This window comes from Microbacterium sp. MRS-1, from assembly GCF_000585455.1.
Lineage (GTDB): Bacteria > Actinomycetota > Actinomycetes > Actinomycetales > Microbacteriaceae > Microbacterium > Microbacterium laevaniformans.
In genome coordinates, this window is the sequence record NZ_JAUF01000035.1 from 1 (window position 1) to 57,671 (window position 57,671).

Consider the following 57,671-nt stretch of genomic DNA (forward strand, 5'->3'; position numbering starts at 1 on the left):
CCGTTCCTGGTCTGGTCGACAGCCTGGTCGCCAGCGGTATCACCGCCGGCGACCCCGACCTGTGGGGACCCGAGGCGGCATCCGCGGCGGCCGTCCGCCTCGGATGGGTGGACGCGGTCAGCGTGTCACGGCCCCTCGTCGACGAGATCCTCGCGTTGCGCGCAGATCTCGTCGCACGGGGTCTCACCCGCGTCGTGCTCGCGGGGATGGGAGGCTCATCCCTCGCGCCGGAGGTCATCACCCGCACGGCAGGTGTACCGCTGGTGATCCTCGACTCGACCGACCCGGCGCAGGTCCTGGCCGCGATCGACGGGGATGCCGAGTCCGGCAGCCTCGCGCAGACGGTTCTCGTCGTCGCATCGAAGTCGGGCTCGACCATCGAGACCGATTCTGCGCAGCGCGCCTTCGCGGCCGCCTGGTCGGATCTCGGCATCGATCCGTCCGAGCGCATCGTCGTGGTCACCGACCCGGGATCCCCGCTCGAGCAGTCCGCCCGTGAGGCCGGCTACCGCGTGTTCACCGCCGACCCGAACGTGGGGGGACGCTATTCGGCGCTCACGGCCTTCGGGCTGGTGCCCTCGGGGCTCGCGGGCGTGGACATCGCTGAGCTCCTGGACGAGGCGGAGGCGACGCTTCTGGAGGTCGCCATCGACGACCCCCGCAACCCCGCACTCACGCTCGCCGCGGCCATCGCCGGTGGCGACCCGCGGCGCGACAAGCTGGGCCTGATCAGCGACGGCACGCACATCGTGGGCCTGCCCGACTGGATCGAGCAGCTCGTGGCGGAGTCGACCGGCAAGAACGGCACCGGCATCCTTCCCGTGGTGCTGCTGCCGCTGTCCCCGGAGGTCGACCAGACCCCGGCAGACATGCAGCTCGTGCGTCTCGTGGATGATGCCGTGCATTTCCGGCTGATCGAGCAGCACCCCGACGAGGTGCTCGTGAGCGGATCGCTGGGCGCCCAGTTCGTCGTCTGGGAGTACGCGACGGCCATCGCGGGACGCATGCTGGGCATCAATCCGTTCGACCAGCCCGACGTCGAGTCCGCCAAGGCCGCCGCTCGCGCGCTGCTCGATTCTCGCCCCGCCCTCAGCGACCCCGCCTTCACGGCGAACGGCGTCGAGGTGCGCGTGTCCGATCCCGAGCTGGCCGCGTCCGGCACACTCGCCGGGGTGCTGGACGCCCTGTGGGCTCGTCTCGGTCCCGACGGCTACGTCGCCGTGCAGGCCTACGCCGATCGCACCTCGGTGCCTCAGCTTTCCGGCATCCGCGAACTCATCGCCGCCGACACGGGCCGTCCGACGACGTTCGGCTGGGGTCCCCGCTACCTGCACTCGACAGGGCAGTTCCACAAGGGCGGACCGGCCAGCGGCGTATTCTTGCAGATCATCGGAGCCGGAGAGGTCGATCTGGAAATACCCGGTCGCCCGTTCACGTTCCGTCAGTTGATCACCGCTCAGGCGGCCGGCGACGCGGATGTGCTCGTCGCGCACGGACGACCCGTGGTCACCCTCACCCTGACCGACCCTCAGGTCGAGGTGCTTTCCCTGTTCGAGGCCGCGCAGTAGCGCGACCAGGAGGAGTCTTTCTCGATGACTGCCGAGATTTCGCGCGACCACAATCCGTTGCGCGATCCCGATGACCGCCGCCTCAACCGCATCGCCGGTCCCAGCGCACTGGTGATCTTCGGCGTGACAGGCGATCTGTCGCGCAAGAAGCTGATGCCGGCCGTGTACGACCTCGCCAACCGTGGACTTCTGCCTCCCGGTTTCGCCCTCGTGGGCTTCGCGCGTCGCGACTGGGAGGATCAGGACTTCGCCAACGTCGTCCACGATGCCGTCCGTCAGTACGCGCGCACGCCGTTCCGCGAGGAGACGTGGAAGCAGCTGCTGCAGGGCATCCGCTTCGTGTCGGGCGAGTTCGGCGATGACGACGCGTTCCGCCGTCTGCGCGAGACGGTGGAGAAGCTCGACGTCGAACGGGGAACGATGGGAAACCACGCGTTCTACCTGTCGATCCCGCCGCGCGATTTCCCGATCGTGGCCAAGCAGCTGAAGGCGTCCGGACTGGTCGACGACAAGTCGAACAACCCGGATGCGTGGCGTCGGGTGGTCATCGAGAAGCCGTTCGGCAGCGACCTGCAGACGGCTCGCGAACTCAACGCCACACTCGAGGTCGCCTTCCCGGCCGACTCGATCTTCCGCATCGACCACTACCTCGGCAAGGAGACGGTGCAGAACATCCTCGCACTGCGCTTCGCGAACGAGCTGTACGAGCCGCTGTGGAACGCCAATTACGTCGATCACGTGCAGATCACGATGGCCGAGGACATCGGTGTCGGCGGACGCGCGGGCTACTACGACGGAATCGGCGCGGCACGCGACGTGATCCAGAACCACCTTCTCCAGCTGCTCGCACTGACCGCGATGGAGGAGCCCATCTCGATGGACGCGAAGGACCTGCGGGCCGAGAAGGAGAAGGTCCTTGCGGCGGTTCGCCTGCCCGATGACCTGTCCACGGCCACGGCGCGCGGCCAGTACGGCGGCGGCTGGCAGGGCGGCGAGAAGGTCACGGGCTTCCTCGAAGAGGACGGCATGAACCCGGAGTCGACGACCGAGACGTACGCGGCCGTGAAGCTCGAGATCGCGACGCGACGCTGGGCGGGCGTGCCCTTCTACCTGCGCACCGGCAAACGCTTGGGACGACGGGTGACGGAGATCGCCGTCGTGTTCAAGCGCGCACCGCAGCTGCTGTTCCAGCGCAACCAGACGCTCGAGCTCGGACAGAACGCGCTCGTGATCCGCGTGCAGCCCGACGAAGGTGTGACGATCCGATTCGGCTCGAAGGTGCCCGGTGCGGGCAACGAGGTGCGCGACGTCACGATGGACTTCGGCTACGGCCACGCGTTCACCGAGTCGAGCCCCGAAGCTTACGAACGCCTCATCCTCGACGTGCTGCTGGGCGACCCGCCGCTGTTCCCCCGTCACGAGGAGGTGGAGCTCTCGTGGAAGATCCTCGACCCCGTCGAGGAGTACTGGAGCGCCCAGGGCGGACCGCTCGAACAATACTCCCCCGGCTCGTGGGGTCCTCCCTCGGCCGATGAACTTCTGGCCCGCGACGGCCGCGTCTGGAGGCGTCCATGATCGTCGACCTGCCCGACACCACGGTGTCGAAGATCGCGCGTTCGCTCGTGAGCGTACGCGAGGAGGGCGGCGCCGTCGCCCTCGGTCGGGTGCTGACCCTGGTGATCGTCACGACCCACGGCCTGCACGAGGAAGCGATCGAGGCTGCCAACGACGCCTCTCGTGAGCACCCGATGCGCGTCATCGTGCTCATGGCGAATCCCGAAGGCGACGCCAAGCTCGACGCGCAGATCCGCGTCGGAGGCGACGCCGGCGCCAGCGAGGTCGTGGTGCTGCGCGCGCAGGGCGACGTCGCAACCAATCAGGAGGGCCTCGTGACCGGGCTCCTGCTGCCGGATGCGCCCGTCATCGCGTGGTGGCCCGACTTCCCTCCCACCAAGCCCGCGGCATCCGACATCGGCCGCATGGCCCAGCGCCGCATCACCGACGCGTCGACGAAGCCCTACGCCAAGGATCGCCTCTCGCGTCTCGGACCGTCGTACGAGCCCGGCGACACCGACCTCGCGTGGACACGCCTGACGCACTGGCGGGAGCAGTTGGCGGCGGTGCTCGACCAGCCGCCCTACGAGCCGGTGACGGGCGTCGAGGTGGTCGGAGCCGGCAGCTCGCCCTCGACCGGTCTGCTCGCCGCATGGCTGCGACTCAAGCTCGACGTGCCGGTCACCTGGCGCTACTCGCCCCCGGAGGAATGGGAGCACGGCATCCAGAAGGTGCGGCTGACGCGCGCGAGCGGCGACATCGTGCTCGAGCGGACGAACGACATCGACGCCACGCTCACGCAGCCCGGACAGCCGTCGCATGACATCGTCCTCCCCCGCCGTACACTGCGCGAATGCCTCGCGGAGGAACTGCGCAGGCTCGATCCGGACCTCCTGTATGGTCGAGTGATCACGGAGGGCTGGGAGCTTCTCGGCCCGGCGACCACGAGCGAGTCCTAGGAGTTCCGATGGCGCAGATGTGGACCGAGAAGCGCGTCGTGATCAGCCCTGACGCGCCGACGCTGGCGGCGGCGGTCGCCGAACGCCTGCTGTCCCGTCTCGCCCGTCGATCGGCCGCAGGCAAGACGACCCACATCGCTCTGGCGGGCGGCCAGATCGGCACTGCGGTGCTGCGCGCCGCCGGCGACAGCCCTCGGCGTGCCGACATCGACTGGTCGCTCGTGCACATCTGGTGGGGCGACGAGGTGTTCACGACGCCGGACGACGTCGATCGCCACGACAGCGCCGCCCGCGCCGCGCTCTTGGACCGGGTCGCGCTGCCGGCGAGCAACATCCACGCGATCGCGGCCAGTGACGTCGCCGCCGATCCGGATGCCGCCGCGGCCGCGTACGCCGACGAGCTGTCGCGCTTCGGCACGCCGGAGCAGGCGTGGCCGGAGTTCTACGTCTGCTTCCTCGGCGTCGGCTCCGATGGACACGTCGCGTCGCTCTTCCCCGATCGGGTCGAGATCCAGCTGACGGACCGTACGGTGGTCGCCGTTCGCGACGCCCCAAAGCCGCCCCCCGTGCGCGTCACGATGACCCGCCCGGTGATCAACTCGGCGCGCTGCGTCTGGCTCGTCGTCTCTGGTACCGACAAGGCCGCCGCCCTCGGCCTGGCCCTGGCCGGCGCCAGCTATGAGACGGTGCCGGCCGCAGGTGCAAAGGGCCGCAAGAAGACGATGTTTTTCGTCGACGAGGCCGCCGCGGCGAACGTGCCGGCGGAGCTCATCGACCAAGACTTCTGATCGACGCCGATATCACGTCAGAAGCCCTCGTACGCAACGATCGTTCGTCGCACGAGGGCTTCTTCGTCGGCCGTGAGGCCGGAAGGTCAGGCTTGGCCGCGGCGTTCCCGCAGCTGCTGCAGGGCGTCATCGAGAAGGGCATCGGCCTCTTCGTCGGTGCGACGCTCCTTCACATAAGCCAGGTGTGTCTTGTAGGGCTCGGTCTTCGCGAGAGCGGGGGGGTTGTCCTTGTCACGTCCCGCCGGCAGTCCCGAGTGCGGAGAATCGATGACGTCGGGGATCTCCTCCTCCGCGATTCCCGCGGCGAAGTAGCGGACGGTCTCGTTGCCCAGCGCATCCCAGTACGACACGGCGATGCGGTCGGCGTGATGGCCGTGGTCCTGCTCGCCCATGGGTCCGGCACCCACTCGGGTGCCGCGAATCGCGTTTCCGCCGGTTGCCATCAGAGCCCCTGGAATTTGGTGATGAGTCCGAGCGCGACGATCGCGACGAACCAGACGAGTGCGAGGACGACCGTGAAACGGTTGAGGTTGCGCTCCGCGAGACCCGACGATCCGAGCGCTGAACTCATGCCGCCGCCGAACATGTCGGACAGACCGCCACCGCGCCCCTTGTGCAGGAGGATCAGGAGGGTCAGCAGGAGGCTGGTGATGCCCAGCACCACCTGCAGTACGAACTCGAGGATATCCACAGTCGAAAATGCCTTTCGCGGCGCTCGCGTCATCGAGCGCACAAAGGTCGAGTATACCGACGTTTCGGCTCGCACCCGCGGTGCCGCTCAACGACCGGGCCTTGGATCCCGGTCGTTGAGCGAGCGAAGCGAATCGAAACGCAGGCCGACGCGCGCGGAACCGCAGCGTGTCAGACGCCGACGTGCTTCTGGTAGCGGATGATGGCGGCGAACTCGTCGGCCACCAGGCTCGCGCCGCCGACGAGCGCGCCGTCGACATCGGGCTCACGCATGAAGCTGGCGATGTTGCCCGACTTCACCGAACCGCCGTAGAGCACACGGGTACGCGCCGCGGCGTCCGCACCGAGAGTCTCGGAGAGCACCTGGCGCAGCGCCGTGCACACCTCCTGAGCCTGTTCGGGCGACGCCACCTGACCGGTGCCGATGGCCCAGACGGGCTCGTAAGCGACCACGATGTCCGCGTCGGCTGCGACTCCGGCCAGAGCCGCCTGCAGCTGAGCGACCGAGACCGCCGTGGGCCCCGACTGTTCGCGCTGCTCCAGCGTCTCACCCACGCAGATCACGGGGACCAGGCCGTGCCGCAGCGCGGCCTGGACCTTCTCGGCGACGATCGCGTCGGACTCGTGGTGGTACTCGCGACGCTCGGAGTGACCGATGATCACGTACCGGCAGGCGAGCTTGCTCAGGAAGGCTCCCGAGACCTCGCCCGTGTACGCGCCGCTGTCGTGCGTCGACAGGTCCTGCGCCCCGAGTGCGAAGGGGATCTTGTCGGCGTCCAACAGCGTCTGGACGGTGCGCAGATCGGTGAACGGCGGGAAGACGGCCACCTCGACCGAGCCCTCGTCGTGCCCGGCATCCTTGAGCGTCCAGTGCAGCTTCTGCACGAACGCGACCGCCTGCAGGTGGTCGAGGTTCATCTTCCAGTTGCCGGCGATGAGCGGTGTGCGCGACATCAGGCCTCCCATCCCAGGATCTCCAGCCCGGGGAGCTTCTTGCCCTCCAGGAACTCCAGGCTCGCGCCACCGCCGGTCGAGATGTGACCGAACTGGTCGTCCGCGAAACCGAGCTGACGAACGGCCGCCGCCGAGTCACCGCCACCGACGACCGACAGACCGTCGACCTCGGTGAGCGCCTGCGCGACCGTCTTCGTTCCGGCCGCGAAGGCCGGCATCTCGAACACGCCCATCGGACCGTTCCAGAACACCGTCTTCGCGCCGCGGATCGCGTCGGCGAAGATCTCCGCCGTACGCGGACCGATGTCCAGACCCATGCCGTCGGCGCCGAAGGGGGTGTCCTCCAGCGCGTCGGCGGCGGCGACGACGTGATCGGCGTCGGCGGCGAAGCCGGATGCCATGACCGCGTCGACGGGGAGGATCAGCTCGACCCCGCGCGCCGCGGCATCCGCGATGTAGCCCTTGACGGTCTCGATCTGGTCGGTCTCGAGGAGGCTCTTGCCCACCGGGTGGCCCTGAGCGGCCAGGAAGGTGAAGAGCATGCCGCCGCCGACGAGGATCTTGTCCGCGCGAGGCAGCAGATGGGCGATGACACCCAGCTTGTCGCTCACCTTCGACCCGCCGAGGACGACGGCGTAGGGACGCTCGGGATTCTCCGTGAGGCGATCGAGGACGTCGACCTCCTTCTCGATCAGATATCCCGCGGCCGACGGCAGAAGCTCGGCGAGATCGTAGACCGACGCCTGCTTGCGGTGCACGACGCCGAAGCCATCGGAGACGAGCACATCGCCGAGGGCGGCGAGCTGCTCCGCGAAGCCGCGACGCTCGGCGTCGTCCTTCGCGGTCTCACCGGGGTTGAAGCGCAGGTTCTCGATGACGGTCACATCGCCGTCCTCGAGGGCCGCGACGGCCTCCTGCGCGGACTCCCCCACCGTGTCGCGGGCGAAGACGACGGGCTTGCCGAGCAGCTCGGAGAGGCGCTGAGCGACCGGCTCGAGGCTGTACTTGGGGTCGGGCGCGCCGTCCGGGCGTCCGAGGTGGGAGCACGCGATGACGCGCGCGCCCTGGTTGATGAGCTCGTTGAGGGTCGGAAGAGCCGCCCGGATACGGCCATCGTCCGTGATGACGCCGTCCTTCAGAGGGACGTTGAAGTCAACACGGACGATGACACGCTTACCGGCCAGCGACCCGAGGGATGCAAGGGTGCGCAAAGCCATGGTGAAGCCTCAGAGCTTGTCGGCGACGAGCTCGGTGAGGTCGACGAGGCGGTTCGAGTAGCCCCACTCGTTGTCGTACCAGGACGACACCTTCACGAGGTTGCCGGAGACGTTCGTCTGACCCGCGTCGAAGACCGACGAGTGCGGGTCGAGCTGGATGTCGCTGGAGACGATGGCGTCCTCGTTGTACTTGAGGTAGCCGACGAGCTCGCCCTCCTCCGCCGCCTTCTTGTACGCGGCGTTGATGACCTCGGCCGTGAGGCCCTCGGTCGGGGTGATGATCGTGAGGTCGACGATCGAGCCGGTGGGAACCGGCACGCGGTACGACGAACCGCTCAGCTTGCCGTTGAGCTCGGGCAGCACGAGACCGATCGCCTTGGCCGCACCGGTGGAGGCCGGGACGATGTTGATCGCGGCGGCGCGGGCGCGGTGCAGGTCGCTGTGCGGGCCGTCCTGGAGGTTCTGGTCGGCCGTGTAGGCGTGCGCCGTCATCATGAACCCGCGCTCGATGCCGAAGTTGTCGTTGAAGACCTTGGCGAGGGGCGCGAGGCAGTTCGTGGTGCAGGAGGCGTTGGAGATGATGTTCATCGTCGCCGAGTCGTAGTCGCCGTCGTTGACACCCATGACGAAGGTGCCGTCGACGTCGGTGCCGGGAGCGGAGATGATGACCTTCTTCGCACCGCCTTCGATGTGCTTCTTCGCGTCGACGGCCTTGGTGAAGCGACCGGTCGACTCGATGACGATGTCGACGCCGAGCTCGCCCCACGGGAGGTTCGCCGGGTCGCGCTCTTCGAAGACCTTGATGGCCTTGCCGTTGACGGTGATGGAGTCGGCGTCGTACGAGACCTCGGCGTCGAGGCGGCCGCCGACGGAGTCGTACTTGAGCAGGTGGGCGAGGGTCTTGTTGTCGGTGAGGTCGTTCACCGCCACGATGTCGAGGTCAGCTCCCTGCTCCAGCGCGGCACGGAGGAAGTTGCGGCCGATACGGCCGAAGCCGTTGATTCCGATCTTGACAGACACGTTGTCTCCCGGTTCATGTCGCGACGGCGACGACGTTTCGACGCGCCACTCGCGAACTTGGTGTGTGAAGGAAAAAGGATGCCGGGTCACCGCCCGTCGCCGGGAGGGACCCGGCATCCTCACCTGGTCTTGAGACTACTACTTGAGCAGTCCGGCCGTCTTCTCGCGCGCCGTCGAAAAGCGCTCGGCGACGTTGCCCCAGTTCGCGATGTTCCAGACCGCCTTCACGTAGTCCGCCTTGACGTTGAGGTAGTCGAGGTAGAACGCGTGCTCCCACATGTCGAGCTGGAAGATGGGAACGGTGCCCTGAGCGGTGTTCGACTGCTGGTCGAACAGCTGCTGGATGATGAGCTGCTCGCCGATCGGGTCCCAGCTCAGCACGGCCCAGCCCGAGCCCTGGATGCCGGTCGCGGCAGCCGTGAAGTGCGCCTGGAACTTGTCGAAGCCGCCGAAGAACTCGTCGATGGCCGCCTTCAGCTCGCCCTCGGGCTGTCCGCCGCCGCCGTCGGTGGCCGGCGCGAGGTTGGTCCAGAAGATCGAGTGGTTGACGTGCCCGCCGAGGTTGAAGGCGAGGTCCTTCTCGAGCTTGTTGACATTGGCGAGGTTGCCGCTCTCGCGGGCCTCGGCGAGCTGCTCGAGCGCGGTGTTCGCGCCGGTCACGTACGCCTGGTGGTGCTTGTCGTGGTGAAGCTCCATGATTTTGCCGCTGATGTGCGGCTCAAGAGCTGCGAAGTCGTAGGGGAGGTCGGGCAGCGTGTAGATCGCCATGTTCTCTTCTTCCTGTCGTCGGCGCCGCAACTGCGCTGCGGCGATGGGACATTGCCATCCTATTGAGGTGCAACGCGAGGGCGAGGGGGTTGTTCCCTCTGAGAACGAGATGTAAGCGCCTCCGACGACCTCAGTCCTCGAGACCCTCCGGTACCGCCGCGTCGGTGCCGGGGATGCCGTCGGCGACGGCCTTCTTGTCGGCCATCGCGAGCAGCCGTCGGATGCGGCCGGCGACGGCATCCTTGGTCAGCGGCGGATCGGCGTGGTGGCCGAGCTCGTCGAGGCTGGCGTCGCGGTGCGAGAGGCGCAGTTCGCCCGCTTCGCGCAGGTGATCGGGAACCTCCTCGCCGAGGATCTCCAGGGCGCGTTCGACGCGCGCGCATGCCGCGACGGCCGCCTGGGCCGAGCGACGCAGGTTGGCGTCGTCGAAGTTGACGAGGCGGTTGACGCCGGCGCGCACCTCACGACGCTGCCGCATCTCCTCCCACGCCTGAGCCGTGCGCACCGCACCCATCTCGGCGAGGGCGACGCGGATGGCCTCGCCATCGCGAACGACGACCCGGGGCACCCCGCGCACCTCGCGGGCCTTGGCTGCGATGCCGATCCGATGGCCGGCGCCCACGAGCGCCATGGCCGCCTCGCCGGACGGGCAGGAGATCTCCAGCGCCGCCGACCGACCGGGGTCGGACAGCGTACCGCTCGCAAGGAACGCACCGCGCCAGACCGCGGCGAGATCGTGGCGGGCGCCGGTGGTGAGCTTGTTCGGGAGCCCACGCACCGGACGGCGACGCGCATCGAGCAGACCGGTCTGACGCGCGAGCGTCTCGCCGCCTTCGATGACGCGGACGGCGAAGTGGCCGCCGGCGCGTCCGCCGGACGCCTGGACGCGGTGCAGCTCCGGGCGCACCCCGTAGATCTCCATGATGTCGCGGGCGACACGACGCGCAAGCGGGTCGGTCTCCAGTTCGGCCTCGACGGCGACGCGCCCGGCGATCGAGTGCAGTCCACCGGAGAAGCGGAGGATGGCGGTGAGTTCGGCCACCCGCGCCGTGGGACGAGGGTCGCGCACCGCGGCCAGCTCTGACTTCACGTCAACGGTTGGCGACACAGCGATCCTTCGTTCGGGGGGGTGCGGGACAAAGGGATAGCCTACTCGCGACCGAGGTCGCGATGCTTCACACGAACGGCGACACCGGGGATCTCTGCCAGCCGGTCGGCGAGTTCCCGCGCGGTGACCACCGAACGGTGCTTGCCCCCGGTGCAGCCGACCGCCAGCACGGAATGACGCTTGTTCTCACGCTGATAGCCCGCCAGCACGGGGTGCAGAGCCTGGGCGTACGCGTCGATGAACTCGCGCGCGCCCTCTTGAGCCAGGACGAAGTCGCGCACGGGGTCTTCTTCACCCGTGTGTCCCTTCAACTCGGGGATCCAATACGGGTTCGGCAGAAAACGCATGTCGGCGACGAGATCGACGTCGGTCGGCAGACCGTATTTGAAGCCGAAGCTCATCACCGTGAGGGTGTGGCGCGCCTCTCCCGCGTCGCTGAAGAGGTCGACGACGCGCGAGGCGAGCTGATGGATGTTCATCTCACTCGTGTCGATGATGACGTCGGCGCTCTCGCGGATCACCCGGAGGCGATCGCGCTCGCGCAGGATGCCATCGAGGATCGTGCCCTCGCCCTGCAACGGATGCGGCCGCCGCACAGACTCGAACCGTCGCACGAGCACATCGTCTCCGGCGTCGAGGAACAGCACGCGCAGCTGGCGTCCCGCCCGCAGCGCATTGGTGACCGCCGGCAGCGCCTGAAAGAGATCGCGGCCGCGGACATCGACGACTGCGGCGAGCTTGGGAAGCGCTCCCCCGGCGATCTCGGTGAGTTCGAGGAGATGCCCGAGCATCTGCGGCGGCAGATTGTCGACGACGTACCACCCCAGGTCCTCGAGGGCGTTGGCCGCCGTCGTGCGCCCCGCTCCCGACATCCCCGTGACGATGAGCACCTCACCGGCGCGCTGCTCGTCGGTCACGTGCTCTCCCTGGGTGTTCGAAAGCCGGTGCGGATGACCACAGCCTAGCGATTTGCGAGGCGCTGCTCGATCGCGGCCGCCAGTTTGGGGCCGATTCCGGGCAGCGCCGTCATCTCGTCCGCGGACGCATTGCTGAGCGCGGCGACGGAGCCGAAGTGCCGTAGCAGGGCCTTGATCCGTGCATCACCGAGACCCGGGACCTCACCCAGCACGGTGGAGATGTCGCGCTTGCGGCGCTTTCGTTGATGGGTGATCGCGAAGCGGTGCGCTTCGTCGCGCAGGCGCTGGATCAGGTAGAGCGCCTCGGAGGTGCGGGGAAGGATCACCGGGAAGTCCTCCCCCGGCAGCCAGATCTCCTCCAAGCGCTTGGCGATGCCGCACAGTGCGATCTCGGCGTGCCCGGCATCCTCGAGGGCGCGTGCGGCAGCCGCGACCTGTGGCGCACCGCCGTCGACGACCAGCAGCTGCGGACGATACGCGAACCGCGGTCGTTTGCGCTCGGTGACCACCGGCGACTCGCCATCGGCGGGATCGACCGCCGCCACCGCCGTTTCCGCAGCGGCGGCAGCGGCCTCGTCGCGGTCGACGTGGGCCAGGCGACGCGTCAGCACCTGATAGAGCGAGTCGGTGTCGTCGGTCGTCTCCGCGATGCTGAAGGAGCGGTACTGATCCTTGCGCGGCAGCCCGTCTTCGAAGACCACCATGGAGGCCACGACGTTGGTTCCCGACAGATGCGACACGTCGTAGCATTCGATCCGCAACGGCGCCTCGTCCATGCCGAGGGCGAGTTGCAGGTCGGTGAGAGCTTTCGTGCGCGACGTGTAGTCGGACGTGCGGCGCGTCTTGTGCAGCAAGAGCGCCTGCTGCGCGTTGACGGTGGCGGTGCGCATCAGGTCGGCCTTGCGCCCGCGTTGGGCGACCTGCAGGCTCACGCGCTTGCCGCGCCGCTCCTGCAGCCACTGCTCCAGCTCCGCGGCATCATCCGGCAGGCGCGGCACCAGGACCTGGCGAGGGATGTCGGATGACTCAGCGTCACCGTACGTGCGCTGGAGCACCTGATCCACCACGTCGGCGGAGGAGATGTCGAGCTCCTTGTCGATGGTCGTCGCACGGACACCGCGTACGCGACCGCCCCGGACGACGAAATGCTGCACCGCCGCCGAGAGTTCGTCCTCCGCGATGCCGAACAGATCGGCATCCGTGTCCTCGGCGAGCACCAGAGAACTGCGACTGAGCACCGCATCGATCGCCTGCAGCCTGTCGCGGTAGACCGCGGCCGATTCGTAGTCCATCGCCGCCGCCGCCTCGCGCATGCGCGCGGTGAGGTCACGCGCGAAGCGCTGGTCTCCGCCCGCCATGAAAGCGACGAAGTCGTCGACGATGGCGCGGTGCTCCTCGATCGTGACCTTCATCGAACACGGTCCGCCGCATCGACCGATCTGTCCCGGAAAGCACGGCCGTCCGGTCGCCATGGCCTTCTTGTACGACGCGTCGGAGCAGGTGCGGATGGGGAAAACCTTGATCATCAGGTCGATCGTGTCGTGCACCGCCCACACCTTCGGGTACGGGCCGAAATAGCGCGCTCCGGGAATGCGCCGATTGCGGGTCACGATGACGCGCGGCGCCTCGTCGGCCAAGGTGATCGCCATGTAGGGGTACGACTTGTCGTCCTTGTAGCGCACGTTGAACGGCGGCGAGAACTCTTGGATCCACATGTACTCCAGCTGCAGCGACTCGACATCGCTGCCGACCACCGTCCACTCCACGGACGCCGCCGTGAGCACCATCCGGCGGGTGCGCTCGTGCAGGGTGTGCAGCGGCGCGAAGTAGTTCGACAACCGGGCGCGCAGATTCTTGGCCTTGCCGACGTAGAGGACGCGGCCGTCCGCGTCGCGGAAGCGGTAGACCCCGGGCTGCGTGGGGATCTCCCCCGGCTTCGGTTTGTAGGGAAGCGCGTCGGCCATCGTCACCCGGCCTTCCGCACCGGCCCCCGCGCCGTCGCTCCCGCGTCAGACGGCCCTGCCGCGAGGATCTCGGCCAGGAAGGCGCCGGTGTGGCTCTCTTCGACGCGCGCCACCTGCTCGGGCGTCCCCGTCGCGACGATGCGGCCGCCGCCCGAACCACCCTCGGGCCCCAGGTCGATGATCCAGTCGGCCGACTTGATCACGTCGAGATTGTGCTCGATGACGACGACCGTGTTGCCCTTGTCGACAAGGCCGCCCAGCACCTTCAGCAGCAGGGACACGTCCTCGAAGTGCAGACCGGTCGTGGGCTCGTCGAGGACGTAGATGCTGCGCCCGTTCGAGCGACGCTGCAACTCGGTCGCGAGCTTGACGCGCTGAGCCTCACCGCCGGAGAGCGTCGTCGCCGACTGTCCGAGTCGGACATACCCGAGCCCGACGTCGACGAGGGTCTTCAGGAAGCGGTGGATCGCTTGGATCGGCTCGAAGAAGTCGGCCGCCTCGGAGATCGGCATCTCCAGCACCTCGGCGATGTTCTTGCCCTTGTAGTGCACGGCGAGCGTGTCACGGTTGTAGCGCTTTCCGTGGCAGACCTCGCAGTCGACGTAGACGTCGGGGAGGAAGTTCATCTCGATCTTGATCGTGCCGTCGCCCGAGCAGGCCTCGCAACGGCCGCCCTTGACGTTGAAGCTGAACCGACCCGGCTGGTAGCCGCGCACCTTCGCCTCGGGCGTCTCGCTGAACAGCGTGCGGATGCGATCGAAGACGCCCGTGTAGGTCGCGGGGTTGGATCGCGGTGTCCGCCCGATCGGGGCCTGATCGACGTGCACGACCTTGTCGAGGTTGTCGAGTCCGGTGATCCGGGTGTGCTTGCCCGCCACGCGGCGCGCTCCGTTGAGCTTGGTCGCGAGGACTTCGTAGAGGATGCCGTTGACCAGAGTCGACTTGCCCGAGCCGCTGACGCCCGTCACGGCGGTGAGCACCCCGAGGGGGAATTCGGCGGTGACGTTCTGCAGGTTGTTCTCGCGGGCGCCGACGACGGTCAGCATGCGCTTCTTGTCGATCTTGCGCCGCTTCTTGGGTGCCTCGATCGACCGCCGCCCGCTGAGGTAGGCGCCCGTCAACGAGCGCTCTTCTTCGAGCAGCGACGACAGCGGACCCGAATGCACGACTTCTCCTCCGTCGACACCCGCGCGGGGCCCGATGTCGACGATCCAGTCCGACGCCTGCACGGTCTCCTCGTCGTGCTCGACGACGATGAGGGTGTTGCCCAGATCCTTCAGCCGGACGAGGGTCTCGATCAGCCGGCGGTTGTCTCGTTGGTGCAGCCCGATGGAGGGTTCGTCGAGCACGTACAGCACGCCCGTCAGCCCGGAGCCGATCTGCGTCGCGAGCCGGATGCGCTGGGCCTCCCCACCGGAGAGCGAGCCCGCGGAGCGTCCGAGGCTCAGATAGTTGAGTCCGACCTGCACGAGAAAGTCCAAGCGCGCGCGGATCTCCCTGAGGACGGCGGCGGCGATCTTGGCTTCGCGGTCGGTCAGCTCGAGCTGCGCGAAATACTGCTGGGCGTCGGCCAGACTCATGCGCGACGCATCGGCGATCGAATGGTCGTGCACCAGGACGGCCAGCACCTCGGGCTTCAGACGGTCGCCGTGGCACACGGGACACGGGACCTCACGAAGGTACTCCGCCCATCGCTGGCGCTGCGCGTCGGTCTCGGCCTGGGTGTACTGACGCTCGATGTAGGGCACCACCCCCTCGAACCCGGACGAGTAGCGCATCTCCCGGCCGTAGCGGTTGCGCCACTTCACCGTGACCTTGTAGTTCTCGCCGCGAAGGATCGCATCCTGGACGTCGGTGGACAGGTCTCGCCACGGTGTGTCGAGCGAGAAGTCGAGGTCATCGGCCAGGCCCACCAGGAGGCGCTCGTAATACTGGTACAGCCCCTTGCCTTGTGTCGTCCATGGGATGATGACGCCGTCGTTGATCGACAGTTCTTCATCGCCCAGCATCAGCTCGACGTCGACCGACATCCGCGTGCCCAGACCCGAGCACGTGGGGCAGGCACCGAACGGGGCGTTGAACGAGAAGGTGCGTGGCTCGATCTCGGTGAGCTGCAGCGGATGCCCGTTCGGACAGGCGAGCTTCTCGCTGAAACTCACCCACGCGTCGTCGCCTTCTTCGTCGACGAAGTTGATCTGCACGATGCCGTCGGCAAGGCCCAGCGCGGTCTCGACCGAGTCGGTGACGCGGCCGAGGATGTCGCCACTTGCCACGAGGCGGTCGACCACGACCGCGATGTCATGCTTGTAGCTCTTCTTGAGCGTCGGGGGCTCCGCGAGCTGGATCAGCTCGCCGTCCACCACGGCGCGGGCGTATCCCTTGGCCGACAGCTCCTTGAACAGGTCGACGAACTCGCCCTTCTTCTGCGTCACGACCGGGGCCACGATCTGATAGCGCGTGCGCTCGGGCAGCTCCATGAGCTGGTCGGCGATCTGCTGCACGGTCTGTCGCTGGATCTGGGCGCCGCACTCGGGACAGTGCGGAACACCGATGCGGGCCCACAGCAGACGCATGTAGTCGTGGATCTCGGTGATCGTCCCGACCGTCGAACGCGGGTTGCGGTTCGTGGACTTCTGATCGATCGAGACGGCGGGACTCAATCCCTCGATGAAGTCGACGTCCGGGCGGTCGACCTGACCGAGGAACTGCCGCGCGTACGCGCTCAGCGACTCCACGTAACGACGCTGACCTTCGGCGAAGATCGTGTCGAAAGCGAGGCTGGACTTGCCCGAACCGGAGAGGCCGGTGAAGACGACGAGGGAGTCGCGCGGGATGTCGAGATCCACGTTCTTGAGGTTGTGGACGCGGGCTCCGCGCACGCTGAGTTTCGACGAGGCAACAGGGACGATGGGCACCGGACAAGTCTAGGTGTGGCCTCCGACACCGGATCCGAGGTGCGCTCTCGGCGTACCCTCCTCAGTCCGGCCGACGGCCGGCGAAGGGGGCGAGACCGTCGCGCAGTGCCGCAAGTTGGTCGGCATCCATCCCGACTCTCGCCATGATCTGCGCCGGCACGTCGAGAGCCCGTGCCCGCAGAGACGTGCCGTCGGCGGTGAGCGCGATATCCAGCACCCGCTCGTCGTCAGTGCGGCGCGTGCGACTGACCCGCCCCTGCGCCTCGAGGCGCTTGACGAGCGGCGACAGCGTGGCCGGTTCCATCGCAAGCTCCTCCGCGAGCTCGCCCAGCGAGCGCGGCGAGTGCTCCCAGAGGGCGAGCATCACGAGGTACTGCGGGTGCGTCAGGCCGAGGGGATCGAGGACAGGACGATAGATGGAGACGACGTTGCGTGCGGCCGTCACGAGAGCGAAGCACAGCTGGTTCTCGAGCTTCAGCAGATCGTCGCGCGCATCCATGCCTCTACTGTACTCATTTCGTTAGTACACTAATGTTCATGACACGAAACGATGCCGAGCGGCCACCGCTGCGTCAACGGGTGCGCGACGCCGGCGGGTGGTACACGTACCTCAACACGCGGCTCATCCGCCTGGCCGGTCCCGCGTCGGTCGGTCCGTACGAAAGCGAGCCCGAGCCGGCGCGCGCCGAACGGGCCTGCCCGCTCTGCGGCCACGCGATGTCCCAGCACACGTTCGACCGCAGCGGCCCGAAGCCGCTCATGCACTGCCCCTGATCAGGATCGCCCGTCAGGCGCGCACGAACGTCATGATCGCGCGCGCTGCCGCAGCGCCCACTCCACCTCGTCGGGGTCGCTGTGCGGAACGATCACGCCGTCTCGCATGATCTGGTGACGCTCGTCGCCCTTCCCGACGATGGCGATGAGGTCGCCCTCCCGGGCGAGTTCGACGGCCTTGTGGATCGCCTCGGCTCGGCCGCCCACGTCGAACACCTCTGCGCGCGAGCCGCGCGTACCGGCGACGACGGCTCGCCTGATGGTCGCGGGGTCCTCGTCGGCGGGATTGTCGTCGGTGACGATCACGATGTCCGAGGCCATCGCGGAGAAGCGGCCCATGAGCGGGCGCTTGTGCGCATCGCGATTGCCGTTGGATCCGATCACCGTGATGATGCGCCCCGGCGTCAGAGGCCGCATCGCGCGCAGCAGCGCGTTGATCGCCTCGGGCTTGTGGCCGGCGTCGATGACGACCTGGAACTCGGCATCCACGGGGACGAACTGGACCCGCCCCTCGACGCCCGCGAAGTTCGCAATCCCCTCCACGGATGCCGAGAGAGGATGACCCACGATGTCGAGGGCCGCGACCGCGGCCAAGATGTTGCTGACGTTGAACTCTCCCACCAGCGGTGTGGTGAAACGCTCCGTCTGCCCATCGGGTCCGATCACCGTGAACGAAGAGCCGTCCAGCCGCAGGTCGATGTCGACAGCGCGCCAGTGCGCGTCGCGACCCGTCACCGAGAACGACTGCGTGTTCAGGTCGGCATCGGCATGCAGGCGCCGCCCGGCCCGGTCGTCGACGTTCACGAGCGCGACACAGGACATCGCCGGCGTCAGCAGCTCGCGCTTGGCCAGCAGATAGGCCTCCTGCGTGCCGTGGAAGTCGCGATGGTCGTGGCCGAGGTTGAGGAAGATGCCGACGTCGAAGCGGAGGCCTTCCACGCGACCCATCGTGATGGCATGGCTCGACACCTCGGAAGAGACCACCTCGACACCGCGCTCGCGCATGAGCGCCAGCAGCGCGTGCATCTGCGGGGCTTCCGGAGTGGTGAGAGTGGACGGAACGGCGACGCCGTCGATGCGCGTTCCCATCGAACCGATCACCCCGGTGTGCCGGGACTGACGCGCTGCATCGACGAGATAGGTCGTCGAGGTCTTGCCCTGCGTGCCCGTGATGCCGATCGTCTTCAGCGCACGCGCAGGCTGGTCGTAGAACCAGGCGGCGAGCCCACCCAACACCCGACGGGGGTGCCCATCGACGACGATCCGTGGGAGCGCGGAGAGTCCTGTCGTGGCGTCGATGATGTCGGCGCCGGCGGCGTCGGTGAGCACCGCGACCGCCCCGGCTTCCACGGCGTCGGCGAGATAGCGCGCGCCGTGAGTCCGGGCCCCCGGCTGGGCGAAGAACAGATCACCCGGCTGCGTCGAGGCCGCGCTGAGAGCGATACCCGTGACGAACGCGTCACCGGCGACGAGAGACGCACCGACCTGATCGGCGATGTCGGCGAGTGAGCGAGCAACGACGTTCTGCGGACGGTTCGCGGCGGGCTGCGCAACCCCCATTCCGGCCTCCGAAGGATCCGACGGGGAGGATTGCTCGATGCTCACTCGGCGACGATAGCAAAACAGTGTGAACCCGGCTGTCAGCATCGCCGTGCGAAGCCCGAGTCCACCACGCCGGCGACACCGCCTGCACGTCGTTCAGGTGGTGCGGCGCGCTGGACCTGCTTACGCGTGGCCGGCATTCACCATGGCCCGCAGCTCCTTCTTGAGATCCTGCACCTCGTCGCGGAGCCGCGCGGCCAGCTCGAACTTCAGCTCACCGGCCGCGGCGAGCATCTGCTGCGAGAGATCCTCGATGGTCGCCTCGAGCTGCATGGCACCCTCTGCCGCGATGCCCTCCCGCCGCAGGCGCGGCGTCGGCGAGCCTGCGCGACCCGAGCCGCCGCCACGAGCCAGAAGCGCCTTGGTATCGGACGCCTCGCGTGCCAGCACGTCGGTGATGTCGGCGATCTTCTTGCGCAGGGGCTGCGGATCGATGCCGTGCGCCGTGTTGTATGCGATCTGCTTCTCCCGGCGACGCTCGGTCTCCTCGATCGCCGATCGCATCGAGTCGGTCATGTTGTCGGCGTACATGTGGACTTCACCGGAGACGTTTCGCGCCGCTCGACCGATCGTCTGAATGAGTGACGTCCCGCTGCGCAGGAACCCTTCCTTGTCGGCGTCGAGAATGGCGACGAGCGAGACCTCGGGCAGGTCGAGCCCCTCACGCAGCAGGTTGATTCCGACCAGCACGTCGTAGACACCCTGTCGAAGCTCGGTGAGCAGCTCGACGCGACGCAGCGTGTCGACGTCGGAGTGCAGGTATCGCACGCGCACACCGTGCTCGCCGAGGAAGTCCGTCAGCTCTTCGGCCATCTTCTTGGTCAGGGTGGTGACGAGCACGCGCTCGTCTCGCTCGACCCGCACCCGGATCTCCTCCAGCAGGTCGTCGATCTGCCCCTTGGACGGCTTGATCACGATCTGCGGATCGACCAGACCCGTCGGTCGGATGATCTGCTCGACGACGCCGTCGGCGATACCCATCTCGTAGCGGCCCGGCGTCGCGGACAGATACACCGTCTGACCGATGCGGTTCTTGAACTCGTCGAAACGCAGCGGGCGGTTGTCGAGCGCACTCGGAAGCCGGAAGCCGTGGTCGACCAGCGTGCGCTTGCGGGACGCGTCGCCTTCGTACATGGCGCCGATCTGCGGCACCGTGACGTGCGACTCGTCGATGACGAGCAGGAAGTCGTCGGGGAAGAAGTCGAGCAGCGTGTGCGGCGGCTCGCCGGGCTCGCGACCGTCCATGTGTCGGGAGTAGTTCTCGATGCCGGAGCAGAAACCGAGCTGCTGCAGCATCTCGAGATCGAACGTCGTGCGCATCCGCAGGCGCTGTGCCTCCAGCAGCTTGCCCTGGCCCTCCAGCTCCGCCAGCCTCTCGGCCAGCTCGGTCTCGATCGTGCCAATGGCGCGATGAACGGTGTCGGTGCCCGCGACGTAGTGCGACGCCGGGAAGATGGGCACACTGTCGAGCTTCTGGACGACGTCTCCGGTGAGGGGATGGAGCATGTAGAGCGCTTCGATCTCGTCGCCGAACAGCTCGATGCGGACGGCGTACTCCTCGTAGACGGGAATGATCTCGATCGTGTCGCCGCGCACACGGAAGTTGCCGCGCGAGAAGTCGACGTCGTTGCGGTTGTACTGCATCGCGATGAACTTGCGGATGAGCGCATCGCGGTCGTACCGCTCGCCGACCTGCAGGGCGACCATCGCGCGGAGGTACTCTTCGGGCGCACCGAGACCGTAGATGCACGACACCGTGCTGACCACGACCACATCGCGACGGCTCAGCAGCGAGTTCGTCGTCGAGTGACGCAAGCGTTCGACCTCGGCGTTGACGGACGAGTCCTTCTCGATGAAGGTGTCCGTCTGCGGCACGTAAGCCTCGGGCTGGTAGTAGTCGTAGTAGCTGACGAAGTACTCGACGGCGTTGTGCGGCATCAGCTCACGGAACTCGTTGGCCAGCTGCGCCGCGAGGGTCTTGTTGTGGGCCAGCACCAGCGTGGGACGCTGTACCTGTTCGATCAGCCACGCCGTCGTCGCCGACTTGCCGGTACCGGTCGCGCCGAGCAGGACGACGTCGGTCTCCCCCGCGTTGATTCGAGCCGCGAGCTCGGAGATCGCCTGCGGCTGATCACCGCTGGGCGCATACTCGCTGACGACCTCGAACGGCCGGACGGATCGCGTGGTCTGCATGCCTCCAGCGTAGGCTCGGCCCCCGACATCGGCCGCGTCGTTCGCCCTCGGCGTCCTCGTTCGCCCAGGCCCTCCCGAGGCGCTCGGCCCGCTCGGCCCCGTACTGTGGAACCATGCTGGAGTTCCTCGTCGGGTCCGGCCTCGCCGCGGCCGCGGGGCTGAACGCGTGGATGCCGCTGTTCGCACTGGGGCTGTTGGACCGTTTCGTGCCGGTGATCGATCTGCCGGCCTCCTGGTCGTGGCTTTCCAGCGACGTCGCTCTCTGGATCACCGGTGTGCTGCTGGTCGTGGAGATCGTGGCCGACAAGATCCCCGCGGTCGATTCCGTGAACGACGTCCTGCAGACCGTGGTGCGCCCGGCATCCGGGGGCATCGCCTTCGGCGCCGGCGCGAGCGCGCAGACGGTGCGCGTCGACGACCCGAGCCTCTTCGCGGGCGCCGCGTGGGTGCCGATCGTCGTCGGCGTCGTGATCGCCCTCGCGCTGCATGCCCTCAAAGCGTCGGTGCGCCCTCTCGCCAATGTCGCCACCGCGGGCGTCGCCGCCCCCGTCCTGTCGGCGGCGGAGGATGTATCGGCGGGAGCACTCATCGTGGCCGCGATCTTCGCGCCCGTTCTGGCCGGAGCGCTCGTGGTCGCCCTCATCGTGTCGGCCGTGCTTCTGCTGCGTCGTCGACGCCGCCACCGCTCAGGGACGTCCGTCGCCTCCGTACCGCGACCGTGAGCGCGCACCTCAGCGCGAGGGGTGCAAGCGCCTCCACAGCGCCTCGACCTGCGCACTGGTCTCGGCCAGCGACCCGGCTGTGTCGATGATGACGTCGGCGACGGCCAACCGCGTGTCATCGTCGACCTGCGAGGCCAGCCGCGCGCGGGCATCGGCGAGGGTGAGCCCGCGCAGCGCGACGAGGCGCTCCTCGCGCAGGGATGCCGGGGCGTGCGCCACGACGATCAGATCCCACGGGTCGTCGGCCCGCGCCTCTACCAGCAGCGGCACGTCGTAGACGACGACCGCATCGGGATCGGCGGCGAACGCCGCGGCGAAGCGCCGGCCCGACTCTGCCGCCACGGCCGGATGGATGAGGGCGTTGAGGCGGCGACGGGCGTCGTCGTCGGAGAAGACGACCGCTCCCAGCGCTGCGCGGTCGAGGTTGCCGTCACCGGCGATCACTCCCGGACCGAACGCGGCGGCGATCTGGTCGAGCACCGGAGACCCGGGCGTCTGCAGCTCGCGGACGATGGCGTCGGCGTCGACGATGACCGCACCGTGCTGGGCGAGGAGGCGTGCGACGGTCGACTTGCCGGAGGCGATGCCGCCGGTCAACGCGAGAAGGGGCATGCCTACGAGGATGCCACGTCGGCGTCGGCCGGAACCGTCGACGGCGGCGCCACGAAGACGGAGGCCTCTGCGATGCGCGCCGCGCGCAGTGCCGCCGAGCGCGCAGCGCTCATGAGGATTCCCGGGTCGTACCCGAGGGACGAGGTGAGTCCCACGCCGACGCCCACCGACGCGAGACGGCCGTGATCGACCCCGGTCAGCTCGTCGATGGCGCCCCGGAAGAGCGCACTGCCCACGCGCCGGGCGTCAGCGGTCGATTCGGCCAGTGTGCAGATGACGAGCTGCCCGTCGCCGTCCTCACCGACCAGCGCCGCCGCGGGTGCATAGGACCGGGCCGCGTGACGGCATGCAGCCGAGATCGTGTCGACGACATCGCCGCCGAAAGCGTCACCGATCTCGTCGAGCCCGTCGGCGCGCAGCACGATGACGGCGATACCCTCCTGCCGCCACGACGCCCTCTCCACGATGTCGGCAAGGGCTCCGGAGAAGGTCCGCGGGAGCATGACGCCGTCAGCGGCGACGCCGTTGGACGTCAGCCACTCATAGCGCTGCCGCGTCGTGCGCTGCGAGCGCAGGACCGACATCACGATCGCCGCGACCATCGTCAGGATCACCGTGGCGATGTTCGCGCTGAGGGAGCCGAGCCAGCGCGAGAAAAGCTCGCTCTGCGGCCCGAGCACCGCGAAGACGACGAGGCGCACCGCGTAGAACAGTCCCGCTGCCGCGAGTACGGTCGACAGGGCCCACGCACTGCGCAGTCCGCGCATGGGGCTGCGCAGCGACTCGGCTGCTCCGCTGCCGAAGAGCAGCACGAGCGATGCCGCCATCGCCCACCAGCCACCCCAGCTGCCCCGCGTCGGGTACTCGATGAGCGCGGCGACGAAGGTGATGACCGCAAGCGTCCCGACCGCCACCGACGAGACGAGGACGGAGCGGTCGTTGAACCGTCGGCATCCCAGAAGCATGAATCCCGGCACCGAGACGAACAGGGCGTTGCCGACCGCGACCGAGACCGCACCGCCGACACCCGCGGACCACGCCATGTAGGCGAGCGTCGTCGCCAGTCCGCAGAAGAACGCCACCGCCCACAGCCGTCCGGGGCCGGTGTCGCGGCGCAGCAGGGTGTCGATGATGAAGGTCAGACTGGCGACTGACGCCACGATGGCCGTCATGACCGTGACGCTGAACAGATCGAGATTCATGCCCCGTCCTTGTCGGTGAGCTCGGCCGATCCGGGCGGGAGTCCGGTGGACGCCTCCCGGTCGAAGACCTCGCGGGTCGCCGGCAGCACGACGGTGAAGATGCTGCCCTCCCCCGCGGTCGATTCGACGGCGATGGATCCGCCGTGAGCGGCGACCAGATCACGTGTGATCGTCAACCCCAAACCGTTGCCCGGCACGGACGGCACGGCTCGGAAGAACCGCTCGAACACTCTCGCGGCCGCATCGGGGGCCATGCCGATACCGGTGTCGGCGACCCGAACCGTCGTGTGAACGCCGTCGGTCGAGGTGGATGCCGTCACCCGGCCACCGTCGCGATTGAACTTCACCGCGTTCGCCACCAGATTGTCGACCACCTGTCGGATGCGGGCCGGATCGGCGTACGCCTCGGCCGCGCCCGACTCCTCCACGCGAAGGTCGACGAAGCGCCCCTCTGCGACCGGCTCGAGCCCTGCCGCTGCAGCGCGCACGATCTCGGTCATGTCGACGACGCGAGGGTGCAGGCGCGTATCGATCGACGACCCCGACCGCGACGACGCCGACAGGATGTCGGTGACGATCCCCAGCAGCCGCTCGCTGTTGCGGTACGCGGTGTCGACCTGTCTGCGAGCGTCATCCGAGAGCCCACCGCCGTCGAGCGCCAGCTCGAGATACCCGAGGATCGACGTCAGCGGGGTGCGAAGCTCGTGGGAGATCGAGGCGACGAGGTCGTCGCGCACCCGCTGCGCGTCCCGCTCCGCCGTGATGTCGCGGACGATCAGCAGCGCTCCGGCCGGGGCTCCGTTGTGATCGGTGAGATGGCGCCCGGCGAAGGCGAACGCGCGCCGACGGCCGTCGGCGAGCGCGAACCACAGGACGACGTCGTCGAACGACTCGTGGCGCTGCAGACGCACCAACGGATGCTGCTGAGGATCGAGCGGCACCAGCTTCTCGTCGGTGACGGCATCCTCACCGCCGCTGCCGGGAAGGAATCCGGGGATGCGGCCGAAGCGGAGGAGCGCATCGTTCTCGAGGACGACCTCACCCGCGGCGGAGAGGCGGATGACTCCGAAGTCGACCGTGTCGAGCACCTCGCTGACCAGCTGCTCCTGACGCAGCGCCTCGCGGTGCGCCGCCGACACGCGCACCGCCTGACGGTCCAGCAGCATCCGTTGCGCGCGGAAGCGACGGGAGGACGTGTAGCTGGCAGCGCCGACGGCGATGATGACCACCGGAAGGAGGACCACCGCGTACGTCCCCGCCGGCGACGCGCCGGTCGCGAGGATGAACCAGTATGTGAGCGGGATGCCGACCACCGAGATCGCGAACCCCGCCCGCCCGATGGCCGACAGCCACATCGCCGGAAACACCCACAGCAACCCGAACGCGGCGTTCGGCTCGGCAATGCGCATCAGGGCGATCGCCACGATGTCGACAATCGGGATGACGGTCACCGCGTACAGCGGCAAGCGGGACCAGGGCACTGCGAGGCCCGCCACTCCCCCGAGGACGACGAGCAGCACCGCGATGCCGAAGAGGCCGCCGTCGGTGAGGGATGCCGTGGCGATGCCGATGAAGAACAGCACGCCGACCACGGCGCACAGCACGAGCTGATTGCTGGCCGCGGCGCGGTCGCGCAGCTGGCCGCGGATGCGGCCGTCTGCGGGCACGGTGGGGCTCGGGGGGCTCGCCATGGGACGACGTTACAGCCGGGGAGCCCGCGACGGCAGGAGGTGACGGCACAGGGCCGCCGCCCGGACGGATCCGGGGCGACGGCCCTGTGCGAACGCGGTGCGGCTCAGCGGCCCGACAGCTTCTCGCGGAGAGCCGCGAGAGCCTCGTCGTCGGCGAGGGTTCCGCCGCCGTTCGAGGAGTCGGACGAGAACGACGACGCGCCGGTCTCGATCGGAGCGGCAGCCTCGGCCTCGAGCGTCTTGGCGACGGCGAGCTTGTGCGCCTCCCAGCGCGCCTGGGCAGCGGCGTACTCCTGCTCCCACTTCTCGCGCTGAGCGTCGAAGCCCTCGAGCCAGGCACCCGACTCGGGGTCGAAGCCCTCGGGGTACTTGTACTCGCCGTTCTCGTCGTACTCGGTCGCCATGCCGTACAGCGCCGGGTCGAACTCGGTGCCGTTGGGGTCGACCGACTCGTTCGCCTGCTTGAGCGAGAGCGAGATGCGACGACGTTCGAGGTCGATGTCGATGATCTTGACGAAGACCTCTTCGCCGACCGACACGACCTGCTCGGCGAGCTCGACGTGCTTGCCGGAGAGCTCCGAGATGTGCACGAGACCCTCGATGCCGTCCGCGACGCGGACGAAGGCACCGAACGGAACGAGCTTGGTGACCTTGCCCGGCGCGACCTGACCGATCGCGTGCGTGCGGGCGAAGACCTGCCACGGGTCCTCCTGCGTCGCCTTCAGCGACAGGGAGACGCGCTCGCGGTCGAGGTCGACCTCGAGGATCTCGACGGTGACCTCCTGGCCCACCTCGACGACCTCGGAGGCGTGCTCGATGTGCTTCCAGGACAGCTCCGACACGTGGACGAGACCGTCGACGCCGCCGAGGTCGACGAACGCACCGAAGTTGACGATCGACGAGACGACGCCCTTGCGGACCTGGCCCTTGTGCAGGTTGTTGAGGAACGTGGTGCGCGACTCGGACTGCGTCTGCTCGAGCAGGGCGCGGCGCGAGAGAACGACGTTGTTGCGGTTCTTGTCGAGCTCGAGGATCTTGGCCTCGATCTCCTGGCCGAGGTACGGCGTGAGGTCGCGGACGCGGCGCAGCTCGATGAGCGATGCGGGCAGGAAGCCACGCAGGCCGATGTCGACGATGAGACCACCCTTGACGACCTCGATCACGGAACCGGTGACGACACCGTCGTTCTCCTTGATCTTCTCGACGTCACCCCAGGCACGCTCGTACTGCGCGCGCTTCTTGGAGAGGATGAGGCGGCCTTCCTTGTCCTCCTTCTGGAGAACGAGGGCTTCGACCTCGTCGCCGACCTTGACGACCTCGTTGGGGTCGACGTCGTGCTTGATGGAAAGCTCGCGCGAGGGGATGACACCCTCGGTCTTGTACCCGACGTCGAGGAGGACCTCGTCGCGGTCGATCTTCACCACGGTGCCTTCGATGAGGTCGCCGTCGTTGAAGAACTTGAGGGTCTTCTCGACCGCGGCCAGGAAGTCCTCAGCAGATCCGATGTCGTTGATGGCGACCTGCTTGGTGGCCGGGGCGGTCGTTGCGGTAGTCATGTAGTGGGTTGTCCTTGTTGGGTTGGATATCGGGCTCCGGCGCGAGATGATCGCGCAGCGGCAGACGGACGAAGACGAACGAATGCCCCGCCGGAGCGGTCGGTCAGGGATTGCGTGTCATGAGCGCGCGGCGTGGCGCCACACGAATGACACTCCAGGGTATCAGAATCACCGGCTCGCCGTCGGGGGCATCCCGCGCGGCGGCGGGTCCGTCGCTTAGCCCCGCAGCGGATCGGCGGGGTCGGCCGGATCCAACGCCGGAGCCCCAGGCCGCGAGAGCGTGAGCACCGCCCACGCGACGCGGGGGCTCGCGGCGAGTCGGTCTTCGACGGCGTTCAGCTGAGCGGCGACCGCATGCTCGGGGATGTCGCCGACGAGATCGACGGCGGCGACCACGAACACCCGTCCCGGTCCGACGTACTCGATGTGCAGATACGTGATCTGTGCGATCTCGGTCTGCTCGAGGAGGCGCTGCAGCGCGGCGGCCCGCACGCGCGGCTCGACCGCGACGCCCACCAGGAAGCGGCGGTTCTGGCGGATCAGCACGATCGCGACGACGGCCAAGAGCACGCCGACCAGAATCGATCCGACCGCGTCCGGGGCCGCAGATCCGGTGAGCTGATGCAGCAGGATGCCGAGGAAGGCGATCACCAGACCGATCAACGCCGCGGCATCCTCGAAGAAGACCGCACGCAGCGTGGGATCAGACGTGTCCATGACGTACTCGAGCACGTCCTTCGCGCTCTCCCGTGCGCGACGACGCGACTGGCGCAGCGCCTGGAGGAACGAGACGCCCTCCAGGACGAACGCGATACCCAGGACGGCGTAGGAGACGCCGAACAGACCGGCCGGCTCAGGCGCGAACAGCTCCTGCACCCCGTGCATGATCGAGACGCCGGCGCCGACGGCGAACAGACCGAACGCCGCGAAAAGCGACCACACGTACGCTTCCCGACCGTAGCCGGTGGGATGCCGCGCATCGCGCGGACGCGCCGACCGGCGGGTCGCGACGAAGAGGAAGATCTCGTTGCCGGTGTCCGCCCACGAGTGCGCGGCCTCGGCGAGCATGCTCGCCGCACCGGTGAGCACCGCCGCGACGGTCTTCGCGATCGCCACGAGGAGGTTCGCGCCGAGGGCGATGAGCACCGTCAGCAACGACTCCGCATCCCCGGTCGGGGCTTCGGGTGTGGGGAGCGCCGCACGGCGGGACGATCGCGGGGGCGCCATGCTCACACGCTACGCGGGGTCGATGACGCCGTCGACGTAGAGCCAGCGACCATCGAGACGGCGGAAGCGGCTCCGCTCGGCGAGAACGCCGCGCGCGCCGGTGCCGCGCTCGCGCCACGATGCCCGGAACGCGACCGTGGCACGGACGTCGTCCTCACGACCCTCAGCGGCATCGATGTCGAGGCGCTCCCATCGCAGGTCCTCGTCGAGCTCCAGTCGGTCGGGACGGGTGGCGGGGTGCCACGAAGCCAACAGATGGGCGGCGTCACCGAGCGCGAACGCCGTGAACCGCGAGCGCATGAGCCTCTCCGCCGTCGGTGCCGCGACACCGTCGAGAAGGGAACCGCAGCACGTGGAGAACGCGCCGCCGCTTCCGCACGGGCACGGTGAGTCCGCGTCGGGACGACGGCCTCGTGGCAGTGACGCGGCGCCGAAGGACATCCCTCGACTCTACGACGCGGCCTCACGCCGCAGAGTCGAGCGTGACGCTGTGGAAAACAGCGGTGAGCGCGCGACGCGGTCGTTACGGTGGAGGGCATGTCGAGGCGAGGACACGTACTGTCGGCGATGATGGCGATCGCGGTGGCCGGGAGCATCGTCGGGTGCACGCCGCAAAGTGCGCCGTCACCCTCGCCGAGCACGAGCGCCACGGCCTTCTCCTCGGATGCCGAGGCCTTCGCCGCCGCCGAAGCGACGATCCGGCGCTACATAGACGCATCCAATGCGCTGCAACTCGATGACAACGCAAGTGTCGAAGCGTTTCTTTCCATATCAACTGGGACGCAGCACACCTTCGACAAGGAGCGCGTGGAGAGCTACCGCAGCCGAGGATATACAGTCTCCGGAACGACTAGCCTTCTGCGTGTGGAAAGAGATGCCGTCAGCATCACGGGCGGAACGGTTTCACTGGGCATTTGCCTCGACGTCTCGGATGTCGAGGTCCGCGACAGCTCGGGCAGGTCTGTGATCTCCCCTGACAGACCCGACCTTCAGAACCTCATCGCTGTTACGGCTGGATACCCATTGCAGGTGTTGTCGATTGAGGGAACGACGGAGATCGACTCATGCTTGGGCTAGGGCTCAGCATTCTGCTCCTGCAGGCAGCTGTCGCGACCGGCACGCCATGCGACTACCTCATGTCATCCTGCTCCATCTCGAACACGGGATCATCGGTCGAGATCGGGGCGACGCGTCCGGGCGGTTCCGAAGGTTCCGGCGGTTCGCGCGGCGACGACGGAGGCCCGGAGTCCGTTCCGGCGCCGCCCCCGCCGGCGTGCACCGACAGCCTGTGCCGCGGCAACTACTCGGTCTCAGTGCTGCGGCCGACCCTCACCGACGTGGCGTCGTTCGCCCCCGCATCCGCGCCGTTCGTCGACGAACCCGACGGGGTGGGCATCGTCGGCATGCCGATGAACTTCGTCGCGACGGCGGGGGTTCATGAACAGGCGGGAACGCTCTTCGATCTTCCGGTCACGGTCCGTTTCACACCGGCCTCGTACCTTTTCAGCTACGGCGACGGCACGTCGCGGGACAGCGCCACGGGCGGCCGAACCTGGGCGGAGCTCGGGCGCGCGCAGTTCAGCGCCACCGACACGAGTCACGCCTACGCCGCGCGCGGCACCTACACGGCAACGGCGACGGTCCGCTACGCGGCGCAGGCGAACTTCGGCAACGGCTGGATCGACGTACCCGGCCTCCTCGATATCGCCGCCGGCGCGACGACGCTTCAGATCGTCGACGTCAAGACCGCGCTCGTCGACAAGACCTGTCTCGAGAATCCACGCGGCCCCGGCTGCTGAGCCCGCACCAGCCCGCAACGCCGTGACAGGATGAGCGCGTGGCCGATCGCCTGATGCTCCTCGACACCGCTTCTCTCTACTTCCGCGCCTTCTACGGCGTGCCGGACACCGTGAAAGCACCCGACGGCACATCGGTCAACGCCGCGCGCGGGCTGCTCGACATGATCGCCAAGCTGGTGTCCGCGTACGAGCCGACCCACGTGATCGCCTGTTGGGATGACGACTGGCGTCCGCAGTGGCGGGTCGACCTCATCCCCACCTACAAAACGCACCGTGTCGCCGAGGTCGTCGCCGACGGCACCGACATCGAAGAGGTCCCCGATCCGCTCACGGCCCAGATCCCCGTCATCCGCGACGAGCTGGCAGTTCTCGGCATCCCCGTCGTCGGACATGCCGATCATGAGGCCGACGACGTCATCGCCAGCTACGCGACGCAGCACGCGGGCGCCGTGGACGTCGTGACGGGCGACCGCGACCTCTTCCAACTCGTCGACGACACACGGTCGGTGCGCGTCATCTACACCGGACGCGGCATGAGCAAGCTCGACGTGCTCGACGACGCTGCCGTCGTCGAGAAGTACGGAGTGCTCGCGAGCCAGTACGCCGACTTCGCCGTCTTGCGCGGCGACGCCTCCGATGGTCTGCCGGGCGTCGCCGGCATCGGGGAGAAGACGGCTGCGGCGCTCCTTGCCGCTCACGGTGACCTCGCCGGCATCCTCAGCGAAGCCGCCCGCGGCGGCCTGTCCGCGGGCGTTCGCGCGAAGATCCTCGCTGCGACCGACTACCTCGCGGTCGCACCTCAGGTCGTCGAGGTCGTCCGCACCCTCGAGCTCCCCGCCGTCGGAGCGCCGCGGCGCTCCCCCGACCCCGCTGCGACCGCCCGACTGGATGCCGAGTGGAACCTCGGGACGCCGCTCTCCCGTGCGGTCGCCGCGATCACCGCGCGCGCCTGACGATCAGCGCGCGAGCCACGCGCGCAAGCGGTCCAGCGGCCACGTGGTGATGATCCGCTCCGGCGGCACGCCGGCTCGCTCTGCACGAGCGGCCCCCTCATCGAGCAGACCGAGTTGGCCCGGAGCGTGCGCGTCGGAGTCGAGGGAGAACAGGCACCCCTCGGCCAGGGCGAGAGCGATGAGCCCCGCAGGCGGATCCTCACGCTCCGGTCGCGCATTGATCTCCACCGCGACGTCGTGAGCCGCGCAGGCCGCGAACACCGCGCGCGCATCGAAGGTGGAAGCCGGCCGGGTGCCCCGCTCGCCCCGCACGAGCCGGCCCGTCACGTGGCCGAGCACATGCGCCTGCCCCGACGAAACAGCGGCCACCAGACGGCGGGTCATCGCCGGAGACTCCATGCGTAGCTTCGAGTGCACCGAGGCGACGACCACGTCCAGCCGTGCGAGCAGGGCACGCTCCTGATCGAGACGTCCGTCATCGAGGATGTCCACCTCGATACCGCTGAGCAGTGTGAAGCGATCGTCGCTGAACGACGGTACTTCGTCGAGCTGCGCACGCAGTCGTTGCGCGCTCAGACCGTTGGCCACGCGCAGACGCGGCGAGTGATCCGTCAGCGCGAGGTATTCGTGACCGAGGGCGCGCCCCGCGTCGACCATCTCGCCGATCGAGGTCGTGCCGTCCGACCAGTTCGAGTGACAGTGCAGGTCGCCGCGCAGCTTCGCTCGCAGCGTCGAACGTGCAGGGGCGAATCGGTCACGCAGCTCCGCGAGGTAGGCGGGCACCTCGCCGGCCAGCGCCTCGTGGATCACTCGGAACGACGAGTCCCCGATGCCCGCGCGCCTGCGCAGGCTCGCGTCATCACGCAGCTCGTCGTCCGAGAGATCCTCGATCGCTGCCGCCGCCCTGCGGAAGGCGGCAGAGCGGTATCGCGACGCCCGCTCGCGCTCGAGCAGCGTCGCGATCTCCCGCAGCGCGTCGATCGGCTTCATCTGCACGTCATCATGACAGCGAAACGGGCCCGCGCGGTGCGCGAGCCCGTTCCAAGGGGACGATCTGTGAGGCGTCAGGACCGAATCACGGCAGACCGCCGCACGACGACGGGCACCGAGGCCAGCCGAGTGAGGGCCGCACCGAAGAGGATGGACAGGATCCCCACCCCCATCGCGAAGGCGGCGACACCGAACGAGACGACGGAGGTGAACAGCGAGGCGCGCGGGAACGACGCGTTCATCATGGTCGCGCGCACCGGATCCTCCCTGTCGAGTTCGGCATAGGTCTTACCGTCCGACGCCTTCAGCGCGTGGTGCTGGATGATGTCGGCCTGCACGTAGGCGGTGAACGGGCCCTGGACGGTCTGCCCCTGGAAGGCCATCGCATCGTCGGGCACCGTGATGTTCTCCGCGCGCAGCTGGCTGGACACCGTGAGCCAGACGACAAGACCCACCACGATGAGCGCGATGCCGCCGAGGATGCCGAGCATGCCGGCGATCTTGACGAAGCCGACCTTCTTCTGCGGGGGTTCAAGGGTGTCGGCGGTGGCGATGTTCGCTGACATGGCGGGTCCTCTCTTCGGTGCCGTGCTGTTGCCTCACGGTGTCGCTCTCACGAGAGCCGGGACCAGGCGAACGGGCCGGAGAAAACCCTGTGGTCAGTCCACAGCGCGAGTCGTTGCCTCGACCCAGCGGTCGAGGACACCGCGAGCCGAGCCGTCGTCGATGGCGTCCGCCGCCCGGTCGCGGGCGTCGGCGAGACGCTCGACGATCGGCAGCTGCACCTGCGTGGCGTCGCGGAACAGGTCGTACGAGACGATTCCCGCGGCCGCGTTCAGCAGCACGATGTCGCGCACGGCGCCCTTCTCGCCGTCGAGCACCCGTCGCACGACCTCGGCGTTGTGCTGCGCATCGCCGCCGAGCAGGTCGTCGATCTCCGCCAGAGGGATGCCGAGGTCTCGCGGATCGAGGTCGTGCTCATGGATGTCGCCTCGGCTGATCTCCCACACGCGGCTGTGGCCCGTGGTCGTGAGCTCGTCCAGGCCGTCATCGCCGCGGAAGACCAACGCCGTCGCTCCGCGTGTCTGGAAGACGCCGGTGATCAGAGGAACGCGGTCGAGAGCGGCGACCCCCACGGCGTTGGCCTCGGCGCGGGCCGGGTTGCAGAGCGGCCCGAGGAAGTTGAAGACCGTGGGCACGCCCAGCTCCGCTCGCGTCGGTCCCGCGTGACGGAAGCCGGGATGGAACGCGGACGCGAAGGCGAAGGTGATGCCGGCCTCGGCCAGCACCTCGGCGACTCGCTCCGGCGGCAGTGCCAGATCGATGCCGAGCGCACCGAGCACGTCGGAGGATCCTGAGGCGGAGCTGGCGGCGCGGTTGCCGTGCTTGACGACCGGGATTCCGGTCGCCGCGGCCACGATCGCCGACATCGTCGAGATGTTGACGGTGCCGAAGCGGTCTCCCCCGGTGCCGACGATGTCGAGCACGTCGGCGGACACAGGCAGCGGCAGCGCGGCCTCGAGGATCGCGTCGCGGAAGCCCACGATCTCGTCGACCGTCTCGCCTTTCGCGCGCAGCGCGAGGAGGAATCCACCGAGCTGCGACGGGGTCGCCGTGCCCCGCATCACCTGCCGCATGGCCCAGGTCGACTCGGACACGCTGAGGTCGCGCCGCTCGAGCACCGCCGTGAGGATTTCGGGCCAGGAATAGAGCTCCGCCATGAGCCCCGATCCTATCGGCACTCTGCCAGCCAACTCCCGGCGCGCCCGAAGGCCCCTCCAATCCCCCCCGAAAGTCGAACGCACCTTCAGTGATGCGAAAACCGGCTGTGAAATCAGCCATAATGGGGAGCGTGACGACCACTCCAGCGACCTATTCCCAAGCCTTGCGTTCCGTCAAGCGGCCGGATCCGGTCGCCGTCGGCACCATCGTGTGGCTCGGCAGCGAGGTCATGTTCTTCGCGGGTCTCTTCGCGATCTACTTCACGCTGCGCAACGCCTCCCCCGACCTGTGGGCTGCCAGCACCGGCGACCTGAACGTGCCGTTCGCGGCCGTGAACACCGGCATCCTGGTGCTCTCCTCGTTCACCGCCCAGGCCGGGGTTTTCGCCGCCGAGCGCTTCCAGCCGTATCGTCGCGGCTCCATCTGGCAGTTCCGCCAGTGGGGAATGGTGGAGTGGTTCTTCCTCACGTTCGTGATGGGAGCCGTCTTCGTCTCCGGACAGGTGTGGGAGTACGCGACGCTCGTCGCAGAGGGCATGCCGATCAGCGCGAGCTCGTACGCGTCGGCCTTCTACATCACCACCGGTTTCCACGCGCTGCACGTGACGGGCGGCCTCCTCGCCTTCCTCCTCGTGATCGGCCGCGCCTACGCCGTCAAGAACTTCGGACGCAAGGAGATGACGTCTGCGATCGTCGTCTCGTACTACTGGCACTTCGTCGACGTGGTGTGGATCGTCCTGTTCTTCGTCATCTACGTCGTCAAGTAAGAAGCGGAGCTGAGTTCCTCCATGGCAACCAAGACCACCCGGCAGAAGACCGGTCGTCGCAGCAAGTGGGCTGCCGCCGCGCTCATCGGCATCGGCCTTCTCGTCACCGGCGGCGTCTACGCCGGCGCGTCGGCGGCGATGGCCGCGACGGAGCCCGCGTCCGCGTCGTCCACGACGCTGACCGTCGAAGACGGCAAGAAGCTCTTCCAGGCCAACTGCGCCACGTGCCACGGCCTCAACATGGAAGGCACCGCTGACGGACCCTCCCTGTACGGCGTCGGAGAGCTGGCCGTCGAGTTCCAGATGTCGACGGGACGCATGCCGCTGCAGATGCAGGGGCCGCAGGCGCCTCAGAAGCCGGTGCAGTTCACCGAGGACCAGATCCGTGCGATCGCGGCCTGGGCCCAGTCCGTGGCGCCCGGCCCGACTTATCCGGATGCGCGCATCCTCGACGGCAAGGGCGATGTCGCCAACGGCGCCGAGCTCTTCCGCGTCAACTGCGCCATGTGCCACAACGTCGCCGCCGCCGGTGGTGCACTCACGGAGGGCAAGTACGCCCCGGCACTGACCAAGACCAGCCCGCTGCACATCTACGCGGCGATGGTCACCGGCCCGCAGAACATGCCGGTCTTCAACAACATGACCATCACTCCGGACGAGAAGCGCGACATCATCTCGTCGCTGATGTACCTGCAGGAGAACGAGTCCGCCGGCGGTTTCAACCTCGGCTCGCTCGGCCCGGTCTCGGAGGGTCTGTTCATCTGGATCTTCGGCATCGGCGCGCTCATCGGCATCACCGTGTGGATCACGGCGAAGTCGAACTGATCGGGCACACGTGGACAACGGCACTGACGTAGGGAACGGACGAGACATGGCACACGAGGAAGACGCACTCGAGCACGAGAGGGCTTCATGGAAGCCCTCCCCCGGGCTCGCCGTCGCCGTCCCCGACCCCGTGCAGAACCCGGGCCTCCCGCCCCACCGGGAGCGCATCACCGACAAGGACCCGGCGGCCATGCAGCGCGCCGTTCGCACGGTCTACACGCTGTTCTACCTCTCTCTCGCAGGGAGCATCTGGGCGGTCGCCGCCTACATGCTCTTCCCGATCGAGAGCGGCCAGATCGTCGACATCCGCCACAACAACCTGTTCATCGGGTTGGGTATCGCCCTCGCGCTCCTCGCAATCGGCATCGGGGCGATCCACTGGTCCAAGGCCGTGATGAGCGACAAGGAGCACATCGAGCCGCGTCACGCCACGCGCGGACGCGACGTGACGCGAGAGGGCGCTGTCGCGGTCTTCCGCGAGGCGAATGAGGAGTCCGGGTTCGGACGCCGCACCGCCATTCGCGGATCGCTGATCGCCGCGCTGGTCGCGTCGGTTCTCCCCGGCATCACACTCTTCCGCGGCCTGGCTCCCGAGTCCAGCCCCGAGAACCCGATCGCCGGCGACCCGGTCGCCCTGCTCAGCCACACGATGTGGAAGAAGGGTGAGCGTCTCGCGCACGACCCCACCGGCGAGCCGATCCGTGCCGCCGATCTCACTCTGGGCTCCGCGGTGCACGTGATCCCCCAGTCCCTCGCCGAGCTCAGCCACAGCGACGGCTACCTCGAGGAGAAGGCGAAGGCCATCGTCCTGCTGATGAGGATGCTGCCCGAGCAGATCGTCGAAGCCGAAGACCGCAAGAGCTGGTCATACAACGGCATCGTGGCGTACTCGAAGGTCTGCACGCACGTCGGCTGCCCTGTCGCCCTGTACGAGCAGCAGACCCACCACCTGCTCTGCCCCTGCCACCAGTCGCAGTTCGACGTGACCCACGGCGCCGCGGTGATCTTCGGACCGGCCGCCCGTCCGCTGCCGCAGCTGCCGATCACCGTCGACTCCGAGGGGTACCTCATCGCGCAGAGCGACTTCACCGAACCCGTCGGCCCGAGCTTCTGGGAGCGCCATTGAGCACCGCGACTGTCACCGAGACAGGCCCTGACACCACGCCTCAGACCTCGCGCGACGAGAAGCCGCTGGGCGGCCGCTTCGTCGCCGGCGCGGCGAACTACCTCGACGAGCGCACCAGCATCTCCGGTCTGGTCAAGGAGCTCGGCCGCAAGATCTTCCCGGACCACTGGTCCTTCATGCTCGGCGAGATCGCGCTGTGGAGTTTCGTCGTCGTCCTGCTGTCGGGAACGTTCCTGACGTTCTTCTTCCAGGCATCCATGGTCGAAACGCACTACGACGGGGCGTTCGTCCCGCTGCGTGGCGTCGAGATGTCCGCCGCGCTCGACTCGGCGCTGCGGCTGTCGTTCGACATCCGCGGCGGCCTGCTGGTGCGTCAGATTCACCACTGGGCTGCGCTGGTCTTCGTCGCTGGCATCGGCGTGCACATGCTCCGCGTGTTCTTCACGGGTGCGTTCCGCAAGCCGCGCGAGCTGAACTGGGTGATCGGCTTCATCCTCTTCATCCTCGCCATGGCCGAAGGCTTCACCGGTTACTCGCTGCCGGATGACCTGCTGTCGGGCAACGGCCTGCGCATCATCGACGGCATGGTCAAGGGCATTCCGGTCATCGGAACGTGGACCTCCTTCCTGCTGTTCGGCGGCGAGTTCCCCGGGACTCAGATCGTCGGGCGCCTGTACACGCTGCACATCTTGCTGCTGCCCGCCATCCTGGTGGCGCTGCTCGCCGTGCACCTCATGCTCATGATCGTGAACAAGCACACCCAGTTCGCCGGTCCTGGCCGCACGAACAGCAATGTCGTGGGCTTCCCCATGGTCCCGGTCTACATGTCGAAGATGGGCGGCTTCTTCTTCATCACGTTCGGCGTGATCGTGCTGATCGCCTCCCTGTTCACGATCAACCCGATCTGGAACTACGGTCCGTACGACCCGTCGCCGGTCTCGGCCGGTACGCAGCCCGACTGGTACATCGGGTTCGCCGACGGCGCGCTGCGTCTCGTGCCGCCGCACCTCGAATTCGTCCTGTGGGACCGCACCTGGTCGTTCAACATCCTCATCCCGCTGACGGCTTTGGGCCTGTTCATCGTGATCGTGATGCTGTACCCGTTCATCGAGGCCTGGATCACGGGTGACAAGCGCGAGCACCACATCGCCCAGCGTCCGCGCAACGCCGCGACGCGCACCGCGATCGGTGCCGCCGGCGTCACGTTCTATGCGGTGCTGTGGGCCGCGGCATCCTCGGACATCATCGCCACCCACTTCTGGCTCACGATGGAAGGCGTCATCCACACGCTGCAGGCGCTGTTGTTCGTCGGACCGGTTCTCGCGTACTTCATCACGAAGCGTCTGTGCATCGCGCTCCAGAAGAAGGACCGCGAGATCGCGCTGCACGGCTACGAGTCCGGCCGCATCGTCCGCCTTCCGGGCGGGGAGTACATCGAGGTCCACCAGCCGGTCGACCAGTACGAGATCGTCAAGCTCGTCGACTTCGAGACGAACCAGCCGCTCGTGGTGCGTCCGAACGATCAGGGTCGCATCCCCTGGCACGAGAACTTCCGCGCTTCGCTGTCGCGCTGGTTCTTCGAGGACCGCCTCGCTCCGGTCACTCAGGCGGAGCTCGAGGAAGCGCGTGCCCACCAGCACCACACGCTGGACCACATCGCCGCTGAGGAGGATGCCGAGATCCAGGGCATGCACGAGCGCGCCGGTGTCGGCGAGGCTCCGCACCACCCGATCGACGACGGCCACCAGAGTGAGACCGCCGTGCGCCCCTCGAACGTCATCGTCCCCGACGACGACAAGAAGGACGCGAAAGACGAGGATTAATCGGCCGCTCAGGCTGGCAGTCAAGCGGCGAGGAGTGACCGTCCCGGTCCTCCTCGCCGCTTCGTCGTTCGCGTAGCGTCGAACCATGACTGACGCTCTCTCCTACTTCGCCGGCAAGCTCGCACACGAGACCGACGCCTCGGACGTCTACGCGGCTCAGCACGCCGGAGAAGCCTTTGTATTCGTCGATGTGCGCAGCGCCGACGCCTGGGCCCAGGGCCACCCGGTGGGTGCTGTCCACATTCCGTACCGCGACATCGCCGAACGGGCTCCGAAGGAGATCCCCCTGACGACGCCGGTGGTCGTGTACTGCTGGAGCCCCGGCTGCAATGCCGGCGCCAAGGGCGCCGTCGAGTTCGCTCGCCTGGGCTACGCCGTGAAGGAGATGATCGGAGGATACGAGTACTGGGTGCGCGAAGGGCTGCCCACTGAGAACGCTCACGGTGTGCTCCCCCGCGTGTTCGACCCTCAGGTCATGTACGTGCGCCCGTGAGAACGCCGCCTGGGCGACAATGATGCCGGGGCTTCAGCCGGCGATCGGTCGCGCGTCTTCGCTGAAGAGCTCGGTGGCCGCGCCCGCGAAGACAACCCCGCCGGCCGACAGAATCCCCGCGTAGACGTCTGCGACCACGGCCGTCACATTGTCGCGAGAGCCGGCCTGCAGCGCCGCCCCGACCATGATCTCCGCGGCATCCTGCTGCCCGTCGACGTCTCGCAGGATCTCCTCGATCGCGTCGTCCGGCAGATAGTCGCTGACGCCGTCACTGCACAGCAGCCAGCGATCGCCGGCTACCGGCTTCTGCGAGGTCACGCTGACCGCATCGGACGGCTCGCCGCGAAGCGAGGCGGTGATGATGTTGCGGCGCGGATGCGTCATCGCGTCGGACTCCGTCACCAGCCCCTGGTCGACGAGCACCTGGACGAACGAATCGTCACGGGTCTGACGCACCAGTCGTCCCGAACGGAGCAGATAACCCCGAGAGTCTCCGGTATGCGCGAGAAGAAGGGTCCCGCCATCACCGAACCAGATGCCCGTGAACGTGGTCGCCATACCCGCCAGCGAGGGATCCCGCCGTACGTGCGCGCCCAGATCCCAGTTGGCCACCTGCAGCCGAGTGGTCAGCGCTGCCGCATCGCCCGCTCTCCAGCCTCCTGCGACCAGTCGATGCACGAGAGCCGCCGATGCGAGATCGCCGGCGGGGCCGCCGCCGACCCCGTCCGCGACGCCCGCTCCCCACGACGCGATGAAGGCGGCATCTTGGTTGACATCGCGAAACGGGCCGACGTCGCTGGAGACGCCGGCCCGCAACGAATGAGCCGTCACAGCCGAAGCGCGATCGTTCAGCGTGCGAAGTACCCGCGGTAGTACTCGAAGACCCACCCGACGATGGCGACGACGAACACGCCGAGCCCGATCGGCAAGAGGAAGGTGCCGACCGCGAGACCAAGGATGCCGAGCGCCGCGGAGAACGCGAGCACCAGAGGCCACCACGACCACGGGCTGAACTCACCCATCTCCGGGTCGCCGTCATCGATGTCGGCCGTCAGTGAGTCTTCGGGCAGCTCGCCGCCCTGCGCGCGGTGCACGCGGCCAACGTAGAAGCCGATCATCACCGACATGAACATGGTGAACAGCAGGGCCACGGTGCCGACCCACTCGATCGCGTGGAACCACGGACGATCGGAGTGCTCGATGATGTTCCAGCCGGTGTAGACCCCGGTGACCAGCAGGAAGAACGCGGCGAGGATCCACCAGAGGTTGACGTTGGTCTTCACTTACTTGACCTTCCCCTCGGCCGTGTCCATGACGGGAGCATCGGGAGCATCCTTCGCCGGACCGACACCGACCGGAAGCGCTGCTTCGGGGTGGTTGAGGTCGAAGGCAGGGCGCTCACTGCGGATGCGCGGAATCGAGGTGAAGTTGTGACGCGGCGGCGGGCAGCTGGTGGCCCACTCGAGCGATCCGCCGTAGCCCCAGGGATCGTTGACCGTGACCCGCGGCGCCTTGCGCGAGGTGATCCACACGTTCAGGAAGAACGGGATCATGGAGGCACCGAGGATCATCGCTCCGATCGTGGACACCTGGTTCTGCCAGGTCCAGCCGTCCGCGGCCGAATAGTCGGCGTAGCGGCGCACCATGCCGTCCACACCCAGCCAGTGCTGGATGAGGAAGGTCATGTGGAAACCGATGAACAGCATCCAGAAGTGGACCATGCCGAGTCGCTCGTTGAGCATGCGCCCCGTCCACTTCGGCCACCAGAAGTAGAAGCCGGCGAACATCGCGAACACGACCGTGCCGAACACCACGTAGTGGAAGTGGGCGACGACGAAGTATGAGTCGGAGAGGTGGAAGTCCAGCGGCGGTGAGGCGAGGATCACACCGGTCAGACCACCGAAGACGAACGAGACGAGGAAGCCGAGCGAGAACACCATCGGCGTCTCGAAGGTCACCGAGCCGCGCCAGAGGGTTCCGATCCAGTTGAAGATCTTCACGCCCGTCGGCACCGCGATGAGCATCGTCATGAGAGAGAAGAACGGCAGCAGCACCGAACCCGTCACGTACATGTGGTGAGCCCACACCGAGACCGACAGCGCCGCGATGGCGATCGTGGCATACACCAGGGTCTTGTAGCCGAAGATCGGCTTACGGCTGAACACCGGGAAGATCTCGGAGACGATGCCGAAGAACGGCAGAGCGATGATGTAGACCTCGGGGTGGCCGAAGAACCAGAAGAGGTGCTGCCACAGGAGCACGCCGCCGTTGGCGGGGTCGTAGATGTGGGCACCGAGCACGCGGTCGGCGGCGGCGGCCAGGATGGCCGCGGCGAGCACGGGGAACGCCATCAGGATCAGGATGCTGGTGACGAGCGTGTTCCACGTGAAGATCGGCAGACGCCACATCGTCATGCCGGGCGCGCGCATCGTGATGATCGTGGTGATGAAGTTCACCGCGCCCAGGATGGTGCCGAAACCGGACATACCGAGTCCCAGCATCCAGAGGTTGCCGCCGGCGCCGGGAGAGAACGACGCTCCCGCCAGGGGCTGATAGGCGAACCAACCGAACGCCGCCGCACCCTGCGGAGTCAGGAAGCCGGCGACCGCGATCACCGATCCGAAGATGAACAGCCACAGGGCGAACGCGTTCAGACGCGGGAACGCGACGTCCGGCGCGCCGATCTGCAACGGCAGGATCGCGTTGGCGAAGCCGGCGAACAGCGGCGTCGCGAACATCAGCAGCATGATCGTGCCGTGCATCGTGAAGAGCTGGTTGTACTGCTCCTTCGTCGGAAGGATCTGCATTCCCGGCTCGAACAGCTCAGCGCGAATGATCAGCGCCATGACGCCGCCGAGCAGGAAGAAGATCACCGACGCGATGAGGTACATGTACCCGATCGTCTTGTGGTCCGTGGAGGTGATCCACTTGACGATGATGTTGCCCTTCTGTCCCACGCGCGTCGAGCTCATGAGAGCCGCCTGACGCGGGGGCAGCGTGGTCGGGCGCGCGGAAGTCTCGCCCTGGAGAGGAAGCGTGGTCGCCATCAGTGTTGTCCCTCAGATTCGACGGGGGCTCCCGTGCCCGGGAAGTTCTGCAGTCTGTCGTAGGCCTTGTTGATGTCACCGGTCTGACCGGCGGCGCGCAGGCCTGCGAGGTACTGCTGGTACTCGGTCGGCTCGACGACCTTGACCTTGAAGAGCATCATCGAGTGGTACTGGCCGCAGAGCTCGGCGCACTTGCCGTCGTATTCGCCGACGCGTGTCGGGATGAACGACCAGTAGTTGTCCTTCCCGATGTACATGTCCTTCTTGTAGAGGAAGTCGACGATCCAGAAGGAGTGGATGACATCGCGGGAGGTCAGCTTGATCTTGACCCTCTCGTTGACCGGCAGAACCAGGGTCGGCAGGTCGCTGGTGATGTTTCCCTGGGCGTCGGTCTGAGCCTGAACGCCCATGGCCCAGACGGCGTTGTCGCCGGCCTGGCAGTCGGCCTGGTCGTCGTTGTACTGGAAGTCCCAAGCCCACTGCTTGCCGATCGCCGTCACGCAGACGTCGGGGTTGTCGTACTGCGTCTCGAGCACCGCCTGGTCGCGCGCCGTGAAGGCGAAGAAGCCGAGCACGAGGATCAGCGGAACGACCGTGTAGAAGATCTCGACGGGCATGTTGTACCGCAGCTGCACCGGCAGTCCACGCTGTCCGCGACGGCGACGATAGGCGATCGCCGCCCACCCCATGAGCGACCAGGTGATGATGCCGACCACCAGAAGGACGATCCAGGAGTTCACCCACAGACCCGACACCATCTCGGTGTGGTTCGTGGCTTGCGTGCCATCGTCGGTGAAGCCCGGCAGGAAGCCGTTCAGCTCGGTGGGAGTGCATCCCGCGAGGGTGATCGCCGAGGCGATCCCGATCGGGATGACGGCGAGCCGGAGTCGGCGTTTGACGCGCACGGTGCACCTTTCGGGGTCATGAAGGTCGAACACCGTTCAGTCTAAGGCAAGCTCCCACCCGATTCAGGCCATCCGCCCAGGATGTCTGCCACTATCGGAGGGGTTTTTCCGGCCTGACCAGAGACGCCCGTATCAGTGGAAGCTGTCGCCGCAGGCGCAGCTGCCCGCGGCGTTGGGGTTGTCGATCGTGAAGCCCTGCTCGGAGATCGTGTCCTTGAAGTCGATGGTCGCGCCATCCAGGTACGGCACGGACATATCGTCGACGATGACCTCGACGCCGTCGAAGTCGACGGCCTGATCGCCGTCGAGGAAGCGCTCGTCGAAGTAGAGCTGGTAGATCAGACCCGAACATCCGCCCGGCTGCACCGCGACGCGCAGACGCAGGTCGTCGCGACCCTCCTGCTGGAGGAGATTCTTCACCTTCTCGGCCGCGGCGTCCGTCAGGAGAACGCCGTGTGCAGCCGTGGTGGCCTCGACGGGGGTGTTGGTGGCGATGTCGGTCATGGCACTCTCCGGAACCTCGTGATGATCGAAGCCGTTATCAGACGGCGGGTCGTTCTCGATTCTACGCGGCAGCGGGCACCCCGGGCCGATGACGCCCGCGCGCCGGCACGGCGGCGAGCCGTGTCACCCGCGATCGAGCTCCTCGAGCAGCAGAGCCTCGGACACGAGTGCGCGGCGGAACGTGTCCAGGTGGAGCGACTCGTTCGGGCTGTGGGCCCGTGCATGTGGATCCTCCACGCCGGTCACCAGGATCTGGGCGCCCGGGAACTCGCGCACCAGGTCCGCGATGAACGGGATCGATCCGCCGACGCCGATGTCGACCGGCTCCACGCCGTAGCCCTCCCGCAGCGCGTCGCGCGCCGACGTCACCGCGGCCCCGCTGGTGTCGACCAGGAAAGCGTCGCCGCAGTCGACATCGCGGAAGGAGAGCTCTGCGCCGAACGGGGCGTGCGCGCGAAGGTGGGCCTCGAGCGCCCCGTAGGCCTCGCGGGCAGGCTGGCCGGGAGCCACGCGCATGCTGATGACGACCGAGACTTCGGGAGAGAGCGTGTTCGACGCGTTCTTCACACTGGGAGCATCGATGCCGGTGACGGTGATGGACGGCTTGTTCCAGATGCGGCTGAGGATCGAGCCGCGTCCGATCGGGCTCACACCCTCGGGAAGTCCGGCCTCATCGCGCAGGGTCTCCTCGGAGTAGTCGGGAGTCGCTGCCTCGCGCTCGGTGAGCCCGGCGACGCAGACCGCACCGTCGTCGTCCCACATCGTGGCGAGCAGCTTCACCGTCGCCAGCATCGCATCGGGCACCGCACCGCCGAACATGCCGGAGTGGGACGCGTGCTCAAGTGTGCGCACGGTCATGGTGAAGCGTGCGTTGCCGCGCAGCGATACCGTGAGGGCCGGAGTCGTCGCATCCCAGTTGCCGGAATCGGCGACGACGATGACGTCCGCGCGCAGCGCGTCGGCGTTGTCGCGGAGGAACTGCGCGAAGGATGCCGAACCGGCTTCCTCTTCGCCCTCGATGAAGAGGTTCACACCGAGATCGACGTCGCCGCCGCACGCGTCGACGAGAGCGCGGAGGGCGCCGACGTGCGCCATGATCCCGGCCTTGTCGTCGGCGGCTCCGCGTCCGTAGAGGCGTCCACCGCGTACCGTCGGCTCGAAGGGCGGCGTCTCCCAGAGCGACTCGTCGCCGACGGGCTGAACGTCGTGGTGCGCGTACAGCAGAATCGTCGGACGCCCGTTGCGCGCTGCACGCGTCGCGAGGACCGCGGGCATCCCCTCCGCTCCCGTCTCGGGAACGATCGCGGTCTTCACCTCGACGCGCTCGAAGATGCCGAGCTGCTCGAGAAGTTCAGCAACCGCATCGGCGCTGCGTGCGACCTCGGCCCGATCGAAACCGGGGAACGCCACCGACGGAATGCGCACGAGTCGCCCCAGATCGGCGAGGGCGGCGGGGACGGCCGCCTCGGCGGCATCGCGGACGGCGGTACGACGGGACAGCTCCGAGCTCATGCGGGTAATCTTAGAGCGCAGCTGCCGCGCGTTCCCGCGCGTGCGCACCACCCGTGATGACAACGAGGATCCACACCGTGGCCAAGAACCCCGCCGCTCCCGACGCCGACGCCACCGTCCCGACCGGACCCGGCAAGCACCGTCCGACGCCGTCGCGAGCCGAGCAGGAGGCCGCCCGCAAGCGTCCTCTCGTCGCCGACACGAAGGAGGCGCGGGCCCGCGCGAAGGCCGAGCTGGCCTCGCAGCGCGAGCGTGCCCGCATCGGCATGGCGAACGGCGAGGAGAAGTACCTGCCCGTTCGCGACCGTGGCCCGCAGCGCCGGTTCGTCCGCGACGTCGTCGACGGCGGGTGGCACCCGGGCGAGCTGCTCATGCCGCTCATGCTGATCGTGATCCTGCTGAGCCTCATTCCGAACACCGCCATCGTCTACTACGGGTTCGCCGCACTCTGGCTCTACATCCTCGTCGTCGTCGTCGACATGATCATCACGAGCGTGCGGGTCAAGAAACTCGCTCGCGAGAAGTTCGCCGACCGCACCGAGAAGGGTCTCGGCTGGTACGCCGGCATGCGCACGATCCAGATGCGCTTCATGCGGCTGCCCAAGCCGCAGGTCAAGCGCGGCGGCCGACCCGTCTGAGACGTCCTCGACGATGCCGGACTCCCCTACCGACGGCGCGACGACGAGTCGGAGGCCGACGGAGCAGTCCACTCCTCGCGCCGCGCACCAGTGGCGAGTCTGGTTCGTCGTCGTGCCCGCACTCATGGGCGTCGTGCTCTGCGCCGCGGGCGCACTGCTCGTCACTCCGACGAGCGACGGCGGATTCTCGGCGTACCTCTGCGTCATCATCGGCGGCTGGGCAGTCGGTTTCGCCCTCGTCAATGCGCTGAACGCCTGGCCAGAGCGGTGGCAGTGGGGAGGGCACGTCGCACTCGCCCCCGGGGGCATCGCACTGCTGGCATCGACCACTCCCCTCATCCGGACCCTCGGATCGCTGCCGGAACCGTGGCCTCGCTCACTTTCCGTCGTCGCGCTCGGCATCCCACCGGCCGGTGGATGGGTGCTGATCACCCTCCTCGGTCGAATCTCCGGACGGTTCGACCGCGCCGCCGAGCGACGCGCGGCGGCCCTGGCGGAGCCCACGTGGAGCGGGGCGGATCGTCGTCCCGAAGTCACGGTGAACGCCGCGCGCTTCACGACAGCGGCGCTGACGGCTCTCGCCGTCGGAGCGGTGGTCGTCGTCGGCGCACTCAGCGCGGTGGTCGTGATCGTCACCGAACGCTGGCTCCTCCGCCTGCCCCCGCTCATGATCGTCGTCGCTTTGGGCCTCTTCGTCGGGATGCCGGTGTACGCGGCGATCTGGGGAGTCGTCAACAGTCGGCGCCTCCCCGTGACGCTTCGGTGGCACACCGGGGCGCTCGTCGTGGATGCCGAGGACCGCTGGACCGTTCCGTACCCGATGATCCAGAGCGTGATCTGGCGCTCGCAAGGCGATACTGCGTGCTTCGAGGTGCACACCGCGACCCGCCGCGAGACATTCCTCGTCGGCATGGTGCGCCAGCGAAACGGTAGAGCTTCACAGCTGCCGCCGCTCATGCACCGGATGCGCCGGGTACTCGAGGAGTCTGGACTGCGCCCCCACGAGCGGCGCGGCACTCTGCGCTACACGCGGAGCGCGCCGACGAACACGGTCAGCGGGTCCGGCGCGCCGCCACCAGCCCTCGGTTGATCTGACGCGCCCAGAGGGGCCCGCGGTAGATGAAGCCGGTGTATCCCTGTACGAGGGTGGCCCCGGCATCCAGCCGCTCCTGGACGTCGGCCGCACTCTCGACGCCCCCGGCGGCGATGACGCAGAACTCGTCGGGCACGACCGCGCGGACGACCCTCAGCACGTCCAGCGCCCGACCGCGCAGCGGGGCCCCTGAGAGGCCGCCCGCACCCATCGCCGCAACAGCGGAGGCGTCCGCCGTGAGGCCTTCGCGTGAAATCGTCGTATTGGTCGCGACGAGCCCGGCCAGGCCGAGGTCGACCGCCAGACGCGCCACCGCCTCGACCTCCTCGTCGGGAAGGTCGGGAGCGATCTTCACGAGCAGCGGCGTGGTGCCCGCGGCATCCCGAACCGCCTCCAGCAGAGGGCGCAACGTCTCCACGGCCTGCAGCCCACGCAGACCGGGGGTGTTGGGTGAGGAGACGTTGACGACGAGGTAGTCCGCGACGGGGGCGACCAGCTTCGTGCTGGTGACGTAGTCGGCGGTCGCGTGCTCGACATCGACGACGCGACTCTTGCCGATGTTCGCCCCGAGCACGGCGCGACGGGGTCGACGTCGCGAGCGGCCGAGCCTTTGGGCGGCGGCGGCGGCACCGGCGTTGTTGAAGCCCATCCGGTTGATGAGGCCCCGGTCGGCGATGAGGCGGAACAGCCGCGGACGCGGGTTCCCCTCCTGCGGCACTGCCGTCACGGTGCCCACTTCGACATGACCGAAGCCGAGCGCGTACAGCCCCTCGCTCATGACGGCGTTCTTGTCGAAGCCGGCGGCGACGCCGAACGGTGAATCGAAGTCGAGCCCCAGTGCACGCGTGCGCAGCGACGGGTCGGGTGCCGTCAGCGCGCGCATGATCGGACGCAGCGGCCAGATCCCGAACGCACGGATCACGGGGATGACGAGGTGATGGGCCCGCTCGGGGTCCATGTGCGCGAAGACGGTGCGGAAGATGAAGGCGTACATCGGATCTCAGCCTAGGGCGCGCCCAGGGTCGTCGCGCGCGCGACGGCCGTGACTACTCCGTCGCCTCCGCCGCGTGGTCGGCACGCAGCTGTGCGATCGACGCCTCGAAGTCCTCCAGCGAGTCGAAAGCCTGGTACACGCTGGCGAAGCGCAGATAGGCCACCTCGTCGAGGTCGCGCAGCGGGCCGAGGATGGTCAGACCGATCTCGTTCGTGTCGATCTGCGACGCGCCGGTCTGGCGTACCGCCTCCTCCACCGCTTGAGCGAGCATCGCCAGATCGCCTTCGGTCACCGGACGTCCCTGGCAGGCTTTGCGAACGCCGGACATCACCTTCTCGCGACTGAACGGCTCGATGACGCCGGAGCGCTTGATGACGTTGAGACTGGCGGTCTCGACGGTCGTGAACCGGCCGCCGCACTGCGGGCATTGGCGGCGACGGCGGATGCTGAGACCGTCATCGCTGGTACGGGAATCGATCACGCGCGAATCGGCGTGACGGCAGAACGGGCAATGCACGCGTCACTCCCCCGCCGAAAGGTCCGCGAACCGCGCAGTGACCGCTTCGCCGTGCGCCGGCAGCGCCTCGGCGACCGCCAGAGCGACGATGTCGTCGTGGGCCGCCCGCAGCGCTTCGCGGTCGTACACGATGACCTGCTGCGGACGCAGAAACGTCGCCGCCGACAGGCCCGCCGCGTACCGCGGCTGCCCGCCCGTCGGGAGCACGTGGTTGCTACCGGCCAGGTAGTCCCCGAGACTCACGGGCGAATACGCACCGACGAACACCGCACCGGCATTGACGAAGTCCTCCGGACGAGGGTCGCGCAGGTGCAGTTCGAGATGCTCCGGTGCGTACGCGTTGCTGAAGGCCGTGGCTGCCGCGAGATCATCGACCAGGACGACTGCCGACTGCGGACCGTTGAGCGCCTCGGTCGCGCGGGCCGCGTTGCGGGTGCGTGAGACCCGCTCCACGACCTCAGCACGCACACGATCCGCCAACTCCTGCGACCAGGTGACGAGCACCGCCGATGCCTGCTCGTCGTGCTCGGCCTGACTGATGAGATCGACGGCGACCAGTGCAGCATCGGCGTGCTCATCGGCGACGATCAGGATCTCCGTCGCGCCGGCTTCGGAATCCGTTCCGACGAGCCCGCCGACGGCGCGCTTGGCCGCTGCGACGAAGTTGTTGCCAGGGCCGGTGACGACGTCGACGGGCTCCAGGCCGATGCTGTCCACGCCGTACGCGTAGGCGCCGACCGCGCCGGCCCCGCCCATGGCGTAGACCTCCGTCACGCCGAGAAGTCGCGCGGCGGCGAGGATGTCGGGATGCACCCTTCCGTCCGCATCGGCTTGGGGCGGCGACGCGAGCGCGACCTCGCCGACGCCGGCGACCTGAGCGGGAACGACGTTCATGACGACGCTCGACGGATACACCGCCTTGCCGCCGGGCACGTAGACACCCGCGCGGCGAACGGGCTGCCAGCGCTGTTCGACGCGGCCGCCGGGGACGATCTCGGTCATCGCCGCAGCGGGAACCTGGGCGGCAGAGGCCAGCCGCACGCGGCGGATCATCTCCTCGATCGCTCGCCGTACCCCCGGGTCGAGACGCTCGAGCGCGTCGTCGAGGTGCGCGGCGGGAACGCGAATGGCGTGATCCTCGACGCGATCGAAGCGCGCCGCCTGCTCCCGCAGCGCCGCTTCTCCGCGCAGGCGCACGTCGTCGACGATCTCGAAGGCCGCCTGGAGGGCTTCGGCGCGGGCGGCTTGAGCACGGGGCACAGCAGCAATCCACTGCGCGGTCGTCAACTCGCGACCGCGCACATCAATGGTGCGGAGCATCGTTCCAGGCTACCCGCGTGTGACGCCGGAGACGTCCGTGAGGTAGCCGATGCGGCCGTCCTCGTGACGGACGACGAAGCGATCACCGCGATCCTCGATGACCAACGCCCAGGCGGTGGGTCCGATGCGGAACAGCGGTGTGCCGTGTTCATCGACGACGTCGCGCTCGACGGGAACGAGGGCCCAGAAGGCCTGCGACGGGCTCGGGGCGAGCACCGTCTCGTCCAAGACGGTGGTCTCCGACGTCGGCTCCGCGACGGGTGCGGCGCCATCGCTCTGGGCCCCGTCAGCGTGGGCGTCGGTCAGCGGCGTCGCGACGGGGCCCGAGTACGGCGCCCGCTGCGTCGCAGGACGGGCTACGACAGGGCGAGCGGGGCTCGCATACCGGTGGGCGGGCACCTGCGAGCGATGCTGGAAGTCCTCGCCGATGGTCGGCAGAAGCGGCGCGAAGACGGTGAGCACGACGCCGGCCAGCATGAGGATGAACTCCGCCCAGACGACCCAGGTCGCGAGGAAGACGCTTCCTCCGCCCACCGAGACGAACGAGCTCCAGAGGATGCCGAGCCAGATGATCGACGAGACCGAGAAGGCGACCGAGGCGAACTGATCGATGCCGAGCGAGCCGACTCGGCGGATGCCCTGGGGCGACAGCCGGCGCAGGCCGATGAGGAACACCGCGACGGTCGGCACGCCGATCGTGAGCAGCCAGTCGATACCCGTCCACACCGACTTTCCCCACCCGCCGTTGCCGTAGCTGTAGATCGGGAAGAAGGAGACGACGAACGCGACGAGCCAGACCGCACCGAGAGACACCTCACGGATCGAGAACGGCCCCACCCCGTACTGCGCAGGAGCAGCCTCGTCTACGCCGTCCGGCCCGTCGGTCATCGCCTCGAACGCCTCGGCGAAGGTGACGGTCGAAACGTCCGGCGTGGGGGTCGCGGCAGGCTCATCGGACTCGGGGCTGGCGGCGGCGTGCGAGACCGGGGTCTCATCGTCGGCACGCGCCTCAGCGCCTGCGGACTCCGCGATCGCGGGGGCGTCGTACTCGTCCGGTGTGCTTTCACCGGCGGTCTGGGGTGTGGGCTTCTCGTCGGTCACGTCACGCATCCTTCCGGAACAGAACTCGATTGGGATCCTACTCGGCCGATCCCAGGCTCACCCCAGACACTGCGGTCCGAGAAGCCCCTTCAGCTCTCCGTACAGGTCGACGGTGACACGCACCTGGGCCGGCACCTCGAACACCTTCGCGACACCGCTCTTGTGCAGCTTGAGGGTGACCTCGGTGTCGCCGGGGTGCCGTGAGAACACCTGAGCCAGTTGCGTCACCGTCGTCTCCGTCGCGCGGTGCTCGGGCATGAGGAGCACGAGGGAACCCGTGGCGTCGACGGAGCCGAGGTCGGGCGAGAACGCCGACTGGCCGTGCAGGTTCAGCCCATCATCGCGTCGGGAGACACGACCGCGTACCACCAGGATGCTGTCGGCGATGAGCATGGACTGGAACTCGGTATAGGTCTTGCCCATGAACATCACGGTCACTTCGCCGTCGAAGTCCTCGACCGTGATCATGCCGTAGGGGTTGCCGCTCTGCTTCGCGACGCGGTGCTGGACGCTCGTCACGAGGCCCGCCACCGTGACGATATCGCCGTCGTGGACATCGTCCGAGGCCAGAAGATCGTGGATGGACGTGGACGCGTGCTTGGCCAGCGGGATCTCGAGCCCGGCGAGCGGATGGTCGGACACGTACAGCCCGAGCATCTCCCGCTCGAAGGCGAGCTTGTCCTTCTTGGTCCACTCCGGTCGGGGCGGCACCTTCGGAGGCACCGCTTCCTCTGCCGCGTCGTAGAGCGAGTCGAAGTCGAAGCCGATCGCGCCTTGAGCCTCGTTGCGCTTGCGGTCCACCGCCGCCTCGACCGCGTCTTCGTGCACCTCGAGGAGAGCCCGCCGTGTGTCGCCCATCGAGTCGAACGCGCCGGCCTTGATGAGCGACTCGACGGTGCGCTTGTTGGCGACGTGCATCGGCACCGTGTCGAGGAAGTGGTGGAAGCTGGAGAATCCCTCGTCGCCGCGGGCCTCGACGATGCCGTCGACGACGTTCGCTCCGACGTTGCGGACGGCGCCCAGCCCGAAGCGGATATCTTCGCCCACGGCCGCGAAGTAGCGGATCGACTCGCTGACATCGGGCGGGAGCACCCGGATACCCATTCGCCGACACTCGTTGAGGTACACGGCCATCTTGTCCTTGGAGTCTCCGACGCTCGTGAGCAGCGCCGCCATGTACTCGGCGGGATAGTGGGCCTTCAGGTACGCCGTCCAGTAGGAGACCAGACCGTAGGCGGCGGAGTGGGCCTTGTTGAAGGCGTAGTCGGAGAAGGGCAGCAGGATGTCCCAGAGCGCCTGAACGGCACCTTCGCCATAACCGCGTTCCTTCATGCCTCCGGAGAAGCCCTCGTACTGCTTGTCGAGTTCGGACTTCTTCTTCTTCCCCATCGCGCGACGCAGGATGTCGGCCTGTCCGAGGGAGAACCCGGCGACCTTCTGCGCGATCGCCATGACCTGCTCCTGATAGATGATCAGGCCGTAGGTGGTGTCGAGGATGTCGCGCAGCGGCTCTTCGAGCTCGGGATGGATGGGAGTGATCGGCTGCTGACCGTTCTTGCGCAGCGCGTAGTTGGTGTGCGAGTTCGCGCCCATCGGGCCGGGACGGTAGAGGGCGATGACGGCGGAGATGTCCTCGAAGTTGTCCGGTTTCATCAACCGCAGCAGGGCACGCATGGGACCACCGTCGAGCTGGAAGACACCGAGGGTGTCTCCTCGCGTGAGCAGGTCGTACGCCGCGCGATCGTCGAGCGTCAGGTGCTCCAGGTCGAGTTCCTCCCCGCGGTTCATCCGGATGTTGTCGAGCGCGTCCGAGATGATCGTGAGGTTGCGAAGCCCGAGGAAGTCCATCTTGATGAGGCCGAGCGCCTCGCACGACGGATAGTCGAACTGGGTGACGATCTGGCCGTCCTGCTCGCGGCGCATGATCGGGATGATGTCCAGCAGCGGCTCGCTGGACATGATCACGCCGGCAGCATGCACGCCCCACTGCCTCTTCAGGCCTTCCAGGCCCAGCGCGCGGTCGAAGACGGTCTTCGCGTCGGGATCCGTGTCGATGAGCGAGCGGAACTCGCTCGCCTCCTTGAAGCGCGGATGAGCGGTGTCGAACATGCCGGACAGCGGCATGTCCTTGCCCATGACGGCGGGCGGCATCGCCTTGGTCAGCCGCTCCCCCATGCTGAACGGGAAGCCGAGCACGCGACCGGCATCCTTGAGCGCCTGCTTCGATTTGATCGTGCCGTAGGTGACGATCTGGGCGACGCGTTCGGAGCCGTACTTGGCGGTGACATAGTCGATCACCTCGCCGCGGCGACGATCGTCGAAGTCGACGTCGAAGTCGGGCATGGACACACGGTCGGGGTTGAGGAAGCGCTCGAAGATCAGCCCGTGCTCGAGCGGGTCGAGGTCGGTGATGCGCATGGCGTACGCCACCATGGAGCCCGCTCCCGATCCGCGACCGGGCCCGACACGGATGCCGTTGTCCTTCGCCCAGTTGATGAAGTCGGCGACGACGAGGAAGTACCCCGGGAAGCCCATCTGCAAGATGATGCCGGTCTCGTACTCGGCCTGCTTGCGAACCTTGTCGGGGATGCCGTCCGGATATCGGTAGTGCAGGCCCGCCTCGACCTCTTTGATCAGCCAGCTGTCCTCGGTCTCCCCCTGCGGAACCGGGAACCGAGGCATGTAGTTCGCCGAGGTGTTGAACTCCACCTCGCATCGCTCCGCGATGAGCAGCGTGTTGTCGCAGGCCTCGGGGTGATCGCGGAAGAGCTGGCGCATCTCGGCGGCAGTCTTGATGTAGTAGCCGTCGCCGTCGAACTTGAATCGGTTGGGATCGTCGAGCGTGGATCCGGACTGCACGCACAGGAGGGCCTCGTGAGCGTCGGCCTCGTGCTGGTGCGTGTAGTGCGAGTCATTGGTCGCGACGAGCGGGATGTCGAGGTCCTTCGCGAGGCGGATGAGGTCGGTCATCACGCGCCGCTCGATCGACAGGCCGTGGTCCATGATCTCGGCGAAGTAGTTCTCCTTGCCGAAGATGTCCTGGAACTCCGCAGCGGCCGCACGAGCGGCGTCGTACTGCCCCAAGCGCAGACGTGTCTGCACCTCTCCCGACGGGCAGCCGGTCGTCGCGATGAGTCCCTTGCCGTACGTCTGCAGCAGCTCCCGATCCATGCGCGGCTTGAAGTAGTACCCCTCCATGCTCGACAGCGAGCTCAGCCGGAAGAGGTTGTGCATCCCCTCCGTGCTCTGGCTCCACATCGTCATATGGGTGTACGCGCCCGATCCCGAGACGTCATCGCTCTTCTGATCGGGCGAGCCCCACGCCACTCTCGACTTGTCGCTGCGGTGCGTGCCCGGCGTCACGTACGCTTCCAGCCCGATGATGGGCTTCACACCGGCCGCCTTGGCCGCGTTGTAGAACTCGAACGCCGCGAATGTGTTGCCGTGGTCGGTGACGGCGATCGCCGGCATCCCATACTCGGCCGCGGCCTGCGTCATGGCCCCGATCTTGGCCGCTCCGTCGAGCATCGAGTACTCGCTGTGCACGTGCAGATGAACGAAGGAGTCGGTTGCCACACATCGAGTCTACGAAGGCCTCGGACATCCTCGGGCGGACGGCCCGGCGCCTGTGCCGAGCTCACCTCACCCTCAACTTGAAGGTGAGGCGCTTAGGCTGAGGCCATGGCCACTCCCGAGTTCGTCCTGTCACTGCGCGAGAAGATCGGCACGGCGCCGCTGCCGCTGGTCGGCGTGACAGCCGTGGTGTTCAAGGACGAGAAGGTGCTCCTCGGGAAGCGGGCGGACAACGGGGCATGGCAGTGCGTGTCGGGCATCGTCGATCCCGGCGAGGAGCCCGCCGACGCGGCCGTGCGCGAGTGCCGGGAAGAGGCGGGTATCGGCGTGCGCGCCGTGCGTCTCGCTCTCGTCCACCAGCTGCCCCGCACGACCTACGCCAACGGGGACCAGGTCGACTACCTCGACCTCGTCTTCCGCTGCGACTGGGTGTCGGGCGAGCCGTTCCCCGCCGACGGGGAACTGACCGAGGTGGGCTGGTACGGACTCGGCGAGCTGACCGAGGTGGATCCGGCCGACGTCCGCAAGATCGCGTTGGCGATCGCCGAGGACGATCCGGCTTCGTTCTCCGGCGGGCGCTGACGCGTCAACGCCCTCGGGCGGCGAGGATGTCTGCGCGCACCTGACGGCGGATGACCTTGCCGACCAGAGAACGCGGCAGCACCGGCACCTGGACGACTGAGCGTGGAACCTTGTACGCCGCCAGGTGGGCGCGTGCGAACGAGCGCAGCTCTTCGGCGTCGAACACCGTCTCTTCGCGCATCACCACAGCCGCCGTCACCGTCTCCGACCCGTCCGAGCGCGGGATGCCGACGACAGCCGCGTCCGCGACGTCGGGATGCAGCAGCAGCGCGTTCTCGACCTCACTCGGACTGATGTTGAACCCGCCGCTGATGATCAGCTCCTTGAGGCGGTCCACGACGGTCACGAAGCCCTCGGCATCCACCGTCACGATGTCGCCGGTGCGCAGCCATCCGCCCGCCAGCAGCGTGCTGGCCGTATCTTCCGGTCGGTTCCAGTACCCCTGGAAGACCTGGGGTCCGCGCACGAGAAGCTCGCCCTCGGCGCCGTCGGCGACGTCACGCGTCGGATCCGCGGGGTCCACGACGCGGATCTCGGTGCTCGGGAACGGCACGCCGACCGTGCCCGGCCGGCGCAGCGGCCCCATCGGATTGCCGACGCTGATCGGCGACGACTCGGTCATGCCGTAGCCCTCCACGATGATGCCGTGGGTCGCCTCCTCCCACCGCAGCACGGTCGACGGCGGCAGGGCCATGGCACCGGAGATCGCGTTGCGCAGGCTCGAGAGGTCGATGCCGGCGCGCACGGCAGCCCGCGCCAGGGCGTCGTAGATGGGCGGTACCGCGGCGAGGAAGGTCGGTGGCGTGCGACGCATCGCGTCGAGGGTGAGGGTGACGTCGAACGTCGGAAACAGCACGATGCGCGCTCCGAGCGAGAGCGCCGTGGTCAAGCACAACGTCAGACCGTACGCGTGGAAGAGCGGGAGCACGGCGTAGAAGACCTCACGCCCCGGCACCAGATCCGGCACCCAGGCGGCCGACTGGGCCGCGTTCGAGCGCAGGTTGCGGTGGGTGAGCATGGCGGCTTTCGGGACCCCCGTGGTGCCGCTCGTCAGCTGCAGAGCGGCGAGGTCGTCGAGCTGCGGACGCGGCGTGCGCCGGCGCACCGGGCGATGCGACGCCACCCGTGTCCAGGTGAGCACGTCCTTCGCGCGGGGAGTCGTGGTCAGCGCTGCCCTCGAGGCACGCGCCTTCGCGACGGGAAGACGCAGGGCAGCCCGCGTGCGGATCGGCATCGCGTCGGTCATCCGCACCGCGACGACCTGGCTTGGGCGGATGTCGGAGGGGAACTCGGCGATCGTGTCGGCCACGGCATCCCACACGATCGCAACCCGCGCGTGATGCACTTCGAACTGATGGCGCAGCTCCGGCGCGGTGTATCGCGGGTTGTGTTCCACGACGATCGCGCCGAGCCGCAGCACGGCGTAGAACGCGACGACATGCTGCGGGCAGTTCGGGAGGATCAGCGCGACGCGATCGCCGGGCGCGACGCCCAGGCGTCTCAAGCCCTCGGCTGCCCTGGCGACCTGGTCTCCGAGTTCGCGATACGTGGTGACCGCTCCGAAGAACTCCAATGCGGGCCGACGCGGGTAGCGGCGGACGGAGTCATCGAGCATGTCGACGAGGGTCTGCGCGACCGGTTCGATCTCGGCGGGCACCCCCGGCGCGTAGGAGGAGAGCCAAGGACGGTCGGACAGCGACATCCCTCCAGGCTAGGCACCCTTACGTACGTCCGCCGGCATGAGTCGAAGCTCAGCCCCGGAGGACGTCCAGCGCGTGCGCGAGATCGGCCGGATAATCGCTCCTGAACGTGACCCATTCGGTCGTGGCCGGGTGCGCGAAGGAGAGCTCGTGCGCGTGCAGCCACTGCCGGGTGAGCCCGAGGCGCGCCGACAACGTCGGGTCGGCGCCGTAGAGCGGGTCTCCCACGCACGGATGGCGATGGGCCGCCATGTGCACGCGGATCTGGTGGGTGCGTCCCGTCTCCAGATGGATCTCCAGGAGGGATGCCGAGGGGAACGCCTCGAGCGTCTCGTAGTGGGTGATCGAGTCCTTGCCGTCGGGAGTGACGGCGAACTTCCACGAATGCGACGGGTGGCGACCGATGGGCGCATCGATCGTTCCGGAGAGCGGATCGGGGTGCCCCTGCACGACGGCATGGTAGATCTTCTCGACCTCGCGCTCTTTGAACGCGCGCTTGAGCGCGGTGTACGCGCGCTCCGATTTGGCGACGACCATGAGGCCGCTCGTACCGACATCGAGGCGGTGTACGACGCCCTGACGCTCGGCGGCACCCGTGGTGGCGATGCGGAAGCCGGCAGCCGCCAGCGCACCGAGGACGGTCGGGCCTTCCCAACCGAGGGAGGGATGCGCAGCGACGCCGGAGGGTTTGTCGACGACCACGATCTCATCGTCGTCGTAGACGATGCCGAGGTCCGGGACGGCCACCGGGACGATCTCCGGTTCGCGCCGCTCCTCCCACTCCACCTCGAGCCAGCCCGCTGCGCGCAGGCGGTCGGATTTGCCCAGCGCGCGGCCGTCCATCCGCACCCCGCCAGCCTCGGCGACCTCAGCGGCGAAGGAGCGGGAGAACCCCAGCATCTTGGCCAGCGCGGCATCCACACGGGAGCCGTCGAGGCCGTCGGGCACGGGCAGGACGCGAGACGGCATCAGGCCTCGCGCGGAGCGGTCGTCGTGTCGTCCGCACCTGTGGCGGTGGGCTCCGTCGCGGCGGACTGGTCGGCTGCGCGGCGCTCGCGAGTGCCGTCGAGGCGAACGCCGATCAGTACCAACAGCGCGACGCCGATCATCATCGTCACGATGAACATGTCGGCGACGTTGTAGATGGCGGGATTCATGCCCAGCCACATCCACGGCGTGTTGATGAAATCGACGACGTGCCCGACGAGGAAGCCGGGGTCACGGAAAAGGCGGTCGCTGAGGTTGCCCAGGATTCCGCCGAGCAGCAGACCCAGCACGATCGCCCACACACGCGAACGCACCCGCGTCACCGTCAGGGAGACGATGACGACGGCGGCGACCGTCATGACGATCGTGAAGATCCACGTCTGACCTTCGAGGAGGGAGAAGGCGGCGCCGGGGTTGCGTGTCAGATAGAACTGGAGTGCGTCGCCCCAGACCGGCACGGGCTGCTGGAACGGAAGAGTGGTGAGGGCCAGATACTTGGCGAACTGGTCAGCGGCCAGCACCAGCGCCGCGAGAATCGCGACGATGGCACCGGCCGCTGCCCTGTTCAGGCTCCGACGCGGAGCACTGCGCTCTGTGGCGTGGTCCGTCACCGGGCTCAGGAAGCCGAGACGGAGGACGCGCCCGAGGTGGCGCCGGCGACGTCGAGGTCGCGGAGCTTCTCCTCGATGAACCCGCGCAG

General features: G+C 67.9%; 54 protein-coding genes (1 of these 54 running past the window's edge). 17 read left to right on the plus strand and 37 right to left on the minus strand.

What is annotated here, in order from left to right:
* From AS96_RS07750 to pgl, 4 genes are all read left to right on the plus strand, one after another.
* Positions 1-1,568 (plus strand): glucose-6-phosphate isomerase (locus AS96_RS07750; RefSeq protein ID WP_036287894.1); only part of this gene is annotated, 1,568 nt, incomplete at its 5' end.
* A 24-nt stretch (positions 1,569-1,592) separates the two neighbouring features.
* Entirely contained in the window at positions 1,593-3,143 is a 1,551-nt protein-coding gene (gene zwf / locus AS96_RS07755) for a glucose-6-phosphate dehydrogenase (protein WP_036287896.1), read from the plus strand.
* Complete coding sequence (locus tag AS96_RS07760) at positions 3,140-4,081, plus strand: glucose-6-phosphate dehydrogenase assembly protein OpcA (RefSeq protein WP_036287898.1); 942 nt, start codon at positions 3,140-3,142, stop codon at positions 4,079-4,081. Before zwf ends, AS96_RS07760 begins: the two co-directional genes overlap by 4 nt.
* 8 nt (positions 4,082-4,089) lie before the next feature.
* Positions 4,090-4,869 carry a 6-phosphogluconolactonase gene (gene pgl, locus AS96_RS07765; RefSeq protein WP_061681588.1) on the plus strand — a complete coding sequence of 260 codons (780 nt, stop codon included), beginning with the start codon at positions 4,090-4,092 and terminating at the stop codon, positions 4,867-4,869.
* A gap of 86 nt (positions 4,870-4,955) precedes the next feature.
* On the opposite strand, the gene AS96_RS07770 is transcribed toward pgl, so the two are convergent.
* The 11 genes from AS96_RS07770 to AS96_RS07820 all read right to left on the minus strand — a co-directional run bounded on the left by AS96_RS07770 (position 4,956) and on the right by AS96_RS07820 (position 16,921).
* The gene (locus tag AS96_RS07770) at positions 4,956-5,312 is read right to left on the minus strand and encodes an RNA polymerase-binding protein RbpA (protein ID WP_036287901.1); all 357 of its coding nucleotides are present in this window, start codon (positions 5,310-5,312) and stop codon (positions 4,956-4,958) included.
* Positions 5,312-5,560 carry a preprotein translocase subunit SecG gene (secG, locus tag AS96_RS07775; RefSeq protein WP_036283588.1) on the minus strand — a complete coding sequence of 83 codons (249 nt, stop codon included), beginning with the start codon at positions 5,558-5,560 and terminating at the stop codon, positions 5,312-5,314. The genes AS96_RS07770 and secG overlap by 1 nt, the downstream gene beginning before the upstream one ends.
* Before the next feature lie 170 nt (positions 5,561-5,730).
* A complete protein-coding gene (gene tpiA, locus AS96_RS07780; RefSeq protein WP_081768002.1) occupies positions 5,731-6,513 on the minus strand; it encodes a triose-phosphate isomerase in 783 nt (260 codons plus the stop codon).
* Positions 6,513-7,730, minus strand: a complete 1,218-nt coding sequence (locus AS96_RS07785) for a phosphoglycerate kinase (RefSeq protein WP_036287917.1) — start codon at positions 7,728-7,730, stop codon at positions 6,513-6,515. Before AS96_RS07785 ends, tpiA begins: the two co-directional genes overlap by 1 nt.
* Before the next feature lie 9 nt (positions 7,731-7,739).
* Positions 7,740-8,750 (minus strand): type I glyceraldehyde-3-phosphate dehydrogenase, encoded by a 1,011-nt coding sequence (gene gap / locus AS96_RS07790; RefSeq protein ID WP_036287920.1) that lies wholly within the window; start codon positions 8,748-8,750, stop codon positions 7,740-7,742.
* Between the two features lie 138 nt (positions 8,751-8,888).
* On the minus strand, positions 8,889-9,518 hold the full coding sequence (locus AS96_RS07795) for a superoxide dismutase (protein ID WP_036287922.1): 630 nt from the start codon (positions 9,516-9,518) through the stop codon (positions 8,889-8,891).
* Between the two features lie 130 nt (positions 9,519-9,648).
* Positions 9,649-10,626: a DNA-binding protein WhiA gene (gene whiA, locus AS96_RS07800; RefSeq protein WP_036287924.1), complete on the minus strand. Its 978-nt coding sequence runs from the start codon at positions 10,624-10,626 to the stop codon at positions 9,649-9,651.
* A gap of 41 nt (positions 10,627-10,667) precedes the next feature.
* Positions 10,668-11,543, minus strand: coding sequence for an RNase adapter RapZ (rapZ, locus tag AS96_RS07805; RefSeq protein ID WP_036287926.1), 876 nt, complete (start codon positions 11,541-11,543; stop codon positions 10,668-10,670).
* Positions 11,544-11,587: 44 nt separating this feature from the next.
* Positions 11,588-13,507: an excinuclease ABC subunit UvrC gene (gene uvrC, locus AS96_RS07810; RefSeq protein ID WP_036288072.1), complete on the minus strand. Its 1,920-nt coding sequence runs from the start codon at positions 13,505-13,507 to the stop codon at positions 11,588-11,590.
* A gap of 2 nt (positions 13,508-13,509) precedes the next feature.
* Positions 13,510-16,422 (minus strand): excinuclease ABC subunit UvrA, encoded by a 2,913-nt coding sequence (gene uvrA, locus AS96_RS07815; protein WP_036287928.1) that lies wholly within the window; start codon positions 16,420-16,422, stop codon positions 13,510-13,512.
* A gap of 61 nt (positions 16,423-16,483) precedes the next feature.
* Entirely contained in the window at positions 16,484-16,921 is a 438-nt protein-coding gene (locus AS96_RS07820) for a MarR family winged helix-turn-helix transcriptional regulator (RefSeq protein ID WP_036287931.1), read from the minus strand.
* A gap of 32 nt (positions 16,922-16,953) precedes the next feature.
* Here AS96_RS07820 and AS96_RS07825 point away from each other — a divergent pair, with 32 nt between their 5' ends.
* Positions 16,954-17,196: a hypothetical protein gene (locus tag AS96_RS07825; protein WP_036287935.1), complete on the plus strand. Its 243-nt coding sequence runs from the start codon at positions 16,954-16,956 to the stop codon at positions 17,194-17,196.
* Positions 17,197-17,226: 30 nt separating this feature from the next.
* On the opposite strand, the gene AS96_RS07830 is transcribed toward AS96_RS07825, so the two are convergent.
* Positions 17,227-18,801, minus strand: coding sequence for a UDP-N-acetylmuramoyl-L-alanyl-D-glutamate--2,6-diaminopimelate ligase (locus tag AS96_RS07830; RefSeq protein WP_231477170.1), 1,575 nt, complete (start codon positions 18,799-18,801; stop codon positions 17,227-17,229).
* Positions 18,802-18,921: 120 nt separating this feature from the next.
* Entirely contained in the window at positions 18,922-20,991 is a 2,070-nt protein-coding gene (gene uvrB, locus AS96_RS07835; protein ID WP_036287941.1) for an excinuclease ABC subunit UvrB, read from the minus strand.
* Positions 20,992-21,104: 113 nt separating this feature from the next.
* Between uvrB and AS96_RS07840 the strand changes: the two genes are divergently transcribed.
* Positions 21,105-21,713 (plus strand): DUF4126 domain-containing protein, encoded by a 609-nt coding sequence (locus tag AS96_RS07840; protein ID WP_036287943.1) that lies wholly within the window; start codon positions 21,105-21,107, stop codon positions 21,711-21,713.
* A 9-nt stretch (positions 21,714-21,722) separates the two neighbouring features.
* Here the strand turns inward: AS96_RS07840 and coaE are convergent, their stop codons facing one another.
* The 6 genes from coaE to AS96_RS07870 all read right to left on the minus strand — a co-directional run bounded on the left by coaE (position 21,723) and on the right by AS96_RS07870 (position 28,442).
* Positions 21,723-22,325 (minus strand): dephospho-CoA kinase, encoded by a 603-nt coding sequence (coaE, locus tag AS96_RS07845; RefSeq protein WP_036287945.1) that lies wholly within the window; start codon positions 22,323-22,325, stop codon positions 21,723-21,725.
* A gap of 2 nt (positions 22,326-22,327) precedes the next feature.
* Positions 22,328-23,527: a diguanylate cyclase gene (locus tag AS96_RS07850; RefSeq protein WP_036287948.1), complete on the minus strand. Its 1,200-nt coding sequence runs from the start codon at positions 23,525-23,527 to the stop codon at positions 22,328-22,330.
* Entirely contained in the window at positions 23,524-25,218 is a 1,695-nt protein-coding gene (locus AS96_RS07855) for a sensor histidine kinase (RefSeq protein ID WP_036287951.1), read from the minus strand. The genes AS96_RS07850 and AS96_RS07855 overlap by 4 nt, the downstream gene beginning before the upstream one ends.
* A 104-nt stretch (positions 25,219-25,322) precedes the next feature.
* Entirely contained in the window at positions 25,323-26,774 is a 1,452-nt protein-coding gene (rpsA, locus tag AS96_RS07860; protein WP_036287953.1) for a 30S ribosomal protein S1, read from the minus strand.
* Positions 26,775-26,990: 216 nt separating this feature from the next.
* Positions 26,991-28,001 (minus strand): cation diffusion facilitator family transporter, encoded by a 1,011-nt coding sequence (locus AS96_RS07865; RefSeq protein WP_197017279.1) that lies wholly within the window; start codon positions 27,999-28,001, stop codon positions 26,991-26,993.
* A 9-nt stretch (positions 28,002-28,010) separates the two neighbouring features.
* Positions 28,011-28,442, minus strand: a complete 432-nt coding sequence (locus AS96_RS07870; RefSeq protein WP_231477172.1) for a YchJ family protein — start codon at positions 28,440-28,442, stop codon at positions 28,011-28,013.
* 96 nt (positions 28,443-28,538) lie between these two features.
* Here AS96_RS07870 and AS96_RS14665 point away from each other — a divergent pair, with 96 nt between their 5' ends.
* The 3 genes from AS96_RS14665 to AS96_RS07885 all read left to right on the plus strand — a co-directional run bounded on the left by AS96_RS14665 (position 28,539) and on the right by AS96_RS07885 (position 30,753).
* Positions 28,539-29,078, plus strand: coding sequence for a hypothetical protein (locus AS96_RS14665; RefSeq protein WP_155947538.1), 540 nt, complete (start codon positions 28,539-28,541; stop codon positions 29,076-29,078).
* A 236-nt stretch (positions 29,079-29,314) separates the two neighbouring features.
* On the plus strand, positions 29,315-29,800 hold the full coding sequence (locus AS96_RS07880; RefSeq protein ID WP_231477174.1) for a hypothetical protein: 486 nt from the start codon (positions 29,315-29,317) through the stop codon (positions 29,798-29,800).
* A 38-nt stretch (positions 29,801-29,838) separates the two neighbouring features.
* Positions 29,839-30,753 carry a 5'-3' exonuclease gene (locus AS96_RS07885; RefSeq protein WP_005049216.1) on the plus strand — a complete coding sequence of 305 codons (915 nt, stop codon included), beginning with the start codon at positions 29,839-29,841 and terminating at the stop codon, positions 30,751-30,753.
* A 3-nt stretch (positions 30,754-30,756) separates the two neighbouring features.
* Here the strand turns inward: AS96_RS07885 and AS96_RS07890 are convergent, their stop codons facing one another.
* From AS96_RS07890 to trpD, 3 genes are all read right to left on the minus strand, one after another.
* Positions 30,757-31,743, minus strand: a complete 987-nt coding sequence (locus AS96_RS07890) for a PHP domain-containing protein (protein WP_036287963.1) — start codon at positions 31,741-31,743, stop codon at positions 30,757-30,759.
* A gap of 74 nt (positions 31,744-31,817) precedes the next feature.
* Positions 31,818-32,309, minus strand: a complete 492-nt coding sequence (locus AS96_RS07895) for a hypothetical protein (protein ID WP_036287966.1) — start codon at positions 32,307-32,309, stop codon at positions 31,818-31,820.
* 93 nt (positions 32,310-32,402) lie between these two features.
* Positions 32,403-33,464 carry an anthranilate phosphoribosyltransferase gene (gene trpD, locus AS96_RS07900; RefSeq protein ID WP_036287969.1) on the minus strand — a complete coding sequence of 354 codons (1,062 nt, stop codon included), beginning with the start codon at positions 33,462-33,464 and terminating at the stop codon, positions 32,403-32,405.
* A gap of 122 nt (positions 33,465-33,586) precedes the next feature.
* Here trpD and ctaE point away from each other — a divergent pair, with 122 nt between their 5' ends.
* The 5 genes from ctaE (at position 33,587) to AS96_RS07925 (ending at position 38,498) form a co-directional block, all read left to right on the plus strand.
* Complete coding sequence (gene ctaE, locus AS96_RS07905) at positions 33,587-34,231, plus strand: aa3-type cytochrome oxidase subunit III (protein ID WP_005049205.1); 645 nt, start codon at positions 33,587-33,589, stop codon at positions 34,229-34,231.
* Between the two features lie 21 nt (positions 34,232-34,252).
* Positions 34,253-35,056: a cytochrome bc1 complex diheme cytochrome c subunit gene (gene qcrC, locus AS96_RS07910; protein WP_005049203.1), complete on the plus strand. Its 804-nt coding sequence runs from the start codon at positions 34,253-34,255 to the stop codon at positions 35,054-35,056.
* Positions 35,057-35,102: 46 nt separating this feature from the next.
* Positions 35,103-36,182, plus strand: a complete 1,080-nt coding sequence (gene qcrA, locus AS96_RS07915; protein ID WP_036287972.1) for a cytochrome bc1 complex Rieske iron-sulfur subunit — start codon at positions 35,103-35,105, stop codon at positions 36,180-36,182.
* Complete coding sequence (gene qcrB, locus AS96_RS07920) at positions 36,179-38,005, plus strand: cytochrome bc1 complex cytochrome b subunit (RefSeq protein WP_036287975.1); 1,827 nt, start codon at positions 36,179-36,181, stop codon at positions 38,003-38,005. Before qcrA ends, qcrB begins: the two co-directional genes overlap by 4 nt.
* 85 nt (positions 38,006-38,090) lie before the next feature.
* Positions 38,091-38,498, plus strand: coding sequence for a rhodanese-like domain-containing protein (locus AS96_RS07925; protein WP_036287978.1), 408 nt, complete (start codon positions 38,091-38,093; stop codon positions 38,496-38,498).
* Between the two features lie 33 nt (positions 38,499-38,531).
* Here the strand turns inward: AS96_RS07925 and AS96_RS07930 are convergent, their stop codons facing one another.
* From AS96_RS07930 to AS96_RS07955, 6 genes are all read right to left on the minus strand, one after another.
* A complete protein-coding gene (locus tag AS96_RS07930; RefSeq protein ID WP_036287981.1) occupies positions 38,532-39,329 on the minus strand; it encodes a PP2C family protein-serine/threonine phosphatase in 798 nt (265 codons plus the stop codon).
* Between the two features lie 17 nt (positions 39,330-39,346).
* The gene (locus AS96_RS07935; RefSeq protein WP_036287985.1) at positions 39,347-39,781 is read right to left on the minus strand and encodes a cytochrome c oxidase subunit 4; all 435 of its coding nucleotides are present in this window, start codon (positions 39,779-39,781) and stop codon (positions 39,347-39,349) included.
* The gene (gene ctaD, locus AS96_RS07940) at positions 39,782-41,545 is read right to left on the minus strand and encodes an aa3-type cytochrome oxidase subunit I (RefSeq protein WP_036287989.1); all 1,764 of its coding nucleotides are present in this window, start codon (positions 41,543-41,545) and stop codon (positions 39,782-39,784) included. It lies immediately after the preceding gene.
* A complete protein-coding gene (ctaC, locus tag AS96_RS07945) occupies positions 41,545-42,450 on the minus strand; it encodes an aa3-type cytochrome oxidase subunit II (protein WP_036288080.1) in 906 nt (301 codons plus the stop codon). The genes ctaD and ctaC overlap by 1 nt, the downstream gene beginning before the upstream one ends.
* 132 nt (positions 42,451-42,582) lie before the next feature.
* Complete coding sequence (gene erpA / locus AS96_RS07950) at positions 42,583-42,954, minus strand: iron-sulfur cluster insertion protein ErpA (protein ID WP_036287992.1); 372 nt, start codon at positions 42,952-42,954, stop codon at positions 42,583-42,585.
* A gap of 123 nt (positions 42,955-43,077) precedes the next feature.
* A complete protein-coding gene (locus tag AS96_RS07955; RefSeq protein WP_036287995.1) occupies positions 43,078-44,466 on the minus strand; it encodes a dipeptidase in 1,389 nt (462 codons plus the stop codon).
* 77 nt (positions 44,467-44,543) lie between these two features.
* Here AS96_RS07955 and AS96_RS07960 point away from each other — a divergent pair, with 77 nt between their 5' ends.
* Entirely contained in the window at positions 44,544-45,104 is a 561-nt protein-coding gene (locus AS96_RS07960) for a DUF3043 domain-containing protein (RefSeq protein ID WP_036287998.1), read from the plus strand.
* 13 nt (positions 45,105-45,117) lie between these two features.
* Positions 45,118-46,194, plus strand: coding sequence for a hypothetical protein (locus AS96_RS07965; RefSeq protein WP_051498796.1), 1,077 nt, complete (start codon positions 45,118-45,120; stop codon positions 46,192-46,194).
* Here the strand turns inward: AS96_RS07965 and AS96_RS07970 are convergent.
* Genes AS96_RS07970 through dnaE form a run of 5 tightly spaced genes read right to left on the minus strand, consistent with a single transcriptional unit; the run spans position 46,157 to position 53,657 of the window.
* Positions 46,157-47,191: a quinone-dependent dihydroorotate dehydrogenase gene (locus AS96_RS07970; RefSeq protein ID WP_036288001.1), complete on the minus strand. Its 1,035-nt coding sequence runs from the start codon at positions 47,189-47,191 to the stop codon at positions 46,157-46,159. The genes AS96_RS07965 and AS96_RS07970 overlap by 38 nt on opposite strands.
* Before the next feature lie 52 nt (positions 47,192-47,243).
* On the minus strand, positions 47,244-47,708 hold the full coding sequence (gene nrdR, locus AS96_RS07975; RefSeq protein ID WP_036288013.1) for a transcriptional regulator NrdR: 465 nt from the start codon (positions 47,706-47,708) through the stop codon (positions 47,244-47,246).
* A gap of 3 nt (positions 47,709-47,711) precedes the next feature.
* A complete protein-coding gene (hisD, locus tag AS96_RS07980) occupies positions 47,712-49,028 on the minus strand; it encodes a histidinol dehydrogenase (protein WP_036288016.1) in 1,317 nt (438 codons plus the stop codon).
* A 9-nt stretch (positions 49,029-49,037) separates the two neighbouring features.
* Positions 49,038-50,129, minus strand: a complete 1,092-nt coding sequence (locus AS96_RS07985; RefSeq protein ID WP_036288086.1) for a hypothetical protein — start codon at positions 50,127-50,129, stop codon at positions 49,038-49,040.
* A gap of 57 nt (positions 50,130-50,186) precedes the next feature.
* Positions 50,187-53,657, minus strand: coding sequence for a DNA polymerase III subunit alpha (gene dnaE / locus AS96_RS07990; RefSeq protein ID WP_051498797.1), 3,471 nt, complete (start codon positions 53,655-53,657; stop codon positions 50,187-50,189).
* Between the two features lie 153 nt (positions 53,658-53,810).
* Between dnaE and AS96_RS07995 the strand changes: the two genes are divergently transcribed.
* Positions 53,811-54,284: an NUDIX hydrolase gene (locus AS96_RS07995; RefSeq protein ID WP_016465351.1), complete on the plus strand. Its 474-nt coding sequence runs from the start codon at positions 53,811-53,813 to the stop codon at positions 54,282-54,284.
* A 4-nt stretch (positions 54,285-54,288) separates the two neighbouring features.
* Here AS96_RS07995 and AS96_RS08000 read toward each other — a convergent pair whose 3' ends face one another.
* The 4 genes in view from AS96_RS08000 to AS96_RS08015 are tightly spaced (at most 49 nt apart) and all read right to left on the minus strand, a layout consistent with a single transcriptional unit that may run on beyond the window.
* A complete protein-coding gene (locus AS96_RS08000; protein WP_036288022.1) occupies positions 54,289-55,986 on the minus strand; it encodes a long-chain-fatty-acid--CoA ligase in 1,698 nt (565 codons plus the stop codon).
* 49 nt (positions 55,987-56,035) lie between these two features.
* Positions 56,036-56,953: an RluA family pseudouridine synthase gene (locus AS96_RS08005; RefSeq protein WP_016465353.1), complete on the minus strand. Its 918-nt coding sequence runs from the start codon at positions 56,951-56,953 to the stop codon at positions 56,036-56,038.
* Positions 56,953-57,582, minus strand: a complete 630-nt coding sequence (locus AS96_RS08010) for a signal peptidase II (protein ID WP_036288025.1) — start codon at positions 57,580-57,582, stop codon at positions 56,953-56,955. Before AS96_RS08010 ends, AS96_RS08005 begins: the two co-directional genes overlap by 1 nt.
* A 5-nt stretch (positions 57,583-57,587) precedes the next feature.
* Positions 57,588-57,671: the 3' end of a DivIVA domain-containing protein gene (locus tag AS96_RS08015; protein WP_036288027.1), read on the minus strand. The gene runs 504 nt beyond the window's last position; only the last 84 of its 588 coding nucleotides appear in the window; its start codon lies off the right edge, out of view; it ends in the stop codon at positions 57,588-57,590.

Coding starts and splice junctions, on each gene's coding strand:
- zwf (WP_036287896.1), top strand. CDS start 1,593: ATGACTGCCGAGATTTCGCGCGACCACAATCCGTTGCGCGATCCCGAT.
- AS96_RS08000 (WP_036288022.1), bottom strand. CDS start 55,986: ATGTCGCTGTCCGACCGTCCTTGGCTCTCCTCCTACGCGCCGGGGGTG.
- qcrA (WP_036287972.1), top strand. CDS start 35,103: ATGGCACACGAGGAAGACGCACTCGAGCACGAGAGGGCTTCATGGAAG.
- AS96_RS07995 (WP_016465351.1), top strand. CDS start 53,811: ATGGCCACTCCCGAGTTCGTCCTGTCACTGCGCGAGAAGATCGGCACG.
- AS96_RS07925 (WP_036287978.1), top strand. CDS start 38,091: ATGACTGACGCTCTCTCCTACTTCGCCGGCAAGCTCGCACACGAGACC.
- hisD (WP_036288016.1), bottom strand. CDS start 49,028: ATGCTCCGCACCATTGATGTGCGCGGTCGCGAGTTGACGACCGCGCAG.
- AS96_RS07955 (WP_036287995.1), bottom strand. CDS start 44,466: ATGAGCTCGGAGCTGTCCCGTCGTACCGCCGTCCGCGATGCCGCCGAG.
- AS96_RS07870 (WP_231477172.1), bottom strand. CDS start 28,442: ATGTCCTTCGGCGCCGCGTCACTGCCACGAGGCCGTCGTCCCGACGCG.
- trpD (WP_036287969.1), bottom strand. CDS start 33,464: ATGGCGGAGCTCTATTCCTGGCCCGAAATCCTCACGGCGGTGCTCGAG.
- AS96_RS07890 (WP_036287963.1), bottom strand. CDS start 31,743: ATGAAGCCGATCGACGCGCTGCGGGAGATCGCGACGCTGCTCGAGCGC.
- coaE (WP_036287945.1), bottom strand. CDS start 22,325: ATGCCCCTTCTCGCGTTGACCGGCGGCATCGCCTCCGGCAAGTCGACC.
- AS96_RS07895 (WP_036287966.1), bottom strand. CDS start 32,309: ATGTCAGCGAACATCGCCACCGCCGACACCCTTGAACCCCCGCAGAAG.
- AS96_RS14665 (WP_155947538.1), top strand. CDS start 28,539: ATGTCGAGGCGAGGACACGTACTGTCGGCGATGATGGCGATCGCGGTG.
- dnaE (WP_051498797.1), bottom strand. CDS start 53,657: ATGCTCGACGGAGCGGCCAAGATCGGGGCCATGACGCAGGCCGCGGCC.
- AS96_RS07850 (WP_036287948.1), bottom strand. CDS start 23,527: ATGAATCTCGATCTGTTCAGCGTCACGGTCATGACGGCCATCGTGGCG.
- uvrB (WP_036287941.1), bottom strand. CDS start 20,991: ATGCAGACCACGCGATCCGTCCGGCCGTTCGAGGTCGTCAGCGAGTAT.
- AS96_RS07820 (WP_036287931.1), bottom strand. CDS start 16,921: ATGGATGCGCGCGACGATCTGCTGAAGCTCGAGAACCAGCTGTGCTTC.
- AS96_RS07965 (WP_051498796.1), top strand. CDS start 45,118: ATGCCGGACTCCCCTACCGACGGCGCGACGACGAGTCGGAGGCCGACG.
- AS96_RS07840 (WP_036287943.1), top strand. CDS start 21,105: ATGCTGGAGTTCCTCGTCGGGTCCGGCCTCGCCGCGGCCGCGGGGCTG.
- AS96_RS07865 (WP_197017279.1), bottom strand. CDS start 28,001: ATGGCGCCCCCGCGATCGTCCCGCCGTGCGGCGCTCCCCACACCCGAA.
- pgl (WP_061681588.1), top strand. CDS start 4,090: ATGGCGCAGATGTGGACCGAGAAGCGCGTCGTGATCAGCCCTGACGCG.
- tpiA (WP_081768002.1), bottom strand. CDS start 6,513: ATGTCGCGCACACCGCTCATCGCCGGCAACTGGAAGATGAACCTCGAC.
- AS96_RS07795 (WP_036287922.1), bottom strand. CDS start 9,518: ATGGCGATCTACACGCTGCCCGACCTCCCCTACGACTTCGCAGCTCTT.
- AS96_RS07970 (WP_036288001.1), bottom strand. CDS start 47,191: ATGTACGCCTTCATCTTCCGCACCGTCTTCGCGCACATGGACCCCGAG.
- erpA (WP_036287992.1), bottom strand. CDS start 42,954: ATGACCGACATCGCCACCAACACCCCCGTCGAGGCCACCACGGCTGCA.
- ctaE (WP_005049205.1), top strand. CDS start 33,587: ATGGGGAGCGTGACGACCACTCCAGCGACCTATTCCCAAGCCTTGCGT.
- AS96_RS07855 (WP_036287951.1), bottom strand. CDS start 25,218: ATGGCGAGCCCCCCGAGCCCCACCGTGCCCGCAGACGGCCGCATCCGC.
- AS96_RS07760 (WP_036287898.1), top strand. CDS start 3,140: ATGATCGTCGACCTGCCCGACACCACGGTGTCGAAGATCGCGCGTTCG.
- AS96_RS07770 (WP_036287901.1), bottom strand. CDS start 5,312: ATGGCAACCGGCGGAAACGCGATTCGCGGCACCCGAGTGGGTGCCGGA.
- qcrC (WP_005049203.1), top strand. CDS start 34,253: ATGGCAACCAAGACCACCCGGCAGAAGACCGGTCGTCGCAGCAAGTGG.
- AS96_RS07785 (WP_036287917.1), bottom strand. CDS start 7,730: ATGGCTTTGCGCACCCTTGCATCCCTCGGGTCGCTGGCCGGTAAGCGT.
- AS96_RS07825 (WP_036287935.1), top strand. CDS start 16,954: ATGTTCATGACACGAAACGATGCCGAGCGGCCACCGCTGCGTCAACGG.
- AS96_RS08005 (WP_016465353.1), bottom strand. CDS start 56,953: ATGCCGTCTCGCGTCCTGCCCGTGCCCGACGGCCTCGACGGCTCCCGT.
- ctaD (WP_036287989.1), bottom strand. CDS start 41,545: ATGGCGACCACGCTTCCTCTCCAGGGCGAGACTTCCGCGCGCCCGACC.
- uvrC (WP_036288072.1), bottom strand. CDS start 13,507: ATGGCCGACGCGCTTCCCTACAAACCGAAGCCGGGGGAGATCCCCACG.
- rpsA (WP_036287953.1), bottom strand. CDS start 26,774: ATGACTACCGCAACGACCGCCCCGGCCACCAAGCAGGTCGCCATCAAC.